Raw genomic sequence first — 57,671 nt, 5'->3', positions numbered from 1 at the left:
CCCCTTGGCCTTGGCTTCCCGAGCCAGCGCCGGAAGGTCGGCGATATCGCCGTCCATGCTGAACACGCCGTCGGTGACCACCAGCGTATTGCCGGTCGCCTTCTCAAGACGTTTGACCAGGCTCGCGGCATCGTTGTGCAGATAGCGATTAAAACGCGCACCTGACAACAAACCGGCATCGAGCAAAGACGCATGATTGAGACGGTCTTCCAGCACCGTATCGCCCTGCCCGACCAACGCCGTGACCGCACCGAGATTGGCCATGTACCCGGTGGTGAACAGCAGCGCACGCGGTCGACCGGTCAAATCGGCCAAGGCTTCTTCCAGCGCGTGATGCGGGCTGCTATGACCGATGACCAAATGCGAAGCCCCACCGCCGACGCCCCAACGCGACGCACCGGCGCGCCAGGCCTCAATCACTTGCGGGTGATTGGCCAGGCCCAGGTAATCGTTGTTGCAGAACGCCAGCAACGGCTGGCCGTCGACCACCACTTTCGGGCCTTGAGGGCTTTCGAGCAGCGGGCGCTGGCGATAGAGGTTTTCGGCACGACGGGCAGCAAGGCGTGCGGCGAGATCAAATGACATGCAGGCCTCGGCGGTCAGATCACAAACTCAATGTGGGAGCGGGCTTGCCCGCGATAGCGATCTATCAGCCGATATTTATGGTGATAGTGACGCCGTCATCGCGGGCAAGCCCGCTCCCACAGGGTTTTGCATTTGTTCAGAAAGGTCGGGAAGGCTTCAAACAGCCGCGTTATAGAACTGCTCGCTGCTCTTCTGCTCAACCAGTGCCTGTTCGATCGCAGCCTGATGCACCTCGTCTGCGTGCTCTTCGCGCGCTTCCGGCAGGATGCCCAGGCGCCCGAACAGTTGCATGTCCTTGTCGGCCTGCGGGTTGGCAGTGGTCAGCAGTTTGTCGCCGTAGAAAATCGAGTTGGCGCCAGCAAAGAAAGCCAGGGCCTGCATTTGCTCGTTCATCGCTTCGCGGCCGGCGGACAGGCGCACGTGGGATTGCGGCATCAGGATGCGTGCAACAGCGAGCATGCGGATGAAGTCGAACGGGTCGATATCGTCGGCATTTTCCAGCGGCGTACCCGCGACTTTCACCAGCATGTTGATCGGCACCGACTCCGGATGCTCTGGCAGGTTGGCCAGCTGGATCAGCAGGTTGGCGCGGTCATCAAGCGACTCGCCCATGCCAAGGATGCCGCCGGAGCAGATCTTCATCCCCGATTCACGCACGTAGGCCAGAGTTTGCAGGCGCTCGCTGTAGGTGCGGGTGGTGATGATGCTGCCGTAGAACTCAGGCGAGGTGTCGAGGTTGTGGTTGTAGTAATCGAGGCCGGCCTGGGCCAGCGCTGCGGTCTGATCCTGATCCAGGCGACCGAGGGTCATGCAGGTTTCCAGGCCCATGGCTTTCACACCCTTGACCATCTCCAGCACGTACGGCATGTCTTTGGCCGACGGGTGTTTCCACGCCGCACCCATGCAGAAACGGGTCGAACCGATGGCCTTGGCGCGAGCGGCCTCTTCGAGGACCTTCTGCACTTCCATCAGTTTTTCTTTTTCAAGACCGGTGTTGTAGTGACCGGACTGTGGGCAATATTTACAATCTTCCGGGCATGCGCCGGTTTTGATCGACAGCAGCGTCGACACCTGGACGCGGTTGGCGTCGAAGTGCGCGCGGTGCACCGTCTGCGCCTGGAACAACAGGTCGTTGAATGGCTGGACGAAGAGTGCTTTGACTTCGGCCAAAGACCAGTCATGACGCAGGGTTGCAGTGGTGCTGGCGCTCATGGATGCTTCCTTTGTTTTATGCTTGGCAAGCGCCTGAGGGATGGAATACCCACAGACGCGACACGGATGTTCGGCATATTTAAGGAAGAGCGATGCGCTGTCAACCACGATACGAAGGACCGGTTTACATCTGGTTAAAAAACAAACAATTCTGTTTGCTTTGCTCGGAAGAGGCCGATGAGAACACGCCCCTCTGCATAGCCTGTGAAACCGAGTTGCCCTGGCTGGGTGATCAGTGCCGAACCTGCGCGCTGCCGTTACCCTCCGCCGGCCTGACCTGTGGCCAGTGTCTGAATCAACCACCCGCCTTCGAGCAAGTCGCCGTGCCATGGACTTACAGCTTTCCGGTGGACACCTTGATTACCCGTTTCAAACACTCAGCGAAGTGGCCATTTGGCCACCTTCTGGCCGAACTTCTTGCCCAGTTCCTGCAACATCGTTTCGATGAGGACCTGAACCGGCCGGATGCCCTGGTCCCTGTGCCGCTGGCCTCCAAGCGACTGCGCCAGCGTGGTTTCAATCAGGCGGCGATGCTCGCCCGCTGGCTAGGCACCCGCCTTGACCTACCGTGTGACGAACGGCTGCTGCTGAGAACTCAGGACACCAGTGCACAACAGGACCTGACTGCCGACGCTCGCAAAAAGAACCTGCGCAATGCTTTTGCCTTGGTGCCGGATGCGTCAATCAAGGGGCGGCATCTGGCACTGGTCGATGACGTACTGACCACCGGTGCCACGGCGCAGGCTCTGGCCCGATTGCTTATGGACGCCGGCGCGGCACGGGTTGATGTCTATTGCCTGGCTCGGACACCCAAACCCGGAGACGCAACTTGAGCACAGAACACTCCCACAAGGATTGCGCTCTGACTTGACTCCCGGCACCCAAGCGGCGAACGTCCTCTCACTGCCACGACCCAAAGCACCTCACCATGTCCCTGCCTACGTTGTTGTCCCAGCACATTGTCCGCCGTCCCCAGCGCATCGCGTTGCTGCAACACATTGCCGAACAGGGTTCGATCACCCGCGCGGCGAAAAGCGCCGGGCTGAGTTACAAGGCTGCGTGGGATGCCATCGACGAGCTGAACAACCTCGCGCAAAAACCGCTGGTGGAGCGCAGCGTCGGTGGCAAGGGCGGCGGTGGTGCCAGACTTTCCAGCGAAGGTGAGCGCGTATTGCGCCTGTATCAAAAGCTCCAAGCCTTGCAGGCTCAGGTGCTGGAAGCCGCCGAAGAGGCCAGCGATCTGGACCTGCTCGGTCGGCTGATGCTCAGGACCAGCGCGCGCAATCAGTTGCATGGCAAAGTCCTGGCGATTGAAAGCCAGGGGCACAACGATCGAATCCGTCTTGAACTGGCCGAAGGCTTGACCCTCGATGCGCAGATCACACACGACAGCACGGTGCGTCTGGAACTGGAAACCGGCACCGAAGTCGTCGCATTGATCAAGGCAGGATGGCTGGAGTTGCTGGCTAATGATCACCCGGCAACACCTGGCAACAATATTCTGCACGGCACCATTGAAGCCATTCTCGATGCCCAGGACGGCCCCAGCGAAGTGCGCATCGGCCTGCCCAATGGCCAGACACTCTGCGCGCTGGCGGCACCACATCACTTGAGAGCACTGGGGCTGGCCCCTGACAAGCCAGTGCTGGTGCAGTTCGCGCCCTCCAACGTGTTGCTCGGCACGCCGCTGTAACCCAGGCGTCTCGCAACCCCTGTAGGAGCTGCCGAGTGAAACGAGGCTGCGATCTTTTGATCTTGCCTGCAAAAAACAAAGTCAAAAGATCGCAGCCTCGTTTCACTCGACAGCTCCTACAGAGTTCGCGACGAGCGCTGCAACAAAAGCTTCATTAAGGCTCTTTAAGGTGGCTGCAAAAACCAGCAGGGAGCCTGATGTGAGCCTATTAGAAGAAGACCAGTCCACCGACCTCGAAAAAATGGTCGGCCTCAGCCGTCGCGGCTTCATCAGCGCCGGCGCCCTCTGCGGTGCAGCCATGTTTTTGGGTGGCAACCTGCTGAGCCGTAGCGTACTGGCCGCGAGCGTCAGCGCTGGCACAAGCAAACTGCTGGGCTTTGACAGCATCCCCGCCGCCACTAGCGACGCCATCAGCCTGCCACCGGGTTACAAGTCTTCGGTGCTGATCAGTTGGGGCCAGCCGCTACAGAAAAACGGTCCGGCGTTCGACCCCAGCGGCAACGGCACCGCCGAGCAGCAGGAAGTCCAGTTCGGCGACAACAACGACGGCATGAGCCTGTTCGAGTTTCCCGATGATAAAAATCGGGCGCTAATGGCGATCAACAACGAATACACCAACTACCGCTACCTCTACCCGCACGGCGGCATGCCGCAATCGGCCGAAGAAGTGCGCAAGGCGCTGGCCTGCGAAGGCGTGTCGGTGATCGAAGTGCAGCGCAAGAACGGTCAATGGCAATTCGTCCAGGGCTCGCGCTTCAACCGACGCATACATGGCAACGCGCCGATCAGCCTCAGCGGCCCGGCCGCTGGCCACGAGCTGCTTAAAACCAGCGCCGACCCTCAGGGCAAGAATGTCCTGGGCACATTCCAGAACTGCGCCAACGGCAAGACGCCGTGGGGCACTTACCTGACTTGCGAAGAGAACTTCACCGACTGCTTCGGCAGCAGCAATGCCGAGCAAAAATTCGACGCCGCGCAAAAGCGCTACGGCGCCGTGGCTGCCAGCAAAGAGATCAACTGGCACCCACACGACGAACGCTTCGACCTGGCGAAAAACCCCAACGAGCTCAACCGTCACGGCTGGGTCGTGGAAATCGACCCGTTCGATCCACAATCCACCCCGGTCAAACGCACCGCCCTGGGTCGCTTCAAACATGAAAACGCGGCCCTGGCCGAAACCCATGACGGCCGCGCCGTGGTGTACATGGGCGATGACGAACGTGGCGAGTTCATCTACAAATTCGTCAGCCGCGACAAGATCAACCACAAAAATCCCAAAGCCAACCGCGACCTGCTGGACCACGGCACCTTGTACGTGGCGCGCTTCGACGCGGGCGACGGCAACGCCGACCACCCGAAAGGCCAGGGCGAGTGGATTGAACTGAGCCACGGCAAAAACGGCATCGACGCCAGCAGTGGCTTTGCCGATCAGGCCCAAGTACTGATTCACGCGCGCCTCGCTGCCAGCGTGGTGAAAGCCACGCGCATGGACCGCCCGGAATGGATCGTCGTCAGCCCCAAGGATGGCCAGGTCTATTGCACGCTGACCAACAACGCCAAACGCGGCGAGGACGGCCAACCGGTGGGCGGGCCGAACCCTCGTGAGAAAAACGTTTACGGGCAGATTCTGCGCTGGCGCACTGACCGGGACGATCACGGCTCGAAGAGCTTTGCCTGGGACCTGTTTGTGGTCGCCGGCAACCCGGGCGTCCACGCGGGTACGCCGAAGGGCGGTTCGTCAAACATCACGCCGCAAAACATGTTCAACAGCCCGGACGGTCTGGGCTTCGACAAAGCCGGGCGTTTGTGGATTCTCACCGATGGCGATTCGAGCAATGCCGGTGACTTTGCCGGCATGGGCAACAACCAGATGCTGTGTGCCGACCCGGTGACCGGAGAAATCCGCCGCTTCATGGTCGGGCCGATTGGTTGCGAGGTCACCGGGATCAGTTTTTCGCCGGATCAGAAAACGCTGTTTGTCGGGATTCAGCATCCGGGGGAAAACGGTGGATCGACATTCCCTGAGCATTTGCCTAACGGCAAGCCGCGGTCGTCGGTGATGGCGATTACGCGTGAAGATGGCGGGGTCGTCGGCGCCTGACAGGCCCTCATACCTCATGATCGTTCCCACGCTCTGCGTGGGAATGCAGCCAGGGACGCTCCGCGTCCCAGAAGTGGACGCGGAGCGTCCGGGGAGGCATTCCCACGCAGAGCGTGGGAACGATCCCCCTAAAGAAGCCCCGTCTGCGCTACCATGCTTGGCCGGACGCGGCAGCCTGCTGCGCGCAGGAGTCAGCATGGCCCACCCGTTTGCAACCCTCACCCCAGACCTCGTGCTCGATGCCGTCGAAAGCATCGGCTTTCTCAGCGACGCGCGCATCCTGGCGCTCAATAGCTATGAGAACCGCGTCTATCAAGTCGGCATCGAAGACTCCGAGCCGCTGATCGCCAAGTTTTACCGTCCGCAACGCTGGACCAACGAAGCGATTCTCGAAGAGCACCAGTTCACCTTTGAGCTCGCCGAGTGCGATGTGCCGGTGGTTGCGCCGATGATTCACAACGGTGCCAGCCTGCACGAACACGCCGGTTTTCGCTTCACCCTGTTCCCTCGCCGTGGCGGTCGTGCGCCAGAGCCGGGCAACCTCGATCAGCTGTATCGCCTGGGCCAATTGCTTGGGCGACTGCACGCTGTCGGTGCGATCAAACCGTTCGAGCACCGTGAAGCGCTGGGCGTAAAAAACTTCGGTCATGATTCGCTGACCACCTTGCTCGAAGGCAATTTCATCCCAAAAAGCCTGCTGCCGGCCTACGAGTCCGTGGCCCGCGACCTGCTCAAGCGAGTCGAAGAGGTCTACAAGGCCACGCCGCATCAGAACATCCGCATGCACGGCGATTGCCACCCCGGCAACATGATGTGCCGCGACGAGATGTTCCACATCGTCGACCTCGACGATTGCCGCATGGGCCCGGCGGTACAGGACATCTGGATGATGCTGGCGGGCGATCGTCAGGAATGTCTCGGTCAGCTGTCGGAATTGATGGACGGCTACAACGAGTTTCATGACTTCGATCCGCGCGAATTGGCGCTGATCGAGCCGCTGCGGGCGTTGCGCCTGATGCACTACAGCGCCTGGCTCGCACGCCGCTGGGATGACCCGGCGTTCCCGCACAGTTTCCCGTGGTTCGGCAGTGAACGGTATTGGGGCGATCAGGTGTTGGCGTTGCGCGAGCAACTCGCTGCACTGAATGAAGAGCCACTTAAACTCTTCTAATTCACCCTGAACCCCTGCTCGCGATAGCAGTTGATCAATCAACATCGATGTCGACTGACTCGACGTTATCGCGAGCAGGCTCACTCCTACAGGTATTGTGCTCACAATTATCCAACCTGTTCAGGCAGGACATTCGCCGACAAATCTCCTTACAATCCCCCCTTTGTTAGCTGCCTAAGCAAGGATTCTGCATGCAAGCTGCCAACCCGCGTCGCGGGTACATCCTGGGCCTGAGTGCCTACATCATCTGGGGACTTTTCCCGATCTACTTCAAAGCCATCGCCTCGGTGCCGGCCGTAGAAATCATCATCCACCGCGTGCTCTGGTCCGCACTGTTCGGCACCTTGTTGCTGATGGTCTGGAAACACCCCGGCTGGTGGCGCGAGCTACGCGAGAACCCGAAACGCCTGGCGATCCTGGCCCTGAGCGGTACGCTGATCGCCGCCAACTGGCTGACTTACGTCTGGTCGGTGAACAATGGACGGATGCTCGAAGCCAGCCTCGGTTACTACATCAACCCGCTGGTGAACGTGCTGCTGGGGATGTTGATTCTCGGCGAACGGCTGCGGCGCATGCAGTGGGTGGCGGTAGCACTCGCCGCCATTGGCGTGGCGCAGCAGGTGTGGCAGGTCGGCAGTCTGCCTTGGGTGTCACTGGTGTTGGCGCTGACCTTTGGTTTCTACGGATTGATCCGCAAGCAAGCACCGGTCAAGGCGTTGCCGGGGCTGGTGGTGGAAACCTGGATGCTGGTGCCGATTGCCATCGCCTGGCTGCTGTTCAATCGGACAGCTATCAGCGCGCAGCCTGAGTTCTGGACCACCTCCCAAGCCTGGTGGCTGGTGGCGGCAGGCCCCGTGACGCTGGTGCCACTGGTGTGTTTCAACGCGGCGGCACGTCATCTTCCCTACACCACGCTGGGATTTCTCCAGTATCTGGCGCCGACATTGGTGCTGCTGCAGGCCGTCTTGCTGTTCGGTGAACAAATGTCGCCGAGCACCTTGCTGGCGTTCATCTTTATCTGGGCCGGCCTGGCGATTTACAGCATCGATACAGTGATCAGCATGCGTCGCCGCCGCTGATCAGAAAACGTACAAACCCCTGCAGGCCACGTCTTCCGTGGCCTGCATCATTCCTTCCCAAGGTTATCCACAACGTGATCCCCGGCGTTTGTGTGCAACTCGTTGAAACTGCTGGTTTTTTGATCAACTTGCGAAGAAGCCCGATTGGCGTGGCCTGGCGGGCTGTCTCTACAGGTTATCCACAGGCAGGTGCACGTATAACTTGGATAACCTGCTCAAGCTTCGCTGCGCAGTACCAATTCCACCATCAAATCGTCGGCCAGGGTTTCCAGACGCGACTGCAACACGTCCAGAGACAAGGTCAGCGGCACCGCAAGAATCGCTTCGGCGTGGAACAGCGGCTCGCTGCTCATCGGCGCCGGACGGACTTCCGTCACCAGACGCTCCAGGTTCACCCCCTGCTCGCTCAATAGGCGCGTAATGTCGCGGACGATCCCCGGACGATCATTGCCCACCAGTTCCATGGCGATCGGTTTCCAGGTGCAGGATTGCTCGATGCTGCTTTCGGCGATCAGTACGCGAATGCCTTGGGCGGATAACGCCTTCAGGGCGTCGACCAATTCATCGTAAGCCTCAGCCGGCACGCCCACGCGGAGAATCCCGGCGAACTGGCCGGCCATGCGCGACATGCGGCTCTCCAGCCAGTTGCCGCCGTGCTCGGCAATGCATTGGGCAATGCGCTCGACCTGCCCAGGCTTGTCCGGAGCGAAAACAGTGAGTACGAGGTGGTCCATGGCGCAGCCCTCTAGTCATGACTTTTGTTATAGATGACCAAGTATAGGCAAGGGCTGATTCTGTGCTGGATCGACTGACACCTTTGACTTGCCCGCGATTGAGGGCACCGCGGCCTGAAGTGAAAACCACAAATCGTGTACAAGTTTTTATATTTAACTGGAACAATCCGATAGTTTTTTGAGAACATCCCGTGTCCCGGCGTGACTGCAATGCGTCATGGGGTCGCAGAACGACGTAATTAGTCTAATTTTCACAACCGCAATTCATCATGTAGTATGCCGCAGCGCGCACTACATAACGTTGGATCGATGTCTGCCACAGGCACAGTCGCATCCCTGAAAGCCCTATCAGCAAGGCCTCAACGCCGTTGATCGGTTCCATCCCAGCCGCCCGAAATGGCATGTACTGGTGGAAGGGGTTTGTGGTTTAAATAGCCCGAGGCTTCATTGTTAATTTGAAGAGCTGAAAAGCGAAATAGCTGAGCAGAGTGAGGCAAGCAATGACTGAACACGTTCAAGTCGGTGGCCTGCAGGTCGCCAAAGTCCTGTTCGACTTCGTGAACAACGAAGCCATTCCCGGTACCGGCCTCACCGCCGATAAGTTCTGGGCCGGTGCCGACAAGGTCATTCATGACCTGGCACCGAAGAACAAAGCCCTACTCGCCAAACGCGATGATATCCAGGCTCGTATCGATGGCTGGCACCAAGCGCGTGCCGGTCAGGCGCACGATGCCGTGGCCTATAAAGCCTTCCTGCAAGACATCGGTTATCTGCTGCCAGAAGCGGCCGATTTCCAGGTCACGACGCAAAACGTCGATGACGAAATCGCCCGTATGGCCGGCCCGCAACTCGTGGTGCCAGTCATGAATGCCCGTTTCGCACTCAATGCCTCGAACGCCCGCTGGGGTTCGCTGTACGACGCGCTCTACGGCACCGACGCCATCAGCGAAGCCGACGGCGCGGAAAAAGGCAAAGGCTACAACAAGGTCCGTGGCGACAAGGTTATCGCCTTCGCCCGCGCCTTCCTCGACGAAGCGGCGCCCTTGGCGGCCGGCTCTCATGTCGACTCCACCGGCTACAAGATCGTTGACGGCAAACTGGTGGTCGCCCTTAAAGGCGGCAGCAACAGCGGCCTGCGCGACGATGCCCAACTGATCGGTTTCCACGGCGAGGCCTCGACACCGACTGCAATCCTGCTGAAAAACAACGGCCTGCACTTCGAAATCCAGATTGATGCCAGCACCCCGGTCGGCCAGACCGACGCTGCCGGCGTCAAAGACATCCTGATGGAAGCCGCGCTGACCACCATCATGGACTGCGAAGACTCTGTTGCCGCTGTCGATGCCGATGACAAAGTGGTGATCTACCGCAACTGGCTCGGCCTGATGAAGGGCGACCTGGCGGAAGAAGTCTCCAAGGGCGGCCAGACCTTTACTCGCACCATGAACGCCGACCGCACCTACACCGGTGTCGACGGCAAGGAACTGAGCCTGCACGGTCGTTCGCTGCTGTTCGTGCGCAACGTCGGTCACCTGATGACCATCGACGCGATTCTCGATAAAGACGGCAACGAAGTGCCGGAAGGCATTCTCGACGGCCTGATCACCAGCCTGGCGGCGATTCACAGCCTCAATGGCAACAGCTCGCGCAAGAACAGCCGTACCGGCTCGGTCTACATCGTCAAACCGAAGATGCATGGTCCGGAAGAAGCCGCGTTCACCAACGAGCTGTTCGGTCGCATCGAAGAAGTTCTGGGCCTGCCACGCAACACACTGAAAGTCGGGATCATGGACGAGGAGCGCCGCACCACGGTCAACCTCAAGGCGTGCATCAAGGCAGCGAGCGAGCGCGTGGTGTTCATCAACACCGGTTTCCTCGACCGCACGGGCGATGAAATCCACACCTCCATGGAAGCCGGCCCGATGGTGCGCAAGGCCGACATGAAGGCCGAGAAGTGGATCGGTGCCTACGAGAACTGGAACGTCGATATTGGCTTGAGCACCGGCCTGCAAGGTCGCGCCCAGATCGGTAAAGGCATGTGGGCAATGCCCGACCTGATGGCGGCGATGCTCGAACAGAAAATCGCTCACCCGCTGGCCGGCGCCAACACCGCCTGGGTTCCATCGCCAACCGCCGCCGCGCTGCACGCGCTGCATTACCACAAGGTCGACGTGTTCGCGCGTCAGGCCGAACTGGCCAAACGTGCGCGTGCTTCGGTGGACGACATCCTGACCATCCCGCTGGCCGCCAACCCGAACTGGACGCCAGAGCAGATCAAGAACGAACTGGACAACAACGCCCAGGGCATTCTCGGTTACGTGGTGCGCTGGATCGATCAGGGCGTGGGTTGCTCGAAAGTGCCGGACATCAACGACGTCGGCCTGATGGAAGACCGTGCGACGCTGCGTATTTCCAGCCAGCACATCGCCAACTGGCTGCGTCACGGTATCGTCACCGAAGCGCAAGTGATGGAAAGCCTCAAGCGCATGGCGCCAGTGGTTGACCGTCAGAACGCCAATGACGCGCTGTACCGTCCACTGGCACCGAACTTCGACAGCAACATTGCCTTCCAGGCAGCGGTCGAACTGGTGGTTGAGGGCACCAAACAGCCGAACGGCTACACCGAGCCGGTTCTGCACCGTCGTCGTCGCGAGTTCAAGGCTGCCAATGGCCTGTAACTGAACGCTGACGCCGGACAAAAAAAGGCCCTGATCGAGAGATCAGGGCCTTTTTGTTTCAAATCGGGTCCGGCACATCCATTCCTAACCCCAACTCATGCTTGACCAGCGCCAACAGCTTGCCGGTATCGACAGGTTTGAGCAGGAAGTCGACCACGCTCAAATGCATCGCGGCGATCGCGTCTTTTACGTCGGCGTCACCGGAAACGATGATAAACGGCATGGCCGCCCGAACCGATTCACGAACCTGGCGGATCAGGTCCAGCCCATCGATATGCCCCATGCGCAGGTCAGTGATGACCAGGCCAATCGCTGGTTTCTCGCTCAACATCTTGAGGGCGGTTTCGCCACTGGCAGCGGTCAAGCAGCGGATGCCATCCAGTCCGAGAATCTCCGAAAGCAACTCCCGCGCGTCCTTATCGTCATCGACGATCAGCACTCGTTGTGGCGGCAAATCGGGTTCGAGCATGACTGCACTCAGCGCCTCGCGCTCGGCGTCACTCAAAATATCGTGGTCGGACATGGCTTTCTCTACGGTTTTAATTCAATCCCCTAGCACAATCGTCAGACATCGCTAAGCAGACCTTCAATGTGCACTTCGTCGGAAACTTTTCCTATAGCCAATGTAGGGGGTTTTTCCCGCATTTGCGTCAGACATTTCCTAACTTCCGACACCCGCACTGCCTACCTAGACTTACGTCCAATGGGCACTCTGCGCACAGGGGTCGACCATGACGGAGTCACCCGACCACAACAATTCAAAAAAAGACTGCGGTAATAGGTTATGAGTAAAGCGGACGCCTTCACCCAGGCGGGGAAAACTGCGGTGTTGCAGAACATCCAGGGCACCTTGCAATTTCTCCAGCGCTTCCCGCCCTTCAATCAAATGGAACACGCTCACCTGGCGTACCTGGTTGAACAATGTCAGCTACGTTTTTATGCTCCGGGCGAAAGCATCATCAAACCCGCCGATGGGCCGGTTGAGCATTTCTACATCGTCAAGCAAGGTCGGGTCGTCGGTGAACGCCCGCACACGGCCAAGGGTGGCACCGAGACCACGTTTGAAATCACCACCGGCGAGTGCTTCCCCCTTGCGGCACTGCTGGGTGAACGTGCGACCCGCACCGAACACCTGGCCGCCGAAGACACCTTTTGCCTGCAGTTGAACAAGCTGGCGTTCATCAAGCTGTTCGCACTGTCCAACACCTTCCGCGACTTTGCCCTGCGCGGCGTCAGCAGCCTGCTCGATCAGGTCAACCAGCAAGTCCAGCAAAAGGCCGTGGAAACCCTCGGCACTCAATACTCGCTGAACACGCGCCTGGGCGAGTTAGCCATGCGTCACCCGGTCACCTGCAGTTGCGCCACGCCGTTGCGTGAAGCCGTGACCCTGATGCATGAGCAGCAGGTTGGCAGCATCGTAATCGTGGACGAGCATAAAGCGCCGCTGGGCATTTTCACCTTGCGCGACCTGCGTCATGTGGTGGCCGAAGGTCTCAATGATTTCAACGAGGCCATCGAGCGTCACATGACCCCGGCGCCGTTTTTTCTGACCCCGGACCACAGCGCCTTCGATGCAGCAATCGCCATGACCGAACGGCACATCGCCCATGTCTGCCTGGTGAAGGACCATCGTCTGTGCGGCGTGGTGTCCGAGCGGGATCTGTTTTCCCTGCAACGGGTGGACCTCGTGCATTTGGCGCGGACCATTCGTAGTGCCCAAAAGGTGGAAAACCTGGTGGCGCTGCGCGGCGAGATCGGCCAACTGGTCGAGCGCATGCTGGCGCACGGCGCGTCGTCGACTCAGATCACTCACATCATCACCCTGCTCAACGACCATACCGTGTGCCGAGTGATCGAACTGACCCTCGCCGAAAAAGGTGACCCGGGCGTGCCATTCAGTTGGCTGTGCTTTGGCAGTGAAGGTCGTCGCGAACAGACGCTACATACAGACCAGGACAACGGCATCCTGTTCGAAGCCCGGGACGCGGCTCACGCGGCGGAGATTCGTGGCCAGTTGCTGCCCATCGCCCAGCAGATCAACCAAAGCCTGGCGCTGTGCGGCTTCACGCTGTGCAAAGGCAACATCATGGCCGGCAACCCCGAATTGTGTTTGTCCCGTGCTGAATGGGCGCGGCGTTTTGCAGCCTTTATCCGCGAGGCGACACCGGAGAACCTGCTGGGATCGAGCATCTATTTCGACCTGCGCGTGGTCTGGGGCGATGAGCAAGGCTGCGAGCAATTGCGCAAAGGGATTCTCGATCAGGTCGGCGACAATCGATTGTTCCAGCGGATGATGGCCGAGAATGCGTTACGCAACCGGCCGCCGGTAGGACGTTTCCGCGAGTTTGTGCTGGCGCGCAAGAATGGCGAGAAAGCCACGCTGGATTTGAAAGTCCAGGGGCTGACGCCCTTCGTTGATGCCGCCCGACTGCTGGCATTGGCCCACGGTATCGAGGCGAACAATACCCTGGAACGTTTTCGCCAGTTGGTCGCCAAGGAAGTCATCGAACGACTGGACGGCGCGGCCTATGAAGAGGCCTATCACTTCATCCAGCAAACCCGCATGCAACAGCATCAGCTGCAAACCCGGGAGAACTTGCCCTACTCCAACCGGGTCGACCCGGACAGCCTCAATCATCTGGATCGGCGGATCCTGCGTGAATCCCTGCGCCAGGCTCAACGCCTGCAAAGCAGCCTGGCTCTGCGGTATCAGCTATGAGCCTGTTTTCATGGCTGCGTCCGGCGGGTCCAAGCCTTCCCGGAGAACTCCAGCAACGTCTGCAACGGTTGCCTTCGGCCCCGGAGCTAAGTGAATGCAGCCTGCGCGAGCAACGCTGGGTGGTGCTGGATCTGGAAACCACCGGGTTGAACCTGAATAAGGATCGAGTGCTTTCCATCGGTGCGGTGGTGATTGAGGACGGGGCGATTGATTTCAGCCAGCAGTTCGAACGCACGCTGCAATGCGCCGACCTGAAACTGGCCCCCAGCGTATTGATTCATGGTCTGGGGCCCAGCGCGATTGCCGCCGGCAGCGATCCGGCGCAGGCGCTGCTCGAATTCATGGAGTTCGTCGGTGACAGTCCGCTGCTGGCGTTTCATGCACCGTTCGATCAGCACATGCTCGGGCGCGCGCTCAAAGACCATCTGGGCTACAAGTTGCAACATTCGTTTCTGGATGTGGCGGACATCGCACCGATGCTGTGTCCTCAGGCGCACATTCGCGACGCCGGGCTGGATGACTGGATCGACTGGTTCAAGCTTGAAGTCTTCGAACGCCACAACGCCAGCGCCGATGCACTGGCCACCGCCGAGCTGGCGCTGATTTTGTTCAGCCGCGCACGGCAGCAGCAGATTCACAGTCCGCTGAATTTGCAGCAGCGGGTGAATCAGTGGAAACGCAGGCAGCGCGCGCCTTCCTTCTGATATCCCATCTCCCCCGGTAGGAGCTGTCGAGAGAAACGAGGCTGCGATCTTTTGATCTTGTCTTTTAAAAAACAAAGTCAAAAGATCGCAGCCTCGTTTCACTCGACAGCTCCTACACAGCTCCTGCACAAATCCTACGGGCTTATCCCGCCTGACCTGACCAGTGGCCAATTGCTTACCTCCCCCGCCTCTACCACAATCGCGAATAATTCTCGTTAGTTAATACTTCCCAATCGGTGATGCTGCGTGTCGTCATTCCAAAGCCCTCAGAGTGAGCTCGTTGGTGCGTTATATCGCGACCATCGCGGTTGGCTGTTGGCCTGGCTAAGACGCAACGTGGCCTGCCCGCAGCGGGCAGAAGACCTGAGTCAGGACACCTTCGTGCGCTTGTTGGGCCGCGATGAGCTGAAGGAACCCCGTGAACCGCGGGCGTTTCTGGTGGCGATCGCCAAAGGCTTGCTGTTCGACTATTTCCGCCGCGCCGCGCTGGAGCAGGCCTACCTCACCGAATTGATGCTGATCCCCGAAGACGAACAACCGTCGGTGGAAGAACAGTTGCTGATTCTCGAAGACCTGAAAAACATCGACCGCCTGCTCGGCAAACTGTCGAGCAAGGCGCGGGCAGCGTTTCTGTTTAACCGCCTTGACGGCCTTGGCCATGCCGATATCGCCGAACGCCTGGGCGTGTCGGTGCCTCGGGTTCGCCAATACCTGGCCCAAGGCATTCGTCAGTGCTACATCGCCTTGTACGGTGAGCCGGTATGAGTCCGGTCAGTTCCAAACCGGTGTCCGCGCACGTTCTGGACGCGGCGATTGCCTGGCAGTTGTCCCTCGATTCCGGCAACCCGGTGGAGCGCGAAGAGTTCGCCAAATGGCACGCGGCCCACGAAGAACATGCTCGTGCCTGGCGCCAATTGGGCATGCTCGACCAGCGTTTCAGCGTCGCCAGCGGCCCGGCCCGCACGGCATTGTTGCAGTCGCGCGAAAGCATTCGCCGCCGGGTGCGCAAACTGGGCAGCGGCGTGGCCAGCCTGGTTGCGGTGATCGGATTGGCGCTGTTCGCCGGTGATCGTTATCTGCCCATCGACTACTGGCTGGCCGACCAACGCACCGCCACCGGCGAGCAACGCACCCTGCGCCTGACTGACGGCACGCTGATCAACCTCAACACCCACAGCGCCATCGACGTGCGCTTCGATGAAAAGCGGCGGCTGATCATCCTTCAGGAAGGGGAAATTCTCATCGAGACCGGCCATGGCGATGCCCGGCCATTTATCGTCGAGACCCGCGAAGGCAGCCTGCGCGCACTCGGCACCCGCTTCCTGGTCCGACGCGAAGACGACGGCACGCGCCTGAGCGTGTTGCAGTCAGCGGTGGCCGCGCATCCGCAATCAAGTCCCGAAGAGCAGATTCTGCGTGAAGGCCAGCAAGTGCTGATGTGCGGCAATGGCCTGGGACCGATCACCGCGCTCAACCTCGGCGCCGATGCCTGGACCCGCGGCATGCTGGTGGTGGACAACGCGCGACTGGAAGATCTGGTGCATGAACTCGCTCGTTATCGACACGGGCATCTTGGCGTTGCGCCAGAAATCGCCGACCTGCGAATCACCGGCAGCTTCCCGCTGCACGACACCGACAAGGCCCTGAACGCGCTGCTGCCGACCTTGCCGGTGCAGATCGAACAGCACACGCCGTGGTGGGTGACGGTGGCGAAGGCTCACACCAACCCGTAAGAGCCGTGTAGGAGCTGTGTAGGAGCTGTCGAGTGAAACGAGGCTGCGATCTTTTGATCTTGTTTCTAAAAAATCAAAGCCAAAAGATCGCAGCCTCGTTTCACTCGACAGCTCCTACAACGGCGCCGGAATAGAAATTATTTTCATCCAGCCCTATCACTTTTGGAATCTCGTGCGGCACCTAGGCAATTGAGAAATATTTCCATTCAGGAGCCGCCGTATGTCCCGTTCGCTCGACACCCTGTTGCGTCCCAGCCTGCTGGCCGTCGCCATTGCCCTTTGTGCCCCTCTGGCCAGCAGCCCGCTGATTGCCGCTGAACAGGCGTCCAGCGTCCGCGCCTACGACCTACCGGCCGCGCCGTTGGCCAGCACTCTGAATCAGATCGCCAGCCAGGCCGGCCTCGCGCTGTCGTTGAATCCATCGTTGGCAGCAGGCAAGACCTCGGCACCGGTGAAGGGTCAGTTCGACGCAGCCGGCGCGCTACGTGAAGCCTTGCGTGGCAGCGGTCTGCAACTGGAACAAAGCAGCGCTGGCACCTACAGTCTGGTCGCCATTCCCGAGGGCGTGCTGGCCCTGCCGGAAACCGCCGTCATCGGCGTCGAATACACCGAGAGCGCCTGGGGGCCGGTGGACGGTTACCTGGCGACCCGCACCGCCGCCGGCACCAAAACCGACACCGCGCTGGTCGAAGCGCCGCGCTCGATTTCGATTGCCACCCGCCAGCAGATGGACGATCGCAACGTGCAGAACCTCGATGACGCCGTGCGCTACATGCCCGGCATCGTCGCCAGCAGCTATGGCAGTGACACCCGCGCCGACTGGTTGCGCGTGCGCGGTTTCGAACCGACCCAGTTCCTGGACGGCTTGCCTCTGCCCAAAGGCGTGTATGCCAACCCGAAACAGGAAACCTGGAACCTCGAGCGTCTCGCCCTGCTGCGCGGCCCGGCTTCATCGGTGTACGGCCAGACCCCGCCGGGCGGCCTGCTGGACATGGTCAGTCGCCGTCCCACCGCGCAAGACAGCCACGAGATCGAGCTGCAATACGGCAGCGACAACCAGCGCCAGATCAACTTCGCCAACACCGGCAAGATCGACGACGCAGGCCAGTTTCTCTACAGCCTGAGCGGTGTGCTGCGCGACAGCGGCACGCAGATCGACCACGTCGACAACAAGCGCTACAACATTGCGCCAAGCCTGACCTGGAACATCGACGACGACACCTCGTTCACCCTGCTCACGCAATTCACCCGCGACGATACCGGCATCACCAGCCAGTTCCTGCCGGTACAGGGCACCAAAATCGACATGCCGTTTGGCAAGGTTTCCCATCACAAGAACCTGGGTGATCCGGATTGGGAATTCTACGACCGGACCTACTACGCGCTGGGTTACGCGTTTGAGCATCGCCTGAACGATGTCTGGCAATTCAGGCAAAACCTGCGTTACACCAAATCGGACCTGTCGTTCCAGGCATTCACGGTCGGCTCTTACCCGTTTACGCAGGTGGATAACCAAGGAAACGTCGGGCGCACCAGCACCAGCGTCGACGAAGACATCAGCCAGTTCGCCGTGGATAACAACTTCCAGGCTGACTTCGCAACCGGCGATGTGCGCCACACCCTGCTGCTCGGTCTCGACCACCAGCGCAGCAACACCAACTACACCTCGATTTTCGGTGACGGGCTGACCACCAACGTCAACAACCCGATCTATGGCCAGCCCATCGTTCGTCCGCCGCGCTCCTCCGCGTTCTACGACTACGACCAAAAAACTCACCAGACGGGCGTGTACGTACAGGACCAGATGGCCCTCGATCAATGGCGCCTGACCCTCGGCGGCCGTGAGGACTGGGTGCACACTGGCACAAAATTCTTCAACAAGGGCGACGCCACCAACACCGAGCGCGACAAGGCCTTCAGCGGCAACGCGGCGATCAGCTATGTGTTTGACTCGGGCTTCGTGCCGTACCTGTCCTACGCCGAATCGTTCCAGCCAACCACTGGCGCCCTGGCCTCGGCCACCGAATCGTTCAAGCCAACCGAAGGCAAGCAGTGGGAGCTGGGCGTGAAATACCAGCCACCGGGCAGCAAAACCCTGCTCACCGCAGCGGTGTATGACCTGACCCAGAAAAACGTTTCCGTCACCACCACCGTCGGCGCCACGCCGATCACCAGCCAGACCGGCGAAGTGAAGGTCAAGGGCCTGGAGCTGGAAGCGGTGTCCGATGTCACCGACAACCTGAAAATCATCGCTGCCTACACCCTGGCCAAGTCCGAAGTACAAAAAGGTGATTTCAAGGGCAATCGCCTGCAACTGATACCTAACCAGCAAGCGTCGCTGTGGGCCGATTACACCTGGCACAACGGCGTGCTCGACGGCTTCGGCCTCGGTGCCGGCGCCCGCTATACCGGCAACACGTATGGCGACCAGGCCAATACCTTTCTGGGCAAGGCCGACGCCTACACCGTGTTCGACGCCGCGGTTCATTACGACCTCGGTCGTCTGGACAACAGCCTCAAAGGCGCATCGCTGGCCCTCAACGCGACCAACCTGTTGGACAAGGACTACATCTCCACCTGTGACAGCTTCTACTGCTACTACGGCGACCAGCGCAGTGTCGTCGCCAGTGCGACTTACAAGTGGTAATGGCCTGAATTGTCACGCCCAAGACCGAGCCGTCCGACAGGGACGGCTTTGGTATTTCTGAAGGCTATGAGATGAAAAGCAAAACGATTCGCCGTTGGTCCTGCGTCCACACCTGGACCAGTCTGATCTGCACGGTATTTCTGCTGATGCTGGCGCTGACCGGCCTGCCGTTGATCTTTCATCATGAGATCGACCACCTGCTGGGCGATGCTGCGGAATTGAAGCAGATGCCGGCAGACACGCCGCAGCTGAATTTGCAGCAGTTGGTGCAGGCGGCTGAAAAACATCGCCCTGGCGATGTCCTGCAATATTTCGGCTTTGACGAAGACGAGCCCAACGCTGCAATCACCATCATGGCGGCCACCGCCGGCACCGAGCCGAATTCGTCGCACACCTTCATGCTCGACGCCCGTACCGGTGAAGCGCTGGAGATGCCGTCGGCCAACGGCGGTTTCATGATGGTGATGCTGCGCCTGCACGTGGACATGTTTGCCGGGCTCCCGGGCAAGTTGCTGCTGGCGTTCATGGGATTGATGTTTGTCGCGGCCATTATTTCCGGAACGGTGCTGTACCTGCCGTTCATGCGCCGCTTGAAGTTCGCCACTGTGCGCCAGGACAAGTCGACTCGCCTGCGCTGGCTCGACCTGCATAATCTGATCGGCGTGGTCACCCTGACGTGGGCATTGGTCGTGGGTGTGACAGGGGTGATCAGTGCGTGCGCTGACCTGCTGATCGCCGCCTGGCGCAACGACAGCCTGAGCGCGATGGTCGCGCCGTACAGTGACGCACCGCCGCTGACGCAGTTGGCGCCCGCAACCCGTTTGCTCGACATCGCCAGGGAAGTCGCACCGGGCATGACACCTGACTTCATCGCTTTCCCCGGCACCCGATTTTCCAGCGAGCACCATTACGCGGTGTTCATGAAAGGCAGCACGCACCTGACGTCGCACCTGCTGACCCCGGTGCTGATCGACGCCAGCACGCTGCAAGTCACAGCAGTGGCCGAACGACCGTGGTACATGGACGCCATGGGCATGTCGCAACCGCTGCACTTCGGCGATTACGGCGGCATGCCGATGAAAATCCTCTGGGCGACCCTGGATGTGCTGACCATCATTGTCCTGGGCAGCGGGGTTTATCTGTGGGTGGTGCGGCGCAAGGCGGCGAAACCGGTGGTGAAACACGCGAAGGCTCAGGCATGAGACCAAGGCAGTCGAACTTCTGGAAGGTGTTTGCCACGCCCACCGTCATCGCCCTGCTCAGCGCCGCGGGGTTATTCGCCGCGCTGCTGGGTGATGGCGTGTGGGACGCCTTGAGCTGGCTTGGCCTGGGCGTCCCCGCTGCCCTCGCCCTACGCGGTCTGCTGCAACGCCGCTGATCGCCACTTCCCCTCTGTAGGAGCTGTCGAGTGAAACGAGGCTGCGATCTTTTTATCTTGTTTTTAAAAAATCAAAGTCAAAAGATCGCAGCCTCGTTTCACTCGACAGCTCCTACGTCCAGGTAGTCATACGATGACGCCCTCTTCCGCCCGTCGCCTCAACCTGCAAATTTCCTGACATATTTATTGACAGTTTCGCCCTTGCACTTCTATAAAGGCGCATGTTGTACGACAACCTACAACAAATCTTGTTTAACACCAAAATCCAAAAATAATCATGGTGAAGCAATGAAAGTCAAAGGCATCCGCTGGTGGATGGTCGGCCTGGTGACAGCCGGCCTGATGGTCAACTACCTGGCTCGCAATACCCTCTCAGTGGCCGCTCCGACCCTGATGAGCGAAATGAACATCTCCACCGAGCAGTACTCGCACATCGTGGTTGCATGGCAGGTTTGCTACGCGCTGATGCAACCGGTGGCGGGCTACATCATCGATGCCATCGGCACCAAAATGGGCTTTGCGATCTTCGCCTTCGCCTGGTCGATTGCCTGTGCGGCAGCGGCAATGGCCTCAGGTTGGCAAGGGCTGGCGTTCGTCCGGGGCCTGTTGGGCCTGACGGAAGCGGCCGGTTTGCCGGCTGCGGTCAAAGCCTCGACCGAATGGTTTCCGGCCAAGGAGCGTTCGGTTGCGATTGGCTGGTTCAACATCGGCTCCTCGATCGGCGCACTGCTGGCGCCGCCGCTGGTGGTCTGGGCGATTCTGCACAGTGGCTGGGAACTGGCATTCCTGATCGTCGGGGGCCTGGGCATTGTCTGGAGCTTCCTCTGGCTGATCCTCTACAAACATCCACGCGATCAAAAACGCCTGAGCGATGAAGAACGCGATTACATCCTCAGTGGCCAGGAAGATCACTTCAAAGACCCGACCACGAAAAAGGGCAGCTGGAAGAAGATCATCGGCAGCCGCAACTTCTACGCCATCGCCAGTGCGCGGATGCTCTCCGAGCCCGCCTGGCAGACGTTCAACGCCTGGATCCCGCTGTACCTGATGACCGAACGCCACATGAACATCAAAGAGATCGCGATGTTCGCCTGGCTGCCGTTTCTGGCCGCCGACCTTGGCTGCGTCCTGGGCGGTTACCTGAGCCCGTTGTTCCACAAGCACTGCAAAGTGTCGTTGTTCACCTCGCGCAAAATGGTCCTGCTGTTCGGTGCCTCGTGCATGATCGGCCCGGCCTGCATCGGCCTGGTGGCCAGCCCCTACACCGCGATCGCGCTGCTGTGCGTCGGCGGCTTCGCTCACCAGACATTGTCCGGCGCGCTGTATGCGATCACCTCCGACTCGTTCGGCAAGAATGAAGTGGCCACCGCCACCGGCATGGGCGGGATGTTCGGCTACCTGGGCGCCGCGGCCTTCACCATGGTGTTCGGCGTGATGGTGACCAAGATCGGTTACAGCCCACTGTTCGTGGTGCTGGCGATTTTCGACATCGTGGCCGCTTTCATCGTCTGGACCGTCGCCCGTGAACTGAAGCCACAGCAAGCTGCTCCGGGTCCGCAGGCGCAATTGCAACCGGCAACCTGAAGTAAACCTGTGTGGGAGCGAGCAAGCTCGCTCCCACAGGGGGATTTGCGTTCGTTGCTCATCTTGAGCTATCGCTTTAACGCGCTATGCTGCCCGGCACTGCCCCACACCGAGATGCTGCCATGTCCGCCCCCAGCATGACCCTGTTCCACAACGCTTTATCGCCCTTCGTTCGCAAAGTTATGGTGCTGCTGCACGAAACCGGTCAGACCGATCGCGTGGCGTTGCAAGACTGCGTGCTGACACCTGTGAACCCGGACCCGGCCCTCAATGAAGACAACCCGCTGGGCAAGATTCCGGCCCTGCGCCTGGCCGACGGCAACGTCATCCATGACAGCCGGGTCATCCTCGACTACCTCGATCACCAACACGTCGGCAATCCGCTGATTCCCCGCGACGGATCGGCCCGCTGGCGGCGCCTGACCCTGGCCTCCCTGGCCGACGGGATCATGGACGCTTCGGTGATAGTTCGTTACGAAGTCGCCCTGCGCCCGCCCGAGAAACACTGGGATGAGTGGCTCGATGGCCAGCGCAACAAGATCCGCCGCGCCCTGGCCCTGCTGGAGAAAGACGCGATTGCCGAACTGACCAGCCATTTCGATGTGGCGGCGATCAGCGTGGCGTGTGCATTGGGTTACCTCGACTTGCGCCACCCGGACCTGGCGTGGCGCGAGACGAATCCGCAACTGGCGGCCTGGTATTTTGAGGTGAGTCAGCGGCCTTCAATGTTGGCGACGATGCCGAAGGTATAGAGCTTCGCCGGCTGTCCCGGCTTCATCGCGGGCAAGCCCGCTCCCACAATGGTTTTGTGTTGTTAACTCTATTTGTGCAACGACAAAGATCCTTGTGGGAGCGGGCTTGCCCGCGATGAAGCCCCACCGGATCCACCGGAAACAACACCGCAATCAGCGTCGCCAACACTTCCCCTTCCCGCTGATCTTCACGCAATCCCAACGACCGGCTCATTCCACCGCCCCGATATCAAATTCCAGCGGCTTGGCCGGCTTCTGCCCGATCCCATACCAGTCCAGCTTGCGGGTCAGCACCATGAACACGCCGAGCAATCCGAACAGCAGCAACGAGCCCATCAGCAGCGCGTAATCCTCCGCACTCAGCAGGCCGTAAAGCAAGCCATACAACGCCGCCAGACCCGCCGAAAAACTCAAGCCGTGGCGCACGCTGCGCAGCACATGGCAGACATAGAAGCCGATCAGCAACACACAACCGCTGGCCGACAACAGGTACGCCAGGGCAAACCCGATGTGCTCGGACAGCGACAGCAACAGCAGGTAGAAGAATGCCAGCGCCACGCCGACCAACGCGTACTGCACCGGGTGCACCGCCAGGCTTTTGAGCACTTCGAACAGGAAGAATCCAGCGAAGGTCAGCACGATGAATAGCAGCGCATATTTGATCGCCCGATCACTCTTCAAGTACTGGTCCACCGGGTCGATGAAACTCACGCCAAAGCTGCGTGCGTTGTACGCCTCACACGTACCACCGGACACACAACTGCTCAGCGCTTCTTGCAGGTTGGTGGAGAAAAACGAGGTCTGCCAGTGGGCGGTGAAGCCTTGATCGGTGACTTCACGCTGGGCCGGCAAGTAGTTGCCGATGAAGCTCGGATGCGGCCAATTTGCGCTCAGCGACACCTTGCTGGTCTTGCCCACCGGGAGGATTTGCAACTGACCGGTGCCTTGCAGGCGCAGGTCGAAAGCAAAGCTCAGCTCCGTGGCTTGCCTCACATCCAGCGCCGGCAACGTCACGTGTACACCTTCGCCTAACCAACCCACCTGAGTGCCAGGAACAAAGTCCAGGCGCTGGTCATTGAGTTCCAGTTTCAGGGCGTTTTCGATACCGCGAATGTCGCTGATACCAACGGCCAGAAATGGCTGATCGAACTGATAATCGACGAAATCTTCCTTGATGCCCAGTTGTGCCGGGACCGAGAAATGCCCGCTGATGCGATTGTCGGCGTGGAACAGTCGCGCTTCATAAATGCCTCGCGAGCGCAATTCGGTCTGTACCTGGCCGTCGAGTTCGAAGTGTTCCGGGAGGAAATACAAGCGACCGCGTTCTTCACCGACTTCCTGGTAACGCTCATTGGTTTTCTCGTTGAGTTTCCAGGTGCGCACCACTTTGCGGTAGGGCACCACCATCAACGGCCCGCTCAATTGCTGGCTGTAGCTGGAGCTGCGGGCGATGTCTTCGAGCACACCGTCGCGCAGTTGCTGACGGTCCTGGATGATGCCGTTGATCATCAATAGCGGGATCAGCAATAACAGAATCAGAAGGGCAATCGCCCCGAGTTTTATGGTCAGGCTGCGGTTCATGGGACTCTCCCTGTTTGGATAGGGAGAGTCTGGAATGGCTGTGTGGGGGGTTTATGTGGGGAATGTGGAGATTATGTGGAGACTCGCGGTCCTAAGCCAGGCGCAACCTGACTTCGACACCACCGTCGACATTGCCGATGCTCATCGACCCACCGTGTAGCTTGACCACTTCCTCGACAAAATTGAGACCTAATCCGGTGCTCTTGCGCCCACTGTCCGGGCGCGGCAGGGAATAGAAGCGCTCGGTCAATCGCGGCAACGCATAGTCGGGAATCGTCTCGGCCTGGTTGAACAGCCTGAACTCGATCTGCTCTCCGACACGCTCAGCGCTGAATCGCAGCACACCCTGAGTCGGTGTGAAATCCAATGCATTCTCCAGCAGATTCCCCAATGCCTGGCGCAACAAAAACGGCTCACCGACCAGTTCAAGGTCCGGCGCAACCCGCTGATCCACGCGCAAATGTTTGCCCTCGATCCGCGCCGCCTGAGCACTCAACAATTGCTCCACCAAGGCTGCCAATGGCACCGCGACTCGCTCCTCCAGCCCCTGGCGTTGCTCAACCTGAGCCAGGTTCAGCAGTCGCTCGATCAACTGCTGCATCCGCACGCTTTCGCTGTCGATGTTGCTGACAAACCGCTGCCGCTGAGCCAACGGCATGTCGTCCTGAAGTAACTCCGCAGCACCACGAATGGCCGCCAGCGGGCTTTTCAATTCATGGGTCAGTGTGTGCACGTAACGCTCGACGTAAGCCTTGCCTTCAAGCTGCGTACGCATCCGCTCCAACGCCGTCGCCAGTTGCTCCAGCTCACCGCCGCGATAGTGCGGAACCTCAACCCGCCGCCCTTCACTCACCGCTTGCGCATAGGCGGTCAGGCGTCGCAACGCTGCGCTCAACCACCACGACAGCAGCGCACCAAACAACAAACCAAGGCCAATCAACCCGGCGCCATACGCCAGCAATCTTCGCTCGGTGCGATCCACGTAAGGCTGCAATGAGCTGTTGGGTTTGGCCACGGTGACCACGCCGATGATCTGGCCGTTGTCGCGAATCGGCGCACCGACGTGCATCACCGAGGAGGTCGCATCGTTCGGATCGCTGCGCGTGGAACGCGCGCCGTATTCACCGCGCAACGTCAGGTAGACGTCGTTCCAGCGCGAGTAATCCTGCCCCACCGCAGCACCGCTGGAATCCAGCACGACGATGCCTTTGGCATCGGTGACGTAGATGCGGTGGTTCACCTGATTCTTCGGCAAGCCCCAGATGCTCGCCTTTGGCTGTCGCTCGCCGTAGGCCTTGAGCAATTCGGGCCAGCGATTTTGGTTGAGGGTGCCGGCCTTGAAGTCATCGCGCAGGATCTCGGCCATCAGGTTGGCCGTATCCACCAGAGTTTCTTCGGTGGATTGACGCACACCAGGGCGGATTTCTTCCATCACTGTGTTGAGCACGAAGTAACCGGTCAGACCGATGAACAGCACATAGACCAGGAAAATGCGGATCCCCAATGGCATCAGCTGTGCCCCGGACTGTAGCTGTAACCGAGACCACGATGGGTCTGGATCGGTTCGGCGTCGGCCTTCACCAGACGCAATTTGGCGCGCACGCTTTTGATGTGGCTGTCGATGCTGCGCTCGTAACCGGCATCGGCGGCCACACCCAGCGCGTCGAGCAATTGCTCACGACTGAAGACCCGTTCGGGTTGTTCCAGCAAGCATTGCAGCAGACGGAATTCATGGCGGGTCAGGCTCAAGGGCTGACTGCGATAGCTGATTTGCACACGTTCGCTGTCGATACGAAACAACGCCGAGGCGACTTCGACCACCCCTCGCGGGACCATGCGCTTGAGAATCGCTCGGACCCGTGCGGCGACTTCCCGAGGGCTGAACGGCTTGACCACATAATCGTCAGCGCCGATCTCCAGGCCCACCACGCGGTCGATTTCCGCATCGCGGGCACTGAGGAAAATCACCGGCACATCGCTGAAACGCCGCAATTGCTTGCAGGTTTCAAAACCGCTGATGTCCGGCAGGCCAATGTCGAGAATGATCAGGTCGGCCGGGGCCTGGCGCTGATGCTCCAGCGCCGCCGCGCCCAGGCTCAGCCAGGTTGTGGTGAACCCCTCGCCCTGCAAGGCGAAAATCAAGGTGTCGGCAATCGCCGCTTCGTCTTCGACAATCAGGATATGAGGCATGGCGTCCGAGCCCGGCAGTTAAGTGGGCGAACGGTGCCCCAAGGCTGATTCGCCGTCAATCAGCAGTCGGGTTTGTCAGCCGTGAAACGTCGTGCCGGATTCACCGCCGCGCCAAATTCACGCAACGCCTTGGCACCGATCAACAACGGATAATTGAAGCTGCTGCGGTCGGTGAGGTTGACCTCGACGGTGCGCTTGACGTTGCCCAGGCACAGTTCCAGATCGACCACTGGACGCTTGGTCGGGGCGCTCACGTTCGCGTCATCGTCTTCTTCTTCCGAGCGGGTCTTGATCTTGCTGATCCGCGCGATCTTGTGCTCGTAGACCTTGTTGCTCGCGTCTTTGGTGGCGAGCCGAAAACGCACCCACTCTTCGCCGTCGCGAGTGAAGGTTTCGATGTCCTTGGCCGACAGCGAGGCGGTCAGGGCGCCGGTGTCCATCTTGGCCTTGAGGACCTGGCCACCGATTTCCGGCAGCGCAATGTATTCGTAGCGCCCGTACAAAGTCGGCTCAGCGGCCAGGACCGGCAGGGCCACGAGGGAAAGCAATGCTAGGAGGGATTTCACGTGATGGGCATCCATAAGGAGTGGGCAGCGGGATTTTAGACCTTTATCGGATAGATCGTTCCCACGCACTGCGGGGAATGATTTGTGTAGCGAGACTAAAGGTCCAAAGGTGAAACATTCGTCACCGCCGATTTGGCCTCTCGCCCGAAGCTGCATATCATGGCGCGCCCAAATGCTTACAAGAGTCTCTTATGCGCCGCCTGCTCACCGGCTGTTTCGTCACCTTTCTGCTGTTGCTCAACACCCTGGTCCTGTTCGGGCCGCTGATGATGTTCGCATTGCTCAAACTGATCCTGCCCGGGCGCTTTCGCGACTATGCCTCATGGGCGGTGATGTGGATCGCCGAGACCTGGGCCGAAATCGACAAGCTGATCTTCCGCCTGTGCATCCCCACCCAATGGGACATCAGGGGTGGCAATGAACTGCGCCGCGACACGTCGTATCTGGTGATCAGCAACCATCAATCCTGGGTCGATATCCCGGCGCTGATCCAGACGCTCAACCGGCGCACGCCGTTCTTCAAGTTCTTCCTCAAGAAAGAGCTGATCTGGGTGCCGTTCCTGGGCCTGGCATGGTGGGCGCTGGATTATCCGTTCATGAAGCGCTACACCAAGGCGTTTCTGGCAAAAAACCCGGAGCTGGCCGGCAAGGACCTGGAGATCACCAAACAAGCCTGCGAGCTGTACAAGCGCCAGCCAGTGACGGTGGTCAATTATCTGGAAGGCACCCGCTATACCGCAGCGAAAAGCACCCAGCAGCAATCACCGTTCACGCATTTGCTCAAGCCCAAGGCGGGCGGTGTGGCGTTTGTGCTGGCAGCGATGGGCGAACAGCTGGACGCCATTCTTGATGTGACGGTGGTGTATCCGCAGCAGAAGATTCCGGGATTCTGGGACCTGATCAGTGGCAACGTGCCGCGGGTCATCATCGACATCAAGACCCGCGAACTCGACCCTGAACTGTGGCAGGGCGATTACGAGAACGACCCGGTGTTTCGCGAAACGATCCAGAACTGGGTCAACCACCTCTGGATCGAAAAGGATCGGCGCATCAGCGCGTTGCGCGCCGAGAACCGCTAGATCAAGTGCCGGAGCCAGCGCCCCAGATCCCGCCCAGACTGTTCAGCAGCGAACCGCCGACGCCTTGCTGACCGAAGTATTGCAGCAGCACCGGGGCAAACTGGCCGATCATGCCGCTGTCCATCCCCAATGCGCTGAAAGCGTTGTTCAGATCATTGGTGTTCTTCACGGCACCCAAGGCGTTGTCCAGACCGGCCGCCTTGCCGGAAGACCCAAACAGACCCGCCAGCGCACCCAGCTCACCGCCGCCGGACAACTTGTCGATCCCCGGAACGCTTTTGGCCAGTTCCGAATAATCGGTCGAGCTCAGTTGATTCTTGGCCAGCCCCAGCATCGCCCCGGTGCCGCCAACGGCTTGTTGTGGCGTGACATTCAATTGGCTCAGCGCGCTCAGCAGACCGGCCGTTTCTGAAGTCGGCGCGGCGGCTGCGGCGCTGTTATCGCCCTTCATGCCGGAAATGGCATTGGCCGCATCATTAAGGTTGAACTGAGCGAAGACCGGGCTGGCGGCCAGAGTCATCAGCGAAACCAATGCAAAACCGCGTGAAATCTTCATCCAGACATCCTCTTGCGCCATGAAAACCGCCCGGCAAACGGGCGGCGAAAAACTGTGTGTTGGACTGGCCTCCCGGGGGATCGTTCCCAGTCCTGGCGAGCCTCTGACGAAGTGTCAAAAAAGAATGTTTTGTCGCTGCATCCAGTTTGGCCCTGCCCACGTATATCTAGCACGGACAGACACTCCTGGCCGATTCTCCCCACAAAGGATCATCACCATGAAACGCACTTCGATCAAAATGCCTCTGATTGCCAGCCTGCTGACCTTCACCCTTGGCGGCGCACTCGCCCTGAACACCGTGCAAGCGGCAGACATGAGCCGCGACGCGGTCGTCGTCGGTGGCCAAAGCATGATGCCAAGCAAGGACATCATCGATAATGCCGTCAACTCCGCCGACCACACCACGCTGGTGGCCGCCGTAAAAGCCGCAGGCCTGGTCGATACCCTCAAGGGCAAAGGCCCGTTCACCGTGTTTGCACCGGTCAACTCGGCTTTCGCAGCGCTTCCTGCCGGCACAGTCGACACCCTGCTCAAGCCCGCCAACAAAGCGACTCTGACTCACGTTCTCACCTATCACGTCGTCGCCGGAAAACTCGACATGATGACCCTCGCCGAGAAGATCAAGGCCGGTGGCGGCAAAGCCGAGCTGACTACTGTCGCGGGCGGCAAACTGTGGGCGATGATGAACGGTCCGCACAACATCACCATCAAGGATGAAAAAGGTGACGTCGCCGACATCACCACCTATGACGTGTATCAGTCCAACGGCGTGATTCAGGTCATCGACAAAGTGCTGATGCCAAAAAGCTGAGCCGTACCGCCGGCTCTGAACATCAGGGCCGGCGATTTCCCGAGGTGTCTGCCGTGAATGGAACAAGCGCGCGCCGTCAACTAACCTCTGCCTGCAACAAGAACCACGCGCAGTCCACGCCGATTACCCGGAGAACCACTATTTCCACCGCCGACATCGATCAACTCAGGCAACTCCTGGCCCAATGTTCACTGGGCGACCGCCGCGCGTTCGAGACGCTGTACCGTAGCGTCGGCCCGCGTTTGCATGGTGTTGCCCTGCGTTTCATGGGGCGTGCGGACCTGGCCGAAGAAGTGCTGCAGGAAAGCTTTGTGCGCATCTGGAACAATGCCTCACGCTATGAGGCGCACCTGTCCGCGCCGTTGACCTGGATGATCAACATCACCCGCAACCAGGCCATCGACCAGTTACGTAAACATCGTGACCGGCCATTGAGCGATCTCGAAGAGCAAGCGCTGGTGGATGAAAGCCCATCGGCCCACGAACAGCTAAGTCGTGCCCGTGAGGCCAATGCCTTGAACCGCTGCCTGGAAAGCCTCGAAGGCATGCAGCGTCAATCGATCACCGTGGCTTACTTTCAGGGGTTGTCCTGCTCTGAACTCGCCGAACACCTGGCCGCGCCGCTGGGCTCGGTGAAATCCTGGATCCGCCGCGGTATGGAGCGACTGCGCAGGTGCCTTGAATCATGAACTATCAAACCCCGACCCTGCGACGCGCCCTCGCTGCCGATTACGCCATTGGCTTGATGCCCTCTTCCGCTCGTCGGCGTTTTGAACAATTGCTGCTGGAAGACGCAGCGCTTCGAGCTGAATTAGCGCAATGGCAGGAAAGCCTCGCCAGTCTGACCGAAGCTTTGCCCGAACAGCCGGTGCCAGATCGGGTATGGAAAGGCATCACCGCGCGAATCGAACCGCAGGTGCTTCATGTGCCAGAGAAGCGTCCGTTCTGGAACTGGTTGCGAGTGACCGCCGCGGTTTGCTCGCTGGTGATCGCCGTGACGCTGGGCGTGATCTATAACCGTGACAGCGCGCGTTACAGCGCCACGTTGCTGACAGCCGACGCACAGCCCGCACTGAAAGTGGAATCACATGCGGATTATCTGAAGGTCGAGCCTTTGACATTGGCAGCGGTTGATCCGAGCCAAAGCCTGGAGTTGTGGGCGATTCCAGCGGATGGAAAACCAATTTCCCTCGGTGTGATTCCGGCTGACGGCAAAGGTCGCGTAGCGCTGAACGATGCGCAGAAAGCGTTGATCGCCAAACCGATTACGTTGGCGGTGAGTCTTGAGCCGAAGGGTGGTTCGCCGACGGGGCAACCGACGGGGCCCGTTCTATATCAAGGAGCGTTGGTGGTCCTCTAATGATCGTTCCCACGCTCTGCGTGGGAATGCAGCCCGGGACGCTCTGCGTCCCAAATCGTGACGCAGAGCGTCACAGGAGGCGTTACCACGCAGAGCGTGAGAACGATCATCATCGAACAAAAAAACGGCGACCCGAAGGTCGCCGTTTTGTTTTGCGTGAAGCCTTACGCCGCGCTGAACAGTTTGTGTGGATCGATCACAAACTTCTTCGGCACGCCCGCATCGAACTCACCGTAACCACGTGGCGCGTCATCCAGGCTGATGACTTCCACGCCAACGATGTCGGCGATGTGAATGCGGTCCCACATGATCGCCTGCATCAGCTGACGGTTGTACTTCATCACAGGCGTCTGGCCGGTGTGGAAGCTGTGGGATTTAGCCCAGCCCAGGCCGAAGCGAATGCTCAGGCTGCCCATTTTCGCGGCGGCATCCACAGCACCTGGATCTTCGGTCACGTACAGGCCCGGGATACCGATTTTGCCGGCAACCCGCACCACGCCCATCAGCGAGTTGAGCACGGTGGCCGGAGCCTCGTGTTTCACACCGTCATGGCCGTGGCCGCGCGCTTCGAAGCCTACGGCGTCGACGGCGCAATCCACTTCAGGCTCGCCCAACAGTGCAGCGATCTGTTCGTGCAGCGGGGTGTCCAGGGACAGGTCAGCGATTTCGAAACCCTGCGCCTTGGCGTGTGCCAGGCGAACGGTGTTGACGTCACCGATGATCACTACCGCCGCGCCCAGCAGGCGTGCGGAAGCGGCAGCTGCCAGACCGACCGGACCGGCACCGGCGATGTACACCGTGCTGCCTGGGCCAACGCCGGCCGTCACGGCACCGTGGTAACCGGTTGGCAGGATGTCGGAGAGGCAGGTCAGGTCGCGGATTTTTTCCATCGCGCGATCGCGATCCGGCAGTTTCAGCAGGTTGAAGTCGGCGTACGGCACCATCGCGTACTCCGCCTGGCCGCCGGTCCAGTCGCCCATGTCGACATAACCGTAGGCACCGCCCGGACGCGCCGGGTTAACGCTGAGGCAAACACCGGTATGCATTTCCTTGCAGGAACGGCAGCGCCCGCAAGCAACGTTGAATGGTACGGAAACCAGGTCGCCGATCTGCAGGTTCTCGACGTCGCTGCCCTTCTCGATCACTTCACCGGTGATTTCATGACCGAGTACCAGGCCGGTTTGAGCGGTGGTACGACCGCGCACCATGTGCTGATCGGAACCACAGATGTTGGTGGAAACCACACGCAGGATGACAGCATGGTTGATCTTCCTGCCGCGCGGGTCCTGCATTTTTGGATAGTCGATTTTCTGTATTTCGACTTTGCCATTGCCGAGATACACCACACCACGATTGCCAGACATGCTTTCACCTCGCTGTTGTTTTTATGTAGCGGTCGCGTCGCCATGAAACGGCGGCGCGTTGATTGCTCTGGTTTGTTGCCTGTGTCTTGCGTTGTCCTTTAGGACCTCATCGCGGGCAAGCCCGCTCCCACAGTGGACGGGGTGAACACAAGGTCTGTAAACGACAAAGAACCCTGTGGGAGCGGGCTTGCCCGCGATAGCGATCTAAAGAACGACGGTGCGATTGGCGTTGAGGAACACCCTTCGCTCAATGTGATACCCAACGGCCCGTGCCAGGGTCAGCCCTTCGATATCCCGCCCCTTGGCGATCAGATCTTCCGGGTAATTACTGTGGTCCACGGCCTCTACGCCCTGGGCGATGATCGGGCCTTCGTCCAGGTCGTTATTGATGTAGTGCGCGGTGGCACCGACCAGCTTCACGCCCTTGTTATAAGCCTGGTGATAAGGCTTGGCACCTTTGAAACCGGGCAACAGGGAGTGGTGAATGTTGATCGCCTTGCCGTCGAGTTTGCGGCACAGCTCGGGCGACAGCACTTGCATGTAGCGGGCAAGGATCACCAGTTCCGCGCCGGACTCTTCGATGACCTGCCACACCTGGCGCTCTTGCGACGGCTTGTCGTTCGGGTCCAGGGGGAAGTGGTAATACGGAATCTGGTGCCAGTCGGCCAGCGGCTTGAGGTCGGGGTGGTTGGAGACCACGGCGGCCACGTCCATCGACAACTGGCCGATGCGCTGGCGGTAGAGCAAGTCGTTGAGGCAGTGATCAGCCTTGGAGACCATGATCACCACTTTTGGCCGGTAGTTCGGCGGGGTCAGTTCGAAGACCATGCCGAAGGCTTTGCCACGTTCTTCCAGGCCGACACGAAATGCCTGTTCATCAAAGCCGTCGGGCTGGCGGAATTCCACGCGAATGAAGAAACGGCCCGAGAGCCGGTCGTCAAAGGAGTGGTGCTCGGTGACGTAGCAGCCCTGCTCGAACAGAAAGCGGGTCACCGCGTCCACGGTGCCGAGCACGCTTGGGCAGTCGGCGGTCAGAATCCATGTGTCTGGGGCGCGGCTCATAGTGCGGTGACTCCTGTTGTTGTGGGCAACCGCTGCGCGGTTGTTCGCGGGCAAGCCTCGCTCCTACAGTTTTGTGTCGTTCGCGAATAATCCGTACGACGCGGACCTGTAGGAGCGAGGCTTACCCGCGAAGGCGATCTCAAGCCTGAACGCTCAACCCGTACTCGGCGGCAGCATCCTGCAACCACAACCACCAGTAGTCCGAGAAACTGCGACGAATCAGCAGTTCCCAGGTGTCTTCGGCGGTATGGCGGATCACCAGTTGCGACTTGGCAAACACGGTGCCCACAGCCTTGCCGACCGGGAAGTTGTTGGGGTGTACGTCGTAGCTGGTGGACTTCATCAGCACCTGGCGCACTTTCGGGCCGCTCAGTTCGAGAACCTGCTGGCCACCGCTGACGTTGGTGATTGCGATGTGCAGGTCACCCAGCGCTTCACGCAGTTTTTGCTCGGCGGCGAACTCTTCGCCGGTCGGCACGATCAGCAGCCATTCATCCGGCCCCATCCATTGCAGGCTGGTTTCGCCTTTGACGACGACGGTCAGCGCAGCTGGCAGTTCGATGCCGAGGGCTTTGTGCACGCCGGCAGCGAAAGCCGCATCGTGGCCATCGCCACGAATGGTCAGGTGGCCGAGGAGTTTTTTCTCACGCACGATCACGCCGGCGTTCTTGCGGCCCTTGCCCACCAGGCTTTGCAGGCCTGCGTGATGCAGCGACGACTCGGCCTTGGCCCCGTTGGTTGGGCGTTGTTGGTAAACATTGGCTGCGGTCATAAAGCACCTGTTCCTGAATTCGTGTGCCCTGTGGGAGCGGGCTTGCCCGCGATGGGAGCGACGCGTTCTGCCTGAAGCACCGCGTTATCGTTCATCGCGGGCAAGCCACGCTCCCACAGGTACTGTGGTGTTACACGTTCTGGCGATCGCCTTTTGGATCGAAGAACACCGAAGAAACGATTTCCGCCTCGATCACGCTGCCGTCGGCCAGCGGTGCGAACACACGCTCACCGATGCGCTTCAAGCCGCCCTTGACCACACCCATCGCAAACGAATAGCCGAGGGAGTTGTGCAAGTAGCTGGAGGTGACGTGACCGACCATGGTCATCGGGATCGCCTGCTTGGTGTTGAACACCAGTTGCGCACCTTCCGGCAGCCATTTGGTCGGATCGATCGGCTTGAGGCCTACCAGTTGTTTGCGCTGATCACGCACACAGTCTTCACGGTTCATGCCGCGCTGGCCGATCCACGAGAACGGTTTGGTGCGACCGACACACCAGCCCATGTTCAGGTCGTCCGGAGTCATCGAGCCGTCAGTGTCCTGACCGACGATGATGAAGCCCTTCTCGGCCCGCAGAATGTGCATCGTCTCTGTGCCGTACGGGGTCAGGTTGTACTTCTTGCCAGCCTCGGCGATTTTCTCGAGCACGCCCATGGCGTAGTCGGCCTGCACGTTGACTTCGTACGACAGCTCACCGGTAAACGAAATCCGGAAAATCCGCGCCGGCACACCGCCGACCAGAGCTTCTTTCCAGGTCATGAACGGGAAGGCTTCGTTGCTCAGATCGGCGTCGGTCACTTCGCTGAGCAGCTTGCGGCTGTTCGGCCCGGACAGGGTCATGGTTGCCCAGTGATCCGTCACGGAAGTGAAGTACACCTTCAGGTCCGGCCATTCGGTCTGGTGGTAGATTTCCAGCCATTGCAGCACGCGTGCAGCGCCGCCGGTGGTGGTAGTCATCACGAAATGGTTGTCGGCCAGGCATGCAGTCACGCCGTCGTCGAACACCATGCCGTCTTCTTTACACATCAGGCCGTAACGCGCCTTGCCCACATCGAGCTTGGTCCAGGCGTTGGTGTAGATGCGGTTGAGGAACTCGCGGGTGTCCGGGCCCTGGATGTCGATCTTGCCCAGGGTCGAAGCGTCCAGCAGGCCGACGCTGTCGCGCACGGCTTTGCATTCGCGTTTTACGGCTGCATGAATGTCTTCACCGTTTTTCGGGAAGTACCAAGGACGTTTCCATTGACCGACGTCTTCGAATTCGGCGCCGTTCTTCACGTGCCAGTGATGCAGCGCGGTGTGACGGACAGGTTCGAAAATGTGCCCACAGTGACGGCCGGCCACAGCACCGAAAGTTACCGGCGTGTAGTTCGGACGGAACATGGTGGTGCCCATCTGCGGGATGGTCACGTTCAACGAACGGGCGGCGATGGCCAGGCCGTTGACGTTGCCGAGTTTGCCCTGGTCAGTGCCGAAGCCCAGTGCGGTATAGCGTTTAACGTGCTCGACCGACTCGAAGCCTTCGCGGGTCGCCAGTTCGATGGCGGCGGCGGTGACGTCGTTTTGCAGGTCGACGAATTGCTTCGGCGCACGTGCGGTGTTCTTTTCGTGCGGCACCTGGAACAGCGCCAGGGTTGGCTCTTCCAGACGGCTCAGGGCTTTGGGCAAGGTGCCTTCGACCACACTGAAACCGGCTTCGCTGGCTGCGCGAGCGCCGCCTTCAAAACCATCGGCCAGGGAATCTCCGAGGCCATAGACGCCGTTGATGCCACCGACGCACACGCGTTTCTGTGGTGCTTCACCCGGTACGAAACCGAGGATGTCTTCACGCCAGATCGGTTTGCCACCCAAGTGCGAAGCCAGGTGAACCACCGGGCTGTAGCCGCCGGAGCTGGCCACCAGGTCGCAATCGAGCCATTCGCCGGGGCTGGTGACTTTGTGTCCTTTGACATCAATGGCCGCAACGCGAGCGGCGGTCACGTGCTTGCTGCCGCGGGTCTCGATCACGGCGCTGCCGGTCAGGATGCGGATGCCTTTGGCGCGCGCTTCTTCAACCAGCGCACCGCGCGGGTTGCTGCGCGCATCGGCGATGGCCACGACTTGCAAGCTGGCGTCGAGCCAATCCAGGGCCACGCGATAGGCGTGATCGTTGTTGGTCGACAGCACCAGTTTCTTGCCTGGAGCCACGCCGTAACGACGTACGTAAGTCGACACAGCGCCGGCGAGCATGTTGCCCGGCACGTCGTTGTTGCCGTAGACCAGTGGACGCTCGTGAGCGCCGGTCGCCAGCACCACGCGTTTGGCGCGAACACGGTGGATGCGCTGACGCACCTGGCCGATCGGTGCGCGGTCGCCGAGGTGATCGGTCAGGCGCTCGTGAATGGTCAGGAAGTTGTGGTCGTGGTAACCGTTGACCGTGGCGCGCGGCAACAGCAGCACGTCCGGGGTGTCCTTCAGCTCGGCGATGACGCTGGCGACCCACTCGGTAGCCGGCTTGCCGTCGAGGCTTTCGCGGGTATCGAGCAAGCTGCCGCCGAACTCTTCCTGTTCATCAGCCAGGATCACGCGCGCACCGCTGCGAGCAGCTGCCAACGCGGCAGCCAGGCCAGCAGGGCCAGCGCCGACGATCAGCACGTCGCAGTGATGGTTCATGTAGTCGTAGGTGTCCGGATCGTTCTCGGTCGGCGAGCGACCCAGACCTGCGGCCTTACGAATGTACTTCTCGTAAGTCATCCAGAACGATTGCGGGTACATGAAAGTTTTGTAGTAGAAGCCCGGCGGCATCAGCTTGCCGCCGACCTTGCCGAGAATCCCCATCATGTCGTTGTTCACGCTCGGCCAGCCGTTGGTGCTGGTGGCGACCAGGCCTTGATACAGCGCTTGTTGCGTGGCACGCACGTTAGGAATCTGTGTGGCTTCAGTCGCGCCGATCTGCAGCACGGCGTTCGGCTCTTCGGCGCCCGCAGCGAAGATGCCGCGCGGACGGGAGTACTTGAAGCTGCGACCGATGATGTCGACGCCGTTGGCCAGCAGTGCAGCGGCCAGCGAGTCGCCTTCAAAGCCTTTGTAGACCTGGCCGTTGAAGGTGAAGCTCAGCACTTTGTTGCGGTCGATCCGTCCGCCATTGGACAGGCGATTGATCTGGCTCATACCTTCTCTCCCAGAGCCGTGGCGGCCGCTTTCGGGCTATCGGTCTTGTCGGTGAACTGTGGCTTGGTGCCGATTTTGTAAGTTTCCAGAATCTCGTAGGTCACGGTGTCACGGGTGGCGTTGAAGTACTGACGGCAACCGGCGACGTGATCCCACAGTTCGTGGTGCAGACCACGAGGGTTGTCGCGGAAGAACATGTAGTCGCCCCACTCCTCGTCGGTGCAGTTGGTCGGATCCAGTGGACGCGGGATGTGCGCCTGGCCGGATGCGTGGAATTCCTCTTCGGAGCGCAGTTCGCCGCAGTGAGGACAGAAGATATGCAACATGGGGATTTCTCCTGTTAGTGGGCAACCGCAGCAGCGCCGTGTTCATCGATCAACGCACCGTTGTGGAAACGGTCGATGGAGAAAGGTGCAGCCAATGGGTGCATTTCACCCTTGGCCAGACTCGCGGCAAATACGTTGCCCGAGCCAGGTGTTGCCTTGAAGCCACCGGTGCCCCAACCGCAGTTGAAGAACATGTTCGGGACCGGGGTTTTCGAAATGATCGGGCAGGCATCCGGCGTGGTGTCGACGATGCCGCCCCACTGACGGTTCATGCGTACGCGGGACAATACCGGGAACATCTCGACGATGGCCTGGATGGTGTGCTCGATGACCGGGTACGAACCACGCTGGCCGTAGCCGTTGTAGCCGTCGATACCGGCACCGATCACCAGGTCGCCCTTGTCGGACTGGCTGATGTAACCGTGTACGGCGTTGGACATGATCACGCTGTCGATAATCGGCTTGATCGGCTCGGACACCAGCGCTTGCAGCGGATGGGATTCGATCGGCAGGCGGAAACCGGCGAGTTTGGCCATGTGCCCGGAGTTACCGGCGGTGACTACACCGACGCGTTTGGCGCCGATGAAGCCCTTGTTGGTTTCAACGCCGATGCACACGCCGTTTTCCTTGCGGAAACCGATCACTTCGGTCTGCTGGATCAGGTCCACGCCCAAGGCGTCGGCGGCACGGGCAAAGCCCCACGCCACGGCATCGTGACGGGCCACGCCGCCGCGACGCTGGACGGTTGCGCCCATCACCGGGTAGCGGGTGTTCTTGGAGCAGTCGAGGTACGGAATCTCGTCGGCCACTTGCTTGGCATCGAGCAGTTCACCGTCAACGCCGTTGAGGCGGTTGGCGCTGACCCGACGCTCGGAATCACGAATGTCCTGCAGGGTGTGGCACAGGTTGTAAACGCCACGCTGGGAGAACATCACGTTGTAGTTCAGGTCCTGGGACAGGCCTTCCCACAGTTTCATCGCGTGTTCGTACAGGTGCGCCGACTCGTCCCACAGGTAGTTGGAGCGAACGATAGTGGTGTTGCGCGCGGTGTTACCGCCGCCCAGCCAGCCTTTCTCGACCACGGCCACGTTGGTGATGCCGTGTTCCTTGGCCAGGTAGTAGGCGGTCGCCAGACCATGCCCGCCACCGCCGACGATGACCACGTCATAGACCTTTTTAGGGGTCGGCGTGCGCCACATCTTCTGCCAGTTTTCGTGATGGCTGAGGGAGTGTTTGAAGAGGCCGAAGCCCGAGTAGCGTTGCATAGTCATTTACTCCAAAACCGCGCTCAGCGATAAACCGGGAAGTCCGCGCACAGGGCCGACACTTGCTGCGCGACATTCGCTTCCACGTCGGCGTCGCCGAGGTTGTCGAGGATGTCGCAGATCCAGCCGGCCAGTTGAACGCACTGGGTCACCTTGAAGCCGCGAGTGGTCACAGCCGGGGTGCCGATACGCAGGCCGGAGGTCACGAACGGTGACTGTGGATCGTTCGGGACAGCGTTTTTGTTCACAGTGATGTGGGCGCGACCGAGTGCTGCATCCGCCTCTTTGCCGGTGAGGCCCTGACGAATCAGGCTGACCAGGAACAGGTGGTTATCGGTGCCGCCGGACACTACATCGTAGCCGCGTTTCATAAACACGCTGGCCATGGCCTGGGCGTTGTCGATGACTTGTTGCTGGTAAGCCTTGAAGCTCGGCTCCAGCGCTTCCTTGAAGCACACCGCTTTACCGGCGATGACATGCATCAGCGGGCCGCCCTGGGCACCCGGGAATACGGCGGCGTTGAGCTTTTTCTCGATTTCTTCGTTGGACTTGCACAGGATCAGGCCGCCACGTGGACCGCGCAGGGTCTTGTGGGTAGTGGTGGTGACCACATCGGCGTACGGCAGCGGGTTCGGGTACAGGCCAGCAGCAACCAGACCGGCGACGTGAGCCATGTCGACGAACAGCAGTGCACCGACCTTATCGGCGATCTGACGGAAACGCGGGAAGTCGAGGGTCTTGGAGTAAGCAGAGAAGCCGGCAACGATCATCTTCGGCTTGCATTCGACCGCCAGGCGCTCGACTTCGTCGTAATCGATCAGCCCGGTCTTGGTGTCGATGCCGTACTGCACGGCGTTGTACAGCTTGCCCGAGGACGACACTTTGGCGCCGTGGGTCAGGTGACCACCGTGGGCCAGGCTCATGCCGAGGATGGTATCGCCCGGCTGGATCAGAGCCAGATAAACAGCGCTGTTAGCCGAGGAACCAGAGTGCGGCTGCACGTTGGCGTAGTCGGCGCCGAACAGTTGCTTGGCGCGTTCGATGGCCAGGGCTTCAACCTTGTCGACGTGCTCGCAGCCACCGTAGTAGCGCTTGCCCGGATAACCTTCGGCGTATTTGTTGGTCAGGCCACTGCCTTGCGCTTCCATAACGCGTTTGCTGGTGTAGTTCTCTGACGCGATCAGCTCGATGTGATCTTCCTGGCGTTGCTCCTCGGCATTCATCGCCGCCAGCAGTGCATCGTCGTAACCCTGGATCTGGTCTTGCTTGCTGAACATCGCGTCTCTCCCAGCGGCATCTATGCGCCATTCGTCTCGGTAAGGCACTGGTGTTTCGACAGTGCCCTTTGAATGCGATGGTATGACCGGCGCAGACAGGCCAAATGCCTACGGACGCCACGCAAAGGTGCGTTTACGACATGGGCTGAAATGGCTGACCGGACACAATCTTCAATTCAGTGAAGATCCCCTGTGGGAGCGGGCTTGCCCGCGATGGCGGCGTCACATCCACCATTGATGTCGGCTGACCCACCGCTATCGCGGGCAAGCCCGCTCCCACAAGGGTTATGCGGCGATATTGCGGACGAGTAACAACAGTAGAAAATGCAGCGGATACAGCGCATACGCCCAGTGGCGCATGGGCGGTGGCTTGAGATGTTTGGCATGTCGCAACAAGACCAATCCCAACAATGGCGCAATCAGACAAGTGGCAATTCCGAGAACGGCGGCCGTGTTACCGAACCGGGCGGCCTCATACAGCACCTCCCACTGATTAGCCGCCAGACACACCAGCCCCGGCAACAGGCTGAAATACCAGGGCCGCTTGATCACCAATAACATCGCCAACGGCAACAGCACGCCGAACAGACCAAACATCAGCTGCTCAGAAAACAGCGCCGCCAGCAGTAACGAGCCTGCCGCAAACAGACGCGGTTGCAGGGTTCGGTCCTGCCAGCCGCGCGCCACCAACAACCCCAGCGCCAACGTAGGCATCACGTTCAGCGTGTCGGGATCAGGTATGAACATCCGGTAGGGAATTTCGCTGACAGCACTAAACAGCAGCAACCACCCCAGATAACGCCACTGGCCATCGATCGCCTGGCTCCTGGCTCGGGATAGATTGGCCGCCATCGCCAGGCAAAACCAAGGGAACGCGAACCTGCCCGGCACATAAAGAATATCGACGGAATAACCGACATATCGCAGGTGATCGAGCACCATGCACAACAGCGCCAGCCACTTGAGCAGATCCAGTGCCCCATCCCTTTGCGTCATGTGCATAATTGCCCGTCGTCTTTGTATTGTTCTGTCAGACGCATCCCGTGTGCTCGCCGGATGATCTTCGGTAAAGTGCGCACCATCATTGACCACGACACGCTTCACCATAAGCGTCTCGATCACGGAAAGCAGGGCCATGACCGATAAGAGCCAACAATTCGCCAGCGACAACTATTCCGGTATCTGCCCTGAAGCCTGGGCGGCGATGGAACAGGCCAACCACGGCCACCAGCGCGCTTACGGCGACGATGAATGGACCGCTCGCGCGTCCGATGATTTCCGCAAACTGTTCGAAACCGACTGCGAAGTGTTCTTCGCCTTCAACGGCACCGCCGCCAACTCCCTGGCCCTGTCGTCGCTGTGCCAGAGTTATCACAGCGTGATCTGCTCGGAAACCGCCCACGTCGAAACCGACGAATGCGGCGCGCCGGAATTCTTCTCCAACGGTTCCAAGCTGCTGATCGCCCGCACCGAAAACGGCAAGCTGACCCCGGAATCGATCCGCGAGGTCGCCCTAAAGCGCCAGGACATCCACTACCCGAAACCGCGAGTCGTGACCCTGACCCAGGCCACCGAAGTCGGCAGCGTCTACACCCCGGAAGAAATCCGCGCCATCAGCGCCACCTGCAAAGAACTGGGCTTGAACCTGCACATGGACGGCGCGCGCTTCTCCAACGCCTGCGCCTTCCTCGGTTGCTCGCCAGCGGACCTGACCTGGAAGGCCGGCGTCGACGTGTTGTGCTTCGGCGGCACGAAAAACGGCATGGCGGTGGGTGAGGCGATTCTGTTCTTCAACCACAAGCTGGCCGAAGACTTCGACTACCGCTGCAAACAGGCCGGGCAACTGGCCTCGAAAATGCGCTTCCTCTCGGCGCCGTGGGTCGGGATTCTGGAAAACGACGCCTGGCTCAAATACGCCCGCCACGCCAACCACTGCGCGCAGCTGCTGGCTGAGCTGGTGAGCGACATCCCGGGTGTGGAACTGATGTTCCCGGTGCAGGCCAACGGCGTGTTCCTGCAACTCTCGGAACCGGCCATCGCCGCACTGACCGCCAAGGGCTGGCGCTTCTACACCTTCATCGGCAACGGCGGCGCACGCTTCATGTGTTCCTGGGACACCGAAGAAGAACGCGTGCGCGAATTGGCCAAAGATATTCGCGAAGTCATGAGCGCCTGATCCAGCCCTGTAGGAGCTGTTGAGTGAAACGAGGCTGCGATCTTTTGATCTTGCTTTAAAAACAAAATCAAAAGATCGCAGCCTCGTTTCACTCGTCAGCTCCTACGGGTCTACATTGTTTATCGAGTCTCGGCTCAGATAACAATAATCAGGAGCGTACGCATGTCATTGAAAGGCAAAACCCTGTTCATTACCGGCGCCAGTCGCGGGATTGGTCGCGAGATTGCGCTGCGGGCCGCGCGGGACGGGGCCAACATTGTGATTGCCGCCAAGAGCGCCGAACCGCATCCCAAATTGCCGGGCACGATTTTCAGTGTGGCCAAGGAAGTCGAAGCGGCCGGTGGCAAGGCGCTGGCCCTGCAAGTGGATGTACGCGATGAAGTCGCGGTGCGTGAAGCCCTGGCCAAGGCCAATGAACATTTCGGCGGTATTGATGCGCTGATCAACAACGCCGGCGCGATCAAGCTGACGGGCGTTCAACACATCGAACTCAAGCGTTTCGACCTGATGCACCAGATCAACACCCGCGCCGTGCTGTTGTGCAGTCAGGCCGCCCTGCCCTACCTGAAGAAGAGCCACGGGCACATCCTCAGCATCTCCCCGCCGCTGAACCTGGCCAGCAAATGGTTTGCGCAGTACAGCCCTTATACGGTGACCAAATACGGCATGAGCATGTTGACGCTGGGGATGAGCGAGGAGTTCGAGAACTACGGCATCAGCGTCAATTCGCTGTGGCCGCAAACGATGATTGCGACCGCCGCCATTGAGTTTCAGCTCGGGTCACGGGAATCCTTCAAGCATGCGCGGTCGCCGGCGATCATGGCGGATGCGGCGCACGTCATTCTGGACAGCTGCGGTCGCAGCATTACCGGTCGGTTGCTGATTGATGAGCAAATTCTGGGAGAAAACGGAGTAACGGATTTTGAGGATTATCGATATGAGCCAGAGTCGACCGACAAACTGATGCCGGACCTGTTTATCGATTGAGATACCACAACCCTTGTAGGAGCTGTCGAGTGAAACGAGGCTGCAATCTTTTGATTCCGGTTTTAAAGCAAGATCAAAAGATCGCAGCCTCGTTTCACTCGACAGCTCCTACAGTGGTTTCGGCGTTAGTTAGAACTCGATGCGCACATCGCCCTTCGGCACGCTGCAGCACGACAGGATGTAACCCTCGGCTTCGTCTTCCTCGGTAATCCCGCCGTTGTGGTCCATTTCGACCTCGCCCCCCAGCTTCAGCACCTTGCATGTGCCACAGATGCCCATCCCGCAGGCCTTCGGAATCAGCAGGCCGAGCTTGGCCGCCGCCGCATGCACGGTTTCACCCGGGGCCACGCGAATGCTTTTGCCGGAGGAGATAAATTCGACTTGATGCAGGTCCGCCAAATCGACTTCCGGCGCGTCCGCAGCAATTTCCGCCTGTTCCACCGCATCGGCACGGGCTTCTGGTGGCGTAGCGCCGAAGGATTCCTCGTGATAACGCTTCATGTCGAAGCCAGCCGCTTCGAGCATGCGCTTGACCGCGGTCATGTAAGGCGTCGGTCCGCAACAGAAGACTTCGCGCTCCATGAAGTCCGGGGCCATCAATTCGAGCATCTTGTGGTTCAGGTAACCGCGATAACCGGCCCACGGCTCGCCCAGGCCATGTTTCTCGCAGATCAGGTGCAGGCTGAAGTTATCGATCCGCGACGCCATGTGTTCCAGTTCGCGGTGATAAATGATGTCTTTGGGCGAACGGGCGCTGTGGATAAACACCATGTCGACATTGCCGTTGGTGTCGTAGAACCAGCGCGCCATCGACATGACCGGCGTGATGCCGACACCGCCGCTGAGGTACAAAACCTTCGGCGCGGTGAAGTCCATGGCGTTGAACAGCCCGACCGGCCCGTGCACGGCCAGCTCCTGGCCTTCATGCAGGGTGTCGTGCAGCCAGTTCGAGACCTTGCCGCCCGGTACGCGCTTGATCGTTACCGAAAAGCTGTACGGCACCGATGGCGAACTGGAAATGGTGTAGGAGCGCATGATCGGCACGCCTTCGATTTCCAGCTCCAGGGTGACAAACTGCCCCGGCTTGAAGAAGAACAGGATCGGCTGGTCGGCCATAAAGCAGAAGGTGCGCACGTCCCAGGTTTCCTGGATGACTTTGACGCAACGGACAATGTGGCGGCCATTGGCCCAGGTCTGGGTAGTTACCGGATTCAGGAAGCTGTTGGACATGCTGTTCTCCACCGCCGATGGTCGGCCTTATGTTGGCGATTCTGCGTATAGCGCGAATCACCCATTTACCTATCTGCGACATTCACATACTTATCGCGACCAGCCTGCAACTACCGGGGGTTGCGCGTCGGGAACAGATTGGGCCATGTCGCCCATGGATAAGGTTCTGCCCAGCGCCGGCCCCACACTCGCCCCATACCAAGACACAACCTTTACACCTTGCGTAGCAACCCTGATCAGCCACTTTCGCGGCCACGCAGATGGCCTTGAGGAAATACACGATGGACGTCACCACTACCCTGAGCCTGGGCGATCCACTGGAACCCGCACGCAAGGCCACCGCGCAGATGCTGCAAGAGCGCGAGCGTACCTTTTCCCTGCCGCAGCCGTTTTACTCTGACGAGCGGCTGTTTGATATCGACATGCAGGAAATCTTCCAGAAAGAGTGGTTGATCGCCGGCATGACCTGCGAGATCCCGACCAAGGGCAACTTCCTGACCCTGGAAGTCGGCAAGAACCCGATCATCGTGATTCGCGGCGCCGACGGCGTGGTGCACGCATTCCACAACGTCTGCCGCCATCGCGGTTCGCGGCTGTGCACCACTGAAAAAGGCAAAGTCGCCAAACTGGTTTGCCACTACCACCAGTGGACGTACGAACTGGACGGTCGCCTGCTGTTCGCCGGCACCGAAATGGGCGACGACTTCGACATGAAGCAGTACGGCCTCAAACCGGTCAACGTCAAGACTGCCGGTGGTTACATCTTCATCAGCCTGTCGGAGAACCCACCCGCCATTGATGACTTCCTGTCGACGCTGAGCCATTACATGGAACCGTACGACATGGAAAACACCAAGGTGGCCATCCAGACCACCTTGTTCGAAAAAGCCAACTGGAAACTGGTGCTGGAAAACAACCGCGAGTGCTACCACTGCAACGCGTCGCACCCGGCACTGCTGAAAACCCTGCTGGAGTGGGACGACGTTACCGACCCACGCGCCGACCAGGCGTTCAAAGACCACGTGGCCGCCTCTGCCGCTGCCTGGGAAGCCGAGAAGATTCCATACGCTCACGCCAGCTTCGGCCTGCGTAACCGCATCGTGCGCATGCCGCTGCTAAAGGGCACCGTGTCGATGACCCTGGACGGCAAGCAAGCCTGCAACAAACTGATGGGCCGGATCCAGAACCCTGACCTGGGCTCGATGCGCATCCTGCACCTGCCGCACTCGTGGAACCATTGCATGGGCGACCACATCATCGTCTTTACCGTGTGGCCGATCAGTGCGCAGGAAACCATGGTCACCACCAAGTGGATCGTGCACAAGGACGCGGTCGAAGGCGTGGATTACGACGTAGAACGCATGCGTAAGGTTTGGGATGAAACCAACAACGAGGACCGTCGCCTGGCCGAAGAGAACCAGCGCGGCATCAACTCCACCGCCTACCAGCCAGGGCCTTACTCCAAGACCTATGAGTTTGGTGTGGTGAACTTTGTGGACTGGTATAGCGAGCGCCTTCTGAACAACCTCGGGGCTGAGCCTGCGGCTTACCTCAAAGGCGTTCCAGTACAGGGCTAACAGCAAAAGCATCGCGGGCAAGCCCGCTCCCACAAGGATTGGCGGCGTACACAATATTTGTGACCCCCATCACTGTGGGAGCGGGCTTGCCCGCGATGGCGCCCTTAAAGGCATCATTCCCTTACTGCCAAACACCCCTCATATTTAGAACTGTACGAAATATGATCTATTTCGTTCAGGCCTATACCCCACGTGGCTCCCAGCCTTCCGCAAACAACTTATCCACACCTCCACCCACAGCAATTGGGGACAAGTGTGTTTCCAGTGCAAATTTTTCCCACAGAAACCGAAGAAAATCCGTGACTTATCCAGAAGCAGGGTTTTCAGCAGCGATTGGTTGTTTTTTGATCTAAACCTTGAAAGGCACGTTATACGTGGCTTGTAGAGGATGGCGAACACCTTATCCACAGAAGCGCCAACAGACTTTGGGGGCAACTCCAACGGATCTGTGGAAAACCACTGGAACCCGCGGTAAATCGGGGTTTGCGAAATGTTTACAACTGAAAAAAGCTGATTTGATCATTTTTTAATCAGAAGCTTGATAAGCCCGGTTTGTAAGGCCTGTAGCGGTTAGCGAACATCTTATCCACAGAAGCGCCAACAGAGATTGGGGGCAACTATGGCTGCGCGGACAAACTTATCCTCAGGAAAAAACCCGTAAAAACCGTAAGTTAGGCTGGTTGTTTTTTGTACGAAGGCTTGCAGGGCCCGATTTACATGGTGTGTAGCAAGAGGCAAACATGTTATCCACAGAAGCGCTAACAGGGATTGTGGGTAACAGCGATCAGATCCTGTTGAAACAGGACCGATCCGCGTCGAGATCCAGATTCAACTCATAGTCATCGAATGCACGCCACCCGAACAAAATCGAAGGCACGTACTTGCCCCGCAGCATGGACGGCGGAATCGTGAAGTCCGGGTAGTATTTGTAAGTGATCAGCCGGCTGTGCCCCGACAGGCTCAATTCGCCCCTGTAGGTTTGATAGAGCGGATTATTGACGACGCTGATGGGTTGGCGGCCCGGTGCGGACGACGTCAGGTAATCAACGTTGCCGGTGTCAATAATTGCCAATGTTGCCTGACGATCCAGGTGTGCCGCGACGGTCAGCCGCTGGTTGATATCCATACGCGCATACGTAATGTGCGAGTCACAGCGTTCTGGTGGCTCGGCATTGAGCACCAAGGTCTTTTTAGTGACCTTCAGGCGCCCCAGCTTACCGATCAAATCGAGCCCTAATAAATTGTCCCGGTCGCTGACGAACACCAGGACGTTCCTGAATTCGCTCCCACCGATCTTCAAGGACTTGAAGATCCCGAGTTTGGCAGACAGGCCGCGCTCTCCGTAAAAGGTGCTGTAGCCATAGTGGGAGTCGCTCAACAAGGTGATCCCCATCCGCTTCGCGGTGTCGATATTGACGCGGGTTTGCGGCGCTCCAGTGTCCACAATGAAGCGTGACGAGACGCCATTGGCCGCGTTGACATCGATGTAGGGAAACACCTCGTCGGTCACATCACCGTCACGGGCATAAGGATGAATCGCCAGGACTTCGCGGTGCCTGGTCCTTGTCACCGAAAAATCGCCGACCGAGCGCAGCGCCGTGATGGACTCGCTGCCGAACATGGAAAACAGTGCGTTGAGCTCGGGGTCTTTGGCGATGGCCTGGGCGTGCCGCTGTTTAATCGCCAGGTAGTAGTCGGGAATCTGGTTCGCCGCTTTCGCCTCGAACAACCGGGCGAAAACCGACACTGAGCAATCGAGGTTTTTTCCAGCATCCGACACGTTGTCGCATTGCTGCTTCATTTGCGTCAGGGAGGCTTTTTGTCCCTGCTCCGACGCCAGCCAGCTATAGAAATCCACCGATTCCTTGCCGGCCTGCGCCATCGAACAGGGCGCTGCGCACAGGCAAAACGCAAACAGCAGCAGAGACGACGTGAGGTAGATGCCGCTGATCCGACCTGTCTGACGCCGACCGACCGCTGCCATCGTCAACCCATTCTTGAAAACGAGTTTTATGAATTAGCGCTGCTGCGAACCCGGGCAGCTCATAGTGAAATGTAGCTCACTACGGCCGATACATCAGATAGGCCTCACCGGTCACCCGAATCATCGGATGCGGTGTGATCTGGCAGGTATCAACGACCCGAAAGCCATGTCGCTCGTAAAAGCGACGGGCGCCAGTGTTTGCGGCGTAATCGATCAGGCTCAAGCCATTGAGCCCCAACTGGTTGGCACGGTCGTAGGCGTAAGCGAGGAATTGCTTGCCCAGGCCCTGGTTACGCCAGCCTTCATGCAACGCCAGGCTGGAAATGTAGAGTGTGTCGGGAATTTCCATGGTGGCGTAGGGCGCCAGGACCGGGTCGGTCACGGGAGCTGCCAGCGGATCGTGACGCATGATGTAGCTGTGCATCATGCCAATGACCTGCCCGTCGGCCTCGGCAATCAGGCAGTTCTGATAAGAAAAATCCACGCCGTCACGGGCGTAACGGATGGCACCGACATCAAGCAGATCCTGGCCGGGCTCTGCCATTTGGCTCCAGATGTAATCCGCAGCGCCCTCTGATGAAATCTGGAACAAACGCGCAATCTCGCGCGCATCGCTGCGCAGCGCCGAACGAAACTCAACTGCCATTTACCTGCCCCCAACAAGACTGCTAGCGAACCACGCCTTCTTCGATCAGCAATTTGAGAATCGCCTCGGCCCCCGCCTCGGCACTCAACCCTTTGAGCACTTGCCCGCCGCCACCACTGGCCTTGGCCGTGGCCGCTTTCATCCGGTCCGCGCCGCTCTTGGCCTTGATCACCTTCAAGCGTTTTGGCCGTGGCTTGGCCGGTTGCAGGGTCGCGACCGCGAGCAGTTCATCGTCGATGACTTCCACTTCGTCAGCCTGCAACACACCACGCCGGGCCGGACCATAGGCGCTCTGCCGAGGCTTCGGCGCAGCGTTATCCACAGTGGCCAGAAACGGCAGGCGCACTTTCAAGCGACGGCGTTGGCCACGGGGCAAGGCTTGCAGCACCAAGGCCGAACTGCCGTCGATGGATTCCACTTGCGCCAACCCCACCACCAGCGGCCAGCCGAGGCTTTCCGCGAGCAGGAACGGCAGCATGCCCGAGCCTTCACCGGTTTCCGCCTGGCTGCCGGTCAACACCACCTGCGCCCCGGCGTCGCGCAAATACGCGGTCAAGGCCGGTAACGCATCGGCGCCAGAAGGTTGTTCAAGCACATGCAACTGTTCCAGGCCCATGCCCAGATATGCGCGCAGTGCAGGCTCGGCGACGTCGCCGGCATGCAGCACTTGCAGGTTGTCCCCAGCCAGTTGCAGGCCCAGTTCCACGGCGCGGGCGTCCTGCTCGGCGCGGCGCGGCCGGCCGGAGGTCGGGTGGGCGCCGATGGACACCAGGCTGATGATTTTCGTGCTCATAACCCTTTCCTTTCCTTAAGCCGCATCGCGCTTGGCTTCGTTGCGGTAAGCCTCTACCGCCGCGATCAAGGCTTGAAGAATCTCGGCGCTTTCGCCGATCACCGACAGGTCGGCCCGTTTGATCATGTCGCAGCCAGGGTCGAGGTTGATCGCCACCACCTTGTCGCAGGCACCGATGCCTTGCAGGTGCTGGATCGCCCCGGAAATCCCCACCGCCACGTAGACCCGTGCGGTAACCCAGGTGCCGGACGCGCCGACCTGACGGTCACGCGCCATGAAACCATCGTCCACCGCCACTCGGGAGGCGCCTTCTGTGGCGCCCAAGGCTTGGGCGGTCCTGTGGAAAAGTCCCCAGTCCTTGACCCCGTTGCCGCCGGAGAAGATGAACTCGGCTTCGGCCATCGGAATCGCCGCCGGGTCGACCGCCACCGCGCCGAGATCTTCGATGCGCGACAGGCTGCGTGCGACGGCTGTGGATAACTCCACCGGCAACGCTTCATGACGGGTTTCACTGACCGGTTCGGCGCATTCGGCGGCCGCCAGAATCAAGCGTGCCACCGGGCGCGCGAGGTCCTGCAAGCCAGCGCCGGCGCGGCCGATGCATTCCTGATCCTTGACCTGCCAGACCCGTGTTGCCGGGCGTTCGCCCAGTGCCGCGGCAAAGCGTCGACCCAGTTCACCACCACCGCTGCGGCTGTCCGGCAGCAACCAATGACGCGGGCTGAACTGGTTATCCACAGCCCGCAGACCCTGGACCCGTTGTTCCGGTGCATAACCGCTGAATTCGTCGCCTTCCAGTACCAGCAAGCGGTCGACGCCAGCCGTGGCAAAGGCATTTTCTTTGTGTTCACCGAAGACCACGGCCAACACCGCGCCATCCTTGCCGGCCAGTTGATGCGCCAGGCCGAGCAAATCGCGGTCGTGGCTGCTCAAGCGGCCGCCGACCATGTCCGGCACCACGCTGATGTAGAACGCGGGCGCAGGCACTTGATGCAACGGCAGTTGCACTTCAACGGCGGCCGAGCGCTTGGTCGCCCCGCCCTGTTGTGCGCCGCTGCGGTCGATGCGCTTGATGCCATTGGGGCAGATAAACCCGATGCCATGCAGATTTTTGCGGATGACACCGTTGGGCCCCATCCAGCTGTGTTGCGCCGGTTGCATCGCCGCGTGCAGCGGGTGCAGACGGTTGCGGGCGATCCATTCAGCGCGAGGATCGCGGCGGATAATGTCGCTCATCAATGCACCTCCGCAGGTTCACGTTTGGCCGGTGCCGAAGGCTTTCCCGGCGCGGCGTCTTCGAGCAACGCATCGGCGACCAGTTCAGCAATGTCCTTGATCAGCGGCCGCGGTTCGACCACGCCTTCAAGCATCGCGGTGCACTGTGGGCAACCCACGGCCACCAGTTCGGCGCCGGTTTCGCGGATGTCTTCCATGCGCATGTCGGGGATCCGTTGCTTGCCCGGTATGTCAGTGATCGGCGCACCGCCGCCACCGCCGCAGCAGCGTGAACGGAAACCGGAGCGTTGCATCTCTTTGACTTCAATGCCGAGGGCGCGCAGCACTTCACGCGGTGCCTCGTATTCGCCGTTGTAGCGACCGAGGTAGCACGGGTCGTGATAGGTGACGCTGCTGCCTTTGTGCTGGCCAAGGTTCAGGGCGCCAGCGCCGATGATTTCGGCCATGTAGGTGCTGTGATGCTGCACGAGGTAGTTGCCGTCGAAGGCGCCGTACTCGTTTTTCAGCACGTGGAAACTGTGCGGGTCGCAGGTGACGATACGGTTGAAGTTGTATTTGGCCAGGGTCTGGATGTTGCGTTTGGCCAACAACTGGAAGGTCGCTTCGTCGCCCAGACGTCGGGCCACGTCACCGCTGTCGCGCTCTTCAAGACCAAGCACCGCGAAGTCGACCTTGGCCGCTTTCAGCACTTTGACGAAGGCACGCAGGGTGCGCTGGTTGCGCATGTCGAACGCACCGTCGCCAACCCAGAACAGCACGTCGACCGATTTCTTCTCGCTCATCAGAGTGAGGTTCAGGTCCGCCGCCCAGTTCATCCGCCCGCCCGGAGCGAAGCCGCCCGGGTTGTCGGTTGCGATCAGGTTTTCCAGGACTTCGGCGCCCTTGTTCGGCGTCGCGCCTTTTTCCAGGGTCAGATGGCGGCGCATGTCGACGATGGCATCGACGTGCTCGATCATCATCGGGCATTCCTCGACGCAGGCACGGCAAGTGGTGCAGGACCACAGGGTTTCAGCGTCCACCAGACCGTTGACGATCGGTTGATGCGGGTTACCGGCATGCTCACCGATGGCTTTGCCCGGATACGGGCTGCCGGCGAACTTGGCATCGGTGCCACCGGCCAAGCCAACGACCATGTCCTGAATCAGTTTTTTCGGGTTCAGTGGCTGACCAGCGGCGAACGCCGGGCACGCGGCTTCGCATTTACCGCACTGCACGCAAGCGTCGAAGCCGAGCAGTTGGTTCCAGGTGAAATCCTTGGGTTTTTCCACGCCCAGCGGCGCGGTCGGATCGTTGAGGTCCAGCGGTTTCAAACCGGTGGAACGGCCGCCACCAAAGCGTTCGGCGCGACGGTGCCAGGCCAGGTGCAAGGCGCCGGCGAAGGCGTGCTTCATCGGCCCGCCCCAGGTCATACCGAAGAACAGTTCACTAACGCCCCACAGCACACCGACACCGAGGATCGCAGCCAGTACCCAGCCACCGAAGTTTTCCGGGAGGATGCCGGCGACCGGCAAGGTCAACAGGAAGAAGCTCGCCGAGAACGCCAGCAGGCTTTTCGGCAGGCGCATCCACGGGCCTTTGGACAGACGGGCCGGCGGGTTGCGTCGACGCAGGTAGACGAAGATCGCACCGACAAACATCACTGCCGTCATCAACAGCAGGGCATATCCGAGGATGCGGTTATGCAGGCCAAAACCGTGCACCAGAAGCGCCAGCACGATGGATGCCACCGCACCACCGGCTGTGGCGACGTGGGTGTTGGCAATGTATTTGTCCCGCGCGACGACATGGTGCAAGTCGACCATGTAGCGCTTGGGCATGGCGAACAGGCCGCCGATCAGGTCTACCTTGGAGGCTCGGCCCCGGCGCCACATGGCCACCCGCCGCAACGCGCCCAGAACCGCAAGGCCCAGGGCAGCGAACAACAGGATTGGAAGAAGGGTGTTCAACATGGTGAAGCTCCCAAAGACCGCAGGGTCAATGATCGTTCCCACGCTCTGCGTGGGAATGCAGCCCGGGACGCTCTGCGTCCCAAGAGCGGACGCAGAGCGTCCATTGAGGCATTCCCACGCAGAGCGTGGGAACGATCAGTTCGTGGCTTAGAAATCCTTGCACAACCGCAACGCGTCATAGATCGCCGCGTGAGTGTTGCGCTGCGCCACGCAGTCGCCGATGCGGAACAGCAAGTAGCCGTCGCCCGCCTGGCTCAGCGAAGGTTGTGGCTTGATCGCGAACAGGGCTTCGATGTCCATCTGGCCTTTGTTGCGCGAGCCTTCCTTCAGCGCGTAGTAGATTTCTTCGTCCGGGCGCACGCCGTTTTCAACGACGACCTGGTCCACCACCCGCTCCTCTTTGGCGCCGGTGTATTCGTTTTCCAGCACCGCCACCAGCTTGTCGCCTTCGCGGTAGACCTTCTCCAGCATCATGTCCCCGGTCATGATCACTTCTTTGGGGTACATGCTGCGGTAGTAAGTCGGGAACGAGGTGCCGCCAATCGCTACGCCTGGCTTGATGTCGTCAGTGACGATCTCGACCTGGCTGCCCTTGTCGGCGAGGAAGTCGGCAGTCGACATCCCGGTGAACTCGCAAATGGTGTCGTAGACCAGCACGTTCTTGCCCGGTGCAACCTTGCCATCGAGGATGTCCCAGCTGCTGACCACCAGGCCTTCGGCCGCGCCCCAATGCTCGTTCTGCTCCAGGAATGGATGACCGCCAACGGCAAGCACCACCACGTCAGGGCGCAGGTCGAGAATGGTCGCCGCATCGGCGGCAACGCCCAGGCGCAGGTCGACTTTCAAACGCGCCAGTTCCAGCTGGAACCAGCGAGTGATGCCGGCGATCTGGTCCCGTTGCGGGGCTTTGGAGGCGGTGGTGATCTGCCCGCCGATGAATTCTTTCTTCTCGAACAGGGTCACGTCGTGGCCACGTTCGGCGGAGACGCGCGCCGCTTCCATACCGGCAGGACCGGCACCTACCACCACAACCTTGCGCTTCACACCGGTCGACTTCTCGATGATGTGCGGCACGCCCATGTATTCACGGGAGGTCGCGGCGTTCTGGATGCACAGCACGTCCAGGCCTTGGTATTGACGGTCGATGCAGTAGTTGGCGCCGACACATTGCTTGATCTGGTCGACCTGACCCATCTTGATCTTGGCGATCAGGTGCGGGTCGGCGATGTGAGCACGGGTCATGCCGACCATGTCCACGTAACCGCCTTCCAGAATACGGGTCGCCTGGTTCGGGTCCTTGATGTTCTGCGCGTGCAGCACCGGGGCCTTCACGACTTCCTTGATACCGGCCGCCAAGTGCAGGAACGGCTCCGGTGGATAACTCATGTTCGGAATAACGTTGGCCAGGGTGTTGTGGGTGTCGCAACCCGAACCCACCACGCCGATGAAGTCGATCATGCCGGTGTCGTCGTAATACTTGGCGATCTGCTTCATGTCTTCGTGGGACAAGCCGTCCGGGTGGAACTCGTCACCGCACAGACGGATGCCGACACAGAAATCCGGGCCGACTTCCTTGCGAACAGCCTTGAGCACTTCCAGGCCGAAACGCATACGGTTCTCGAAGCTGCCGCCCCATTCGTCGGTACGCTTGTTGACTCGTGGACTCCAGAACTGGTCGATCATGTGCTGGTGCACAGCAGACAGTTCGACGCCGTCCAGGCCACCGGCCTTGGCCCGCGCCGCAGCGCTGGCGTAGTTGCCGATCACCCGCCAGATTTCTTCCGGCTCGATGGTTTTGCAGGTCGCGCGGTGCACCGGTTCACGGATACCCGACGGCGACAGCAGGGTTGGCCAATGCTCGCCATCCCAACGCGAGCGGCGGCCCATGTGGGTAATCTGGATCATGATCTTGGCGCCATGCTTGTGCATGGCGTCGGCCAGGTTCTGGAAGTGCGGGATGATCCGGTCGTCGGCCAGGTTGACTGACTTCCACCAGCCTTGCGGGCTGTCGATCGCCACACTGGACGAACCGCCGCAAATCGCCAGGCCGATCCCGCCCTTGGCTTTCTCTTCGTAATACTTGACGTACCGGTCGGTGGTCATGCCGCCGTCGGTGGCATAAACCTCAGCGTGCGCGGTGCTGAGCACGCGGTTGCGGATGGTCAGTTTGCCGATCTGGATCGGCTGGAACATTGCTTCGAAAGCCATGGCGGGTTCCTCGACTTACAACGGCTTGACGGTGAACAGGCCGTCGTCGTGGCCCTCTTCGGAGCCACCGTAAACCTGTTCGGCAACGGTGCGGATCTTGCTGCCGCTGGCTTGCAGGATCTGGTCCATGGCACCGGCAAACCAGCCAGTGAACATGTAGTCGACCTTGCGTCCGACCTTGCCGTACACGTAGACAAATGCCGAGTGTTCGAGCTTGACGCTGGCGGTGCCTTTATCGAGGTCGATGTCCTGGATCTTGAACAGGCCCCAACCGCGTTGCGACAGGCGCTTCATGTAGTGCTCGAACACCGCGACGCCTTCCAGGCCATGGCATTCAGCTTCTTTTTCACACCAGTGCCAGGCGGACTTGTAGCCGGCCTTGTAGAGGATTTCGGCGTAGGCTTCGGCGCCCAGCACTTCCTCGATGCCCATGTGGTTATTGACGAAGAAGTGACGCGGCACGTACAGCATTGGCAGGGCGTCGGAGGTCCAGACACCGGTTTCGCTGTCGACTTCGATTGGCAATTGCGGGGCGATCTTGGCCATGGAAACTTAACTCCAGAAAAATTTTGGTGTTGCCCCCGGCGCGGACGGCCGGGGGAAAGGATTCAGAGGGGGGCGGTGGCTTATTCGCCCCAGACGTCTTTCAAGACGTTGACCCAGTTCTCGCCCATGATCTTGCGGACCACACGCTCGGAATGGCCGCGCTTGAGCAGGGTTTCGGTCAGGTTCGGGAACTCGCCGACGGTGCGGATCCCCAGCGGGTTGATGATCTTGCCGAAACTGGTCAGGCGGCGGGCGTAGCCCTTGTCATGGGTCAGGTATTCGAAGAAGTCCTGGCCATGGCCCTGGGTGAAGTCGGTGCCGATGCCGATGGCGTCTTCGCCGACGATGTTCATGGTGTATTCGATGGCTTCGGCGTAGTCGTCGATGGTCGAATCGATGCCTTTGGCCAGGAATGGCGCAAACATGGTCACACCGACGAAACCACCGTGGTCGGCGATGAACTTCAGTTCTTCATCGGATTTGTTGCGCGGGTGGATTTTCAGACCCGACGGCAGGCAATGGGAGTAGCAGACCGGCTTCTTGGATTCGAGAATGACTTCTTCGGAGGTTTTCGAACCGACGTGGGACAGGTCGCACATGACGCCAACGCGGTTCATCTCGGCAACGATCTCGCGACCGAAACCCGACAGGCCGCCATCGCGCTCGTAGCAGCCGGTGCCGACCAGGTTCTGGGTGTTGTAGCACATCTGCACGATACCGACGCCGAGCTGCTTGAACACCTCGACATAGCCGATCTGGTCTTCAAAGGCGTGAGCATTCTGGAAACCGAACAGGATGCCGGTCTTGCCTTGCTCCTTGGCCTTGCGGATATCGGCGGTGGTGCGCACCGGAATCACCAGGTCGCTGTTCTCGCGGATCAGCTTCTGGCTGGCGGCGATGTTGTTGACGGTGGCCTGGAAGCCCTCCCACACCGACACGGTGCAGTTGGCAGCAGTCAGACCGCCCTTGCGCATGTCTTCAAACAGCTCGCGGTTCCACTTGGCAATAATCAGCCCGTCGATAACGATGCTGTCGGCGTGCAATTCGGCTGGGCTCATCAGGCTGTCCCCTATTAGCGATTCATGCGCCGAATCGTGTGCCGGCGCTTTGGGGCCAGCATATGCCTGAGGGACGGGGCAGCCGGGTGCAAAAACGACAGGGGGTTTGCCGAAAGCGTCAATCCGCGACAAAGGGTCGTCGCCGGGCATGATCACGCACCTGTTCAAGGGCCTGCGCATGGGCCAGAATTCGCCGCATCACTGAATTCGCATTGGAAAAAGGGGCGGCGGCGCAATGAAATCAATCTTCCTGGCTTTGGCACTGATAGCGACCGGCGTACAGGCGGCTGAAGAGTCCGACAACAACCCGTGCGATGCGGTCGAAAACGACGTCCAGACCCTGGAATGCTCGGCTTACAGCAGAACCACCGCCGAAGACCTGCTGAAAGACAACTACAAAAGCCTGAACGAGCGCATGCAAACGGCCTATAGCAAGAACCCGGCGCAACTAGCCGACATCACCGCCAAGCTCAAGACCGCACAACAGCAATGGATCAAGACCCGGGACGCAGATTGCGCAGTGGAAGCATTCCCGGCGACCAGCGGTAGCAAGGCATTTACCATCGCACAAAATGATTGCGTAGCGCGGATGAGCGATGAGCGGTCGGAGTTTTTGGAGTCGATTGGGCAGGAGTGAGACTGATTAGTCGTCGGAAGCTGGCACCACCGCCAGCTTTCAACATCAAGTAGTTTCCTTTTCCCACAGCATTTGCATAACGCCCCTACAACTGTCTTTTTGTCCTAAAAACAACCGCATCGACTAGGCAACATGCCGACATTGTTCGTTTATTGGCGGCCTTGAAAATATAAGTAAAGATTCGCAAATCTTATAAAAGACTTATATTCTCCCATGAACAGGATTCACTGGACTCGAAAGGCCGTTAAGCAGCTTCTGAAATTGCATTCCGCTCACCAGATCCAGGTCCGTGATGCCGTCACGGTGCTGACTGGCATGCCTGATATAGGCAATGTCAAAGCACTGGTCGGTCATGACTACGCCTATAGACTTCGAGTGGGCAACTATCGAGTCATGTTCGACTGGGATGGAGCAATCAAAGTGGTCAGTATTCAAGAGGTCAAAAAACGCGATGAACGCACCTACTGACGTTCAAATCATCAACGACGCGGAGGGCAACCCTGCTTTCGTGGTCATT

51 protein-coding genes (2 of these 51 running past the window's edge) are annotated in these 57,671 nt (G+C 59.8%); 25 read left to right on the top strand and 26 right to left on the bottom strand.

What is annotated here, in order from left to right; all coding sequences use genetic code 11:
* Nucleotides 1–585: the 5' end (the start) of an 8-amino-7-oxononanoate synthase gene (gene bioF, locus BLQ41_RS07460; protein WP_090178996.1), read on the bottom strand. The gene continues 594 nt to the left of window position 1, outside the view; 585 of the gene's 1,179 nt are visible here — the first part of the coding sequence; its start codon is at nucleotides 583–585; its stop codon lies beyond the left edge, outside the window.
* A 156-nt stretch (nucleotides 586–741) separates the two neighbouring features.
* A complete protein-coding gene (gene bioB / locus BLQ41_RS07455; protein WP_090178993.1) occupies nucleotides 742–1,797 on the bottom strand; it encodes a biotin synthase BioB in 1,056 nt (351 codons plus the stop codon).
* A 92-nt stretch (nucleotides 1,798–1,889) separates the two neighbouring features.
* On the opposite strand from bioB, the gene BLQ41_RS07450 reads away from it, so the two are divergent.
* The 5 genes from BLQ41_RS07450 to rarD all read left to right on the top strand — a co-directional run bounded on the left by BLQ41_RS07450 (nucleotide 1,890) and on the right by rarD (nucleotide 7,841).
* Nucleotides 1,890–2,630, top strand: a complete 741-nt coding sequence (locus BLQ41_RS07450) for a ComF family protein (RefSeq protein ID WP_090178988.1) — start codon at nucleotides 1,890–1,892, stop codon at nucleotides 2,628–2,630.
* A 95-nt stretch (nucleotides 2,631–2,725) separates the two neighbouring features.
* The gene (locus BLQ41_RS07445; RefSeq protein WP_090178985.1) at nucleotides 2,726–3,490 is read left to right on the top strand and encodes a TOBE domain-containing protein; all 765 of its coding nucleotides are present in this window, start codon (nucleotides 2,726–2,728) and stop codon (nucleotides 3,488–3,490) included.
* 199 nt (nucleotides 3,491–3,689) lie between these two features.
* The gene (locus BLQ41_RS07440) at nucleotides 3,690–5,591 is read left to right on the top strand and encodes a PhoX family protein (RefSeq protein WP_090178982.1); all 1,902 of its coding nucleotides are present in this window, start codon (nucleotides 3,690–3,692) and stop codon (nucleotides 5,589–5,591) included.
* 196 nt (nucleotides 5,592–5,787) lie between these two features.
* Complete coding sequence (locus tag BLQ41_RS07435) at nucleotides 5,788–6,762, top strand: serine/threonine protein kinase (RefSeq protein ID WP_090178979.1); 975 nt, start codon at nucleotides 5,788–5,790, stop codon at nucleotides 6,760–6,762.
* Between the two features lie 191 nt (nucleotides 6,763–6,953).
* A complete protein-coding gene (gene rarD / locus BLQ41_RS07430) occupies nucleotides 6,954–7,841 on the top strand; it encodes an EamA family transporter RarD (RefSeq protein ID WP_090178976.1) in 888 nt (295 codons plus the stop codon).
* A 215-nt stretch (nucleotides 7,842–8,056) separates the two neighbouring features.
* Here rarD and BLQ41_RS07425 read toward each other — a convergent pair whose 3' ends face one another.
* Complete coding sequence (locus BLQ41_RS07425) at nucleotides 8,057–8,575, bottom strand: glycine cleavage system protein R (RefSeq protein WP_090178971.1); 519 nt, start codon at nucleotides 8,573–8,575, stop codon at nucleotides 8,057–8,059.
* A gap of 500 nt (nucleotides 8,576–9,075) precedes the next feature.
* Here BLQ41_RS07425 and BLQ41_RS07420 point away from each other — a divergent pair, with 500 nt between their 5' ends.
* Complete coding sequence (locus BLQ41_RS07420) at nucleotides 9,076–11,253, top strand: malate synthase G (protein WP_090178968.1); 2,178 nt, start codon at nucleotides 9,076–9,078, stop codon at nucleotides 11,251–11,253.
* 58 nt (nucleotides 11,254–11,311) lie between these two features.
* Here BLQ41_RS07420 and BLQ41_RS07415 read toward each other — a convergent pair whose 3' ends face one another.
* A complete protein-coding gene (locus BLQ41_RS07415; protein WP_090178964.1) occupies nucleotides 11,312–11,776 on the bottom strand; it encodes a response regulator in 465 nt (154 codons plus the stop codon).
* Nucleotides 11,777–12,037: 261 nt separating this feature from the next.
* Between BLQ41_RS07415 and BLQ41_RS07410 the strand changes: the two genes are divergently transcribed.
* The 9 genes from BLQ41_RS07410 (at nucleotide 12,038) to BLQ41_RS07370 (ending at nucleotide 22,770) form a co-directional block, all read left to right on the top strand.
* Nucleotides 12,038–13,972, top strand: coding sequence for a putative nucleotidyltransferase substrate binding domain-containing protein (locus tag BLQ41_RS07410; protein WP_090178961.1), 1,935 nt, complete (start codon nucleotides 12,038–12,040; stop codon nucleotides 13,970–13,972).
* Complete coding sequence (locus BLQ41_RS07405) at nucleotides 13,969–14,676, top strand: 3'-5' exonuclease (protein WP_090178959.1); 708 nt, start codon at nucleotides 13,969–13,971, stop codon at nucleotides 14,674–14,676. Before BLQ41_RS07410 ends, BLQ41_RS07405 begins: the two co-directional genes overlap by 4 nt.
* A 246-nt stretch (nucleotides 14,677–14,922) precedes the next feature.
* A complete protein-coding gene (locus BLQ41_RS07400; protein WP_090178956.1) occupies nucleotides 14,923–15,441 on the top strand; it encodes an RNA polymerase sigma factor in 519 nt (172 codons plus the stop codon).
* Complete coding sequence (locus BLQ41_RS07395) at nucleotides 15,438–16,409, top strand: FecR domain-containing protein (RefSeq protein WP_090178953.1); 972 nt, start codon at nucleotides 15,438–15,440, stop codon at nucleotides 16,407–16,409. Before BLQ41_RS07400 ends, BLQ41_RS07395 begins: the two co-directional genes overlap by 4 nt.
* A gap of 220 nt (nucleotides 16,410–16,629) precedes the next feature.
* Entirely contained in the window at nucleotides 16,630–19,056 is a 2,427-nt protein-coding gene (locus BLQ41_RS07390; protein WP_090178949.1) for a TonB-dependent siderophore receptor, read from the top strand.
* A gap of 71 nt (nucleotides 19,057–19,127) precedes the next feature.
* A complete protein-coding gene (locus BLQ41_RS07385) occupies nucleotides 19,128–20,258 on the top strand; it encodes a PepSY-associated TM helix domain-containing protein (protein ID WP_090178945.1) in 1,131 nt (376 codons plus the stop codon).
* Nucleotides 20,255–20,434, top strand: coding sequence for a hypothetical protein (locus tag BLQ41_RS07380; protein ID WP_090178942.1), 180 nt, complete (start codon nucleotides 20,255–20,257; stop codon nucleotides 20,432–20,434). The genes BLQ41_RS07385 and BLQ41_RS07380 overlap by 4 nt, the downstream gene beginning before the upstream one ends.
* A gap of 288 nt (nucleotides 20,435–20,722) precedes the next feature.
* Nucleotides 20,723–22,018: an MFS transporter gene (locus BLQ41_RS07375; RefSeq protein WP_090178940.1), complete on the top strand. Its 1,296-nt coding sequence runs from the start codon at nucleotides 20,723–20,725 to the stop codon at nucleotides 22,016–22,018.
* 122 nt (nucleotides 22,019–22,140) lie between these two features.
* Nucleotides 22,141–22,770, top strand: coding sequence for a glutathione S-transferase (locus BLQ41_RS07370; protein ID WP_090178937.1), 630 nt, complete (start codon nucleotides 22,141–22,143; stop codon nucleotides 22,768–22,770).
* 210 nt (nucleotides 22,771–22,980) lie between these two features.
* On the opposite strand, the gene creD is transcribed toward BLQ41_RS07370, so the two are convergent.
* The 4 genes from creD to rloA2 all read right to left on the bottom strand — a co-directional run bounded on the left by creD (nucleotide 22,981) and on the right by rloA2 (nucleotide 27,107).
* Nucleotides 22,981–24,351: a cell envelope integrity protein CreD gene (gene creD, locus BLQ41_RS07360; protein WP_090178932.1), complete on the bottom strand. Its 1,371-nt coding sequence runs from the start codon at nucleotides 24,349–24,351 to the stop codon at nucleotides 22,981–22,983.
* A gap of 91 nt (nucleotides 24,352–24,442) precedes the next feature.
* Nucleotides 24,443–25,861, bottom strand: coding sequence for a two-component system sensor histidine kinase CreC (gene creC / locus BLQ41_RS07355; protein WP_090178928.1), 1,419 nt, complete (start codon nucleotides 25,859–25,861; stop codon nucleotides 24,443–24,445).
* The gene (creB, locus tag BLQ41_RS07350; protein WP_090178925.1) at nucleotides 25,861–26,541 is read right to left on the bottom strand and encodes a two-component system response regulator CreB; all 681 of its coding nucleotides are present in this window, start codon (nucleotides 26,539–26,541) and stop codon (nucleotides 25,861–25,863) included. The genes creC and creB overlap by 1 nt, the downstream gene beginning before the upstream one ends.
* 59 nt (nucleotides 26,542–26,600) lie before the next feature.
* Nucleotides 26,601–27,107: a retropepsin-like aspartic peptidase RloA2 gene (gene rloA2 / locus BLQ41_RS07345; protein ID WP_157695002.1), complete on the bottom strand. Its 507-nt coding sequence runs from the start codon at nucleotides 27,105–27,107 to the stop codon at nucleotides 26,601–26,603.
* Between the two features lie 191 nt (nucleotides 27,108–27,298).
* On the opposite strand from rloA2, the gene BLQ41_RS07340 reads away from it, so the two are divergent.
* Nucleotides 27,299–28,186, top strand: a complete 888-nt coding sequence (locus tag BLQ41_RS07340; RefSeq protein WP_090178920.1) for an acyltransferase — start codon at nucleotides 27,299–27,301, stop codon at nucleotides 28,184–28,186.
* 1 nt (nucleotide 28,187) lies between these two features.
* On the opposite strand, the gene BLQ41_RS07335 is transcribed toward BLQ41_RS07340, so the two are convergent.
* Nucleotides 28,188–28,742 (bottom strand): DUF2780 domain-containing protein, encoded by a 555-nt coding sequence (locus tag BLQ41_RS07335; RefSeq protein WP_090178917.1) that lies wholly within the window; start codon nucleotides 28,740–28,742, stop codon nucleotides 28,188–28,190.
* 217 nt (nucleotides 28,743–28,959) lie between these two features.
* Between BLQ41_RS07335 and BLQ41_RS07330 the strand changes: the two genes are divergently transcribed.
* Genes BLQ41_RS07330 through BLQ41_RS07320 form a run of 3 tightly spaced genes read left to right on the top strand, consistent with a single transcriptional unit; the run spans nucleotide 28,960 to nucleotide 30,913 of the window.
* On the top strand, nucleotides 28,960–29,553 hold the full coding sequence (locus tag BLQ41_RS07330) for a fasciclin domain-containing protein (protein WP_090178914.1): 594 nt from the start codon (nucleotides 28,960–28,962) through the stop codon (nucleotides 29,551–29,553).
* 53 nt (nucleotides 29,554–29,606) lie between these two features.
* Nucleotides 29,607–30,242: a sigma-70 family RNA polymerase sigma factor gene (locus BLQ41_RS07325; protein WP_090178911.1), complete on the top strand. Its 636-nt coding sequence runs from the start codon at nucleotides 29,607–29,609 to the stop codon at nucleotides 30,240–30,242.
* Complete coding sequence (locus BLQ41_RS07320; protein ID WP_090178905.1) at nucleotides 30,239–30,913, top strand: anti-sigma factor; 675 nt, start codon at nucleotides 30,239–30,241, stop codon at nucleotides 30,911–30,913. Before BLQ41_RS07325 ends, BLQ41_RS07320 begins: the two co-directional genes overlap by 4 nt.
* A gap of 164 nt (nucleotides 30,914–31,077) precedes the next feature.
* Here the strand turns inward: BLQ41_RS07320 and fdhA are convergent, their stop codons facing one another.
* The 8 genes from fdhA to BLQ41_RS07280 form a co-directional block, all read right to left on the bottom strand.
* Entirely contained in the window at nucleotides 31,078–32,277 is a 1,200-nt protein-coding gene (gene fdhA / locus BLQ41_RS07315) for a formaldehyde dehydrogenase, glutathione-independent (RefSeq protein WP_007947729.1), read from the bottom strand.
* A gap of 204 nt (nucleotides 32,278–32,481) precedes the next feature.
* Nucleotides 32,482–33,339 carry a formyltetrahydrofolate deformylase gene (purU, locus tag BLQ41_RS07310; RefSeq protein WP_090178902.1) on the bottom strand — a complete coding sequence of 286 codons (858 nt, stop codon included), beginning with the start codon at nucleotides 33,337–33,339 and terminating at the stop codon, nucleotides 32,482–32,484.
* 139 nt (nucleotides 33,340–33,478) lie between these two features.
* The gene (locus BLQ41_RS07305; protein WP_090178898.1) at nucleotides 33,479–34,111 is read right to left on the bottom strand and encodes a sarcosine oxidase subunit gamma; all 633 of its coding nucleotides are present in this window, start codon (nucleotides 34,109–34,111) and stop codon (nucleotides 33,479–33,481) included.
* A gap of 130 nt (nucleotides 34,112–34,241) precedes the next feature.
* Entirely contained in the window at nucleotides 34,242–37,259 is a 3,018-nt protein-coding gene (locus BLQ41_RS07300; protein ID WP_090178896.1) for a sarcosine oxidase subunit alpha, read from the bottom strand.
* Nucleotides 37,256–37,585 carry a sarcosine oxidase subunit delta gene (locus BLQ41_RS07295; RefSeq protein WP_008147095.1) on the bottom strand — a complete coding sequence of 110 codons (330 nt, stop codon included), beginning with the start codon at nucleotides 37,583–37,585 and terminating at the stop codon, nucleotides 37,256–37,258. Before BLQ41_RS07295 ends, BLQ41_RS07300 begins: the two co-directional genes overlap by 4 nt.
* Before the next feature lie 14 nt (nucleotides 37,586–37,599).
* Nucleotides 37,600–38,850, bottom strand: a complete 1,251-nt coding sequence (locus BLQ41_RS07290; protein ID WP_007947735.1) for a sarcosine oxidase subunit beta — start codon at nucleotides 38,848–38,850, stop codon at nucleotides 37,600–37,602.
* Between the two features lie 23 nt (nucleotides 38,851–38,873).
* Nucleotides 38,874–40,127, bottom strand: a complete 1,254-nt coding sequence (gene glyA, locus BLQ41_RS07285) for a serine hydroxymethyltransferase (RefSeq protein ID WP_090178893.1) — start codon at nucleotides 40,125–40,127, stop codon at nucleotides 38,874–38,876.
* A 285-nt stretch (nucleotides 40,128–40,412) separates the two neighbouring features.
* On the bottom strand, nucleotides 40,413–41,129 hold the full coding sequence (locus tag BLQ41_RS07280) for a TraX family protein (RefSeq protein WP_090178891.1): 717 nt from the start codon (nucleotides 41,127–41,129) through the stop codon (nucleotides 40,413–40,415).
* A 133-nt stretch (nucleotides 41,130–41,262) separates the two neighbouring features.
* Between BLQ41_RS07280 and BLQ41_RS07275 the strand changes: the two genes are divergently transcribed.
* Complete coding sequence (locus BLQ41_RS07275) at nucleotides 41,263–42,303, top strand: threonine aldolase family protein (protein ID WP_090178888.1); 1,041 nt, start codon at nucleotides 41,263–41,265, stop codon at nucleotides 42,301–42,303.
* A gap of 162 nt (nucleotides 42,304–42,465) precedes the next feature.
* Nucleotides 42,466–43,290 (top strand): SDR family oxidoreductase, encoded by an 825-nt coding sequence (locus BLQ41_RS07270; RefSeq protein WP_090178886.1) that lies wholly within the window; start codon nucleotides 42,466–42,468, stop codon nucleotides 43,288–43,290.
* Nucleotides 43,291–43,419: 129 nt separating this feature from the next.
* Here BLQ41_RS07270 and gbcB read toward each other — a convergent pair whose 3' ends face one another.
* Nucleotides 43,420–44,520, bottom strand: a complete 1,101-nt coding sequence (gene gbcB, locus BLQ41_RS07265) for a glycine-betaine demethylase subunit GbcB (protein WP_090178884.1) — start codon at nucleotides 44,518–44,520, stop codon at nucleotides 43,420–43,422.
* Nucleotides 44,521–44,801: 281 nt separating this feature from the next.
* On the opposite strand from gbcB, the gene gbcA reads away from it, so the two are divergent.
* Nucleotides 44,802–46,097 carry a glycine-betaine demethylase subunit GbcA gene (gene gbcA, locus BLQ41_RS07255; RefSeq protein ID WP_090178881.1) on the top strand — a complete coding sequence of 432 codons (1,296 nt, stop codon included), beginning with the start codon at nucleotides 44,802–44,804 and terminating at the stop codon, nucleotides 46,095–46,097.
* Between the two features lie 784 nt (nucleotides 46,098–46,881).
* Here gbcA and BLQ41_RS07250 read toward each other — a convergent pair.
* From BLQ41_RS07250 to BLQ41_RS07215, 8 genes are all read right to left on the bottom strand, one after another.
* Nucleotides 46,882–48,081: a retropepsin-like aspartic protease gene (locus tag BLQ41_RS07250; RefSeq protein WP_090178877.1), complete on the bottom strand. Its 1,200-nt coding sequence runs from the start codon at nucleotides 48,079–48,081 to the stop codon at nucleotides 46,882–46,884.
* A 79-nt stretch (nucleotides 48,082–48,160) separates the two neighbouring features.
* Nucleotides 48,161–48,727, bottom strand: coding sequence for a GNAT family N-acetyltransferase (locus BLQ41_RS07245; RefSeq protein WP_090178875.1), 567 nt, complete (start codon nucleotides 48,725–48,727; stop codon nucleotides 48,161–48,163).
* Between the two features lie 22 nt (nucleotides 48,728–48,749).
* Complete coding sequence (gene etfB / locus BLQ41_RS07240) at nucleotides 48,750–49,520, bottom strand: electron transfer flavoprotein subunit beta (RefSeq protein WP_090178872.1); 771 nt, start codon at nucleotides 49,518–49,520, stop codon at nucleotides 48,750–48,752.
* 15 nt (nucleotides 49,521–49,535) lie between these two features.
* Complete coding sequence (gene etfA / locus BLQ41_RS07235) at nucleotides 49,536–50,756, bottom strand: electron transfer flavoprotein subunit alpha (protein WP_090178870.1); 1,221 nt, start codon at nucleotides 50,754–50,756, stop codon at nucleotides 49,536–49,538.
* A complete protein-coding gene (gene dgcB, locus BLQ41_RS07230) occupies nucleotides 50,756–52,705 on the bottom strand; it encodes a dimethylglycine demethylation protein DgcB (protein WP_090178867.1) in 1,950 nt (649 codons plus the stop codon). The genes etfA and dgcB overlap by 1 nt, the downstream gene beginning before the upstream one ends.
* A 147-nt stretch (nucleotides 52,706–52,852) precedes the next feature.
* Nucleotides 52,853–54,913 carry a dimethylglycine demethylation protein DgcA gene (dgcA, locus tag BLQ41_RS07225; RefSeq protein ID WP_090178865.1) on the bottom strand — a complete coding sequence of 687 codons (2,061 nt, stop codon included), beginning with the start codon at nucleotides 54,911–54,913 and terminating at the stop codon, nucleotides 52,853–52,855.
* Between the two features lie 15 nt (nucleotides 54,914–54,928).
* Complete coding sequence (locus tag BLQ41_RS07220; protein WP_090178862.1) at nucleotides 54,929–55,459, bottom strand: DUF5943 domain-containing protein; 531 nt, start codon at nucleotides 55,457–55,459, stop codon at nucleotides 54,929–54,931.
* An 80-nt stretch (nucleotides 55,460–55,539) separates the two neighbouring features.
* Nucleotides 55,540–56,517 carry a dipeptidase gene (locus BLQ41_RS07215; RefSeq protein ID WP_008033250.1) on the bottom strand — a complete coding sequence of 326 codons (978 nt, stop codon included), beginning with the start codon at nucleotides 56,515–56,517 and terminating at the stop codon, nucleotides 55,540–55,542.
* Between the two features lie 235 nt (nucleotides 56,518–56,752).
* Between BLQ41_RS07215 and BLQ41_RS07205 the strand changes: the two genes are divergently transcribed.
* From BLQ41_RS07205 to BLQ41_RS07195, 3 genes are all read left to right on the top strand, one after another.
* Nucleotides 56,753–57,154, top strand: a complete 402-nt coding sequence (locus BLQ41_RS07205) for a lysozyme inhibitor LprI family protein (RefSeq protein ID WP_090178858.1) — start codon at nucleotides 56,753–56,755, stop codon at nucleotides 57,152–57,154.
* 213 nt (nucleotides 57,155–57,367) lie between these two features.
* The gene (locus BLQ41_RS07200; RefSeq protein ID WP_090178855.1) at nucleotides 57,368–57,622 is read left to right on the top strand and encodes a type II toxin-antitoxin system RelE family toxin; all 255 of its coding nucleotides are present in this window, start codon (nucleotides 57,368–57,370) and stop codon (nucleotides 57,620–57,622) included.
* On the top strand, nucleotides 57,606–57,671 hold the start of the coding sequence (locus BLQ41_RS07195; RefSeq protein ID WP_090178853.1) for a helix-turn-helix domain-containing protein. Its footprint extends 258 nt past the window's final position; only the first 66 of its 324 coding nucleotides appear in the window; it begins with the start codon at nucleotides 57,606–57,608; its stop codon lies off the right edge, out of view. The genes BLQ41_RS07200 and BLQ41_RS07195 overlap by 17 nt, the downstream gene beginning before the upstream one ends.

Source organism: Pseudomonas arsenicoxydans (genome assembly GCF_900103875.1).
Classification (GTDB): domain Bacteria; phylum Pseudomonadota; class Gammaproteobacteria; order Pseudomonadales; family Pseudomonadaceae; genus Aquipseudomonas; species Aquipseudomonas arsenicoxydans.
Note: the sequence above shows the minus strand (reverse complement) of the source record. Positions and strands in the feature narration are given on the sequence as shown.

Coding starts and splice junctions, on each gene's coding strand:
- BLQ41_RS07415 (WP_090178964.1), bottom strand. CDS start 11,776: ATGTCCGACCACGATATTTTGAGTGACGCCGAGCGCGAGGCGCTGAGT.
- BLQ41_RS07280 (WP_090178891.1), bottom strand. CDS start 41,129: ATGCACATGACGCAAAGGGATGGGGCACTGGATCTGCTCAAGTGGCTG.
- BLQ41_RS07445 (WP_090178985.1), top strand. CDS start 2,726: ATGTCCCTGCCTACGTTGTTGTCCCAGCACATTGTCCGCCGTCCCCAG.
- dgcB (WP_090178867.1), bottom strand. CDS start 52,705: ATGTTGAACACCCTTCTTCCAATCCTGTTGTTCGCTGCCCTGGGCCTT.
- dgcA (WP_090178865.1), bottom strand. CDS start 54,913: ATGGCTTTCGAAGCAATGTTCCAGCCGATCCAGATCGGCAAACTGACC.
- BLQ41_RS07330 (WP_090178914.1), top strand. CDS start 28,960: ATGAAACGCACTTCGATCAAAATGCCTCTGATTGCCAGCCTGCTGACC.
- BLQ41_RS07220 (WP_090178862.1), bottom strand. CDS start 55,459: ATGGCCAAGATCGCCCCGCAATTGCCAATCGAAGTCGACAGCGAAACC.
- BLQ41_RS07200 (WP_090178855.1), top strand. CDS start 57,368: ATGAACAGGATTCACTGGACTCGAAAGGCCGTTAAGCAGCTTCTGAAA.
- etfA (WP_090178870.1), bottom strand. CDS start 50,756: ATGAGCGACATTATCCGCCGCGATCCTCGCGCTGAATGGATCGCCCGC.
- gbcB (WP_090178884.1), bottom strand. CDS start 44,520: ATGTCCAACAGCTTCCTGAATCCGGTAACTACCCAGACCTGGGCCAAT.
- etfB (WP_090178872.1), bottom strand. CDS start 49,520: ATGAGCACGAAAATCATCAGCCTGGTGTCCATCGGCGCCCACCCGACC.
- BLQ41_RS07320 (WP_090178905.1), top strand. CDS start 30,239: ATGAACTATCAAACCCCGACCCTGCGACGCGCCCTCGCTGCCGATTAC.
- BLQ41_RS07450 (WP_090178988.1), top strand. CDS start 1,890: ATGCGCTGTCAACCACGATACGAAGGACCGGTTTACATCTGGTTAAAA.
- BLQ41_RS07425 (WP_090178971.1), bottom strand. CDS start 8,575: ATGGACCACCTCGTACTCACTGTTTTCGCTCCGGACAAGCCTGGGCAG.
- creD (WP_090178932.1), bottom strand. CDS start 24,351: ATGAACCGCAGCCTGACCATAAAACTCGGGGCGATTGCCCTTCTGATT.
- creB (WP_090178925.1), bottom strand. CDS start 26,541: ATGCCTCATATCCTGATTGTCGAAGACGAAGCGGCGATTGCCGACACC.
- BLQ41_RS07405 (WP_090178959.1), top strand. CDS start 13,969: ATGAGCCTGTTTTCATGGCTGCGTCCGGCGGGTCCAAGCCTTCCCGGA.
- bioB (WP_090178993.1), bottom strand. CDS start 1,797: ATGAGCGCCAGCACCACTGCAACCCTGCGTCATGACTGGTCTTTGGCC.
- BLQ41_RS07205 (WP_090178858.1), top strand. CDS start 56,753: ATGAAATCAATCTTCCTGGCTTTGGCACTGATAGCGACCGGCGTACAG.
- BLQ41_RS07340 (WP_090178920.1), top strand. CDS start 27,299: ATGCGCCGCCTGCTCACCGGCTGTTTCGTCACCTTTCTGCTGTTGCTC.
- BLQ41_RS07410 (WP_090178961.1), top strand. CDS start 12,038: ATGAGTAAAGCGGACGCCTTCACCCAGGCGGGGAAAACTGCGGTGTTG.
- BLQ41_RS07420 (WP_090178968.1), top strand. CDS start 9,076: ATGACTGAACACGTTCAAGTCGGTGGCCTGCAGGTCGCCAAAGTCCTG.
- purU (WP_090178902.1), bottom strand. CDS start 33,339: ATGAGCCGCGCCCCAGACACATGGATTCTGACCGCCGACTGCCCAAGC.
- BLQ41_RS07370 (WP_090178937.1), top strand. CDS start 22,141: ATGTCCGCCCCCAGCATGACCCTGTTCCACAACGCTTTATCGCCCTTC.
- BLQ41_RS07395 (WP_090178953.1), top strand. CDS start 15,438: ATGAGTCCGGTCAGTTCCAAACCGGTGTCCGCGCACGTTCTGGACGCG.
- BLQ41_RS07380 (WP_090178942.1), top strand. CDS start 20,255: ATGAGACCAAGGCAGTCGAACTTCTGGAAGGTGTTTGCCACGCCCACC.
- BLQ41_RS07375 (WP_090178940.1), top strand. CDS start 20,723: ATGAAAGTCAAAGGCATCCGCTGGTGGATGGTCGGCCTGGTGACAGCC.
- BLQ41_RS07250 (WP_090178877.1), bottom strand. CDS start 48,081: ATGGCAGCGGTCGGTCGGCGTCAGACAGGTCGGATCAGCGGCATCTAC.
- creC (WP_090178928.1), bottom strand. CDS start 25,861: ATGCCATTGGGGATCCGCATTTTCCTGGTCTATGTGCTGTTCATCGGT.
- BLQ41_RS07245 (WP_090178875.1), bottom strand. CDS start 48,727: ATGGCAGTTGAGTTTCGTTCGGCGCTGCGCAGCGATGCGCGCGAGATT.
- BLQ41_RS07275 (WP_090178888.1), top strand. CDS start 41,263: ATGACCGATAAGAGCCAACAATTCGCCAGCGACAACTATTCCGGTATC.
- BLQ41_RS07295 (WP_008147095.1), bottom strand. CDS start 37,585: ATGTTGCATATCTTCTGTCCTCACTGCGGCGAACTGCGCTCCGAAGAG.
- gbcA (WP_090178881.1), top strand. CDS start 44,802: ATGGACGTCACCACTACCCTGAGCCTGGGCGATCCACTGGAACCCGCA.
- BLQ41_RS07435 (WP_090178979.1), top strand. CDS start 5,788: ATGGCCCACCCGTTTGCAACCCTCACCCCAGACCTCGTGCTCGATGCC.
- BLQ41_RS07215 (WP_008033250.1), bottom strand. CDS start 56,517: ATGAGCCCAGCCGAATTGCACGCCGACAGCATCGTTATCGACGGGCTG.
- glyA (WP_090178893.1), bottom strand. CDS start 40,127: ATGTTCAGCAAGCAAGACCAGATCCAGGGTTACGACGATGCACTGCTG.
- BLQ41_RS07385 (WP_090178945.1), top strand. CDS start 19,128: ATGAAAAGCAAAACGATTCGCCGTTGGTCCTGCGTCCACACCTGGACC.
- fdhA (WP_007947729.1), bottom strand. CDS start 32,277: ATGTCTGGCAATCGTGGTGTGGTGTATCTCGGCAATGGCAAAGTCGAA.
- BLQ41_RS07335 (WP_090178917.1), bottom strand. CDS start 28,742: ATGAAGATTTCACGCGGTTTTGCATTGGTTTCGCTGATGACTCTGGCC.
- BLQ41_RS07390 (WP_090178949.1), top strand. CDS start 16,630: ATGTCCCGTTCGCTCGACACCCTGTTGCGTCCCAGCCTGCTGGCCGTC.
- BLQ41_RS07300 (WP_090178896.1), bottom strand. CDS start 37,259: ATGAGCCAGATCAATCGCCTGTCCAATGGCGGACGGATCGACCGCAAC.
- BLQ41_RS07270 (WP_090178886.1), top strand. CDS start 42,466: ATGTCATTGAAAGGCAAAACCCTGTTCATTACCGGCGCCAGTCGCGGG.
- BLQ41_RS07305 (WP_090178898.1), bottom strand. CDS start 34,111: ATGACCGCAGCCAATGTTTACCAACAACGCCCAACCAACGGGGCCAAG.
- rarD (WP_090178976.1), top strand. CDS start 6,954: ATGCAAGCTGCCAACCCGCGTCGCGGGTACATCCTGGGCCTGAGTGCC.
- BLQ41_RS07290 (WP_007947735.1), bottom strand. CDS start 38,850: ATGCAACGCTACTCGGGCTTCGGCCTCTTCAAACACTCCCTCAGCCAT.